Source organism: Curtobacterium subtropicum (assembly GCF_030362975.1).
Lineage (GTDB): Bacteria > Actinomycetota > Actinomycetes > Actinomycetales > Microbacteriaceae > Curtobacterium > Curtobacterium subtropicum.
In genome coordinates this window covers 1-57209 of sequence record NZ_JAUCMM010000008.1, presented here as the reverse complement: position 1 = coordinate 57209, position 57209 = coordinate 1, and the positions used below count along the sequence as shown (strand labels likewise).

The 57209-nt window shown below is 72.4% G+C and carries 54 protein-coding genes (1 of these 54 running past the window's edge); 29 read left to right on the top strand and 25 right to left on the bottom strand.

What is annotated here, in order from left to right; translation table 11 throughout:
• The 5 genes from QUG98_RS11890 to QUG98_RS11870 form a co-directional block, all read right to left on the bottom strand.
• Positions 1-600: the 5' portion of a ferredoxin reductase gene (locus QUG98_RS11890; protein ID WP_289470724.1), read on the bottom strand. Its footprint begins 195 nt before the window's first position; only the first 600 of its 795 coding nucleotides appear in the window; the start codon lies at positions 598-600; its stop codon lies off the left edge, out of view.
• Positions 597-1190 carry a molybdopterin-dependent oxidoreductase gene (locus tag QUG98_RS11885; protein ID WP_250366904.1) on the bottom strand — a complete coding sequence of 198 codons (594 nt, stop codon included), beginning with the start codon at positions 1188-1190 and terminating at the stop codon, positions 597-599. Before QUG98_RS11885 ends, QUG98_RS11890 begins: the two co-directional genes overlap by 4 nt.
• Positions 1191-1362: 172 nt before the next feature.
• A complete protein-coding gene (locus QUG98_RS11880; protein ID WP_289470723.1) occupies positions 1363-2253 on the bottom strand; it encodes a glycosyltransferase family 2 protein in 891 nt (296 codons plus the stop codon).
• The gene (gene rfaE2, locus QUG98_RS11875) at positions 2250-3803 is read right to left on the bottom strand and encodes a D-glycero-beta-D-manno-heptose 1-phosphate adenylyltransferase (protein WP_289470722.1); all 1554 of its coding nucleotides are present in this window, start codon (positions 3801-3803) and stop codon (positions 2250-2252) included. Before rfaE2 ends, QUG98_RS11880 begins: the two co-directional genes overlap by 4 nt.
• Positions 3800-5224 (bottom strand): aldehyde dehydrogenase family protein, encoded by a 1425-nt coding sequence (locus tag QUG98_RS11870; RefSeq protein WP_289470721.1) that lies wholly within the window; start codon positions 5222-5224, stop codon positions 3800-3802. Before QUG98_RS11870 ends, rfaE2 begins: the two co-directional genes overlap by 4 nt.
• Positions 5225-5379: 155 nt before the next feature.
• Here QUG98_RS11870 and QUG98_RS11865 point away from each other — a divergent pair, with 155 nt between their 5' ends.
• Positions 5380-6501, top strand: a complete 1122-nt coding sequence (locus QUG98_RS11865; RefSeq protein WP_289470720.1) for a glycosyltransferase family 9 protein — start codon at positions 5380-5382, stop codon at positions 6499-6501.
• Positions 6502-6747: 246 nt separating this feature from the next.
• On the opposite strand, the gene QUG98_RS11860 is transcribed toward QUG98_RS11865, so the two are convergent.
• From QUG98_RS11860 to QUG98_RS11830, 7 genes are all read right to left on the bottom strand, one after another.
• Positions 6748-7452, bottom strand: a complete 705-nt coding sequence (locus tag QUG98_RS11860) for an SDR family oxidoreductase (protein WP_058727890.1) — start codon at positions 7450-7452, stop codon at positions 6748-6750.
• A gap of 139 nt (positions 7453-7591) precedes the next feature.
• Positions 7592-8980: a PfkB family carbohydrate kinase gene (locus QUG98_RS11855; RefSeq protein WP_289470841.1), complete on the bottom strand. Its 1389-nt coding sequence runs from the start codon at positions 8978-8980 to the stop codon at positions 7592-7594.
• 95 nt (positions 8981-9075) lie between these two features.
• Positions 9076-9702: a D-sedoheptulose-7-phosphate isomerase gene (locus QUG98_RS11850; protein ID WP_058727889.1), complete on the bottom strand. Its 627-nt coding sequence runs from the start codon at positions 9700-9702 to the stop codon at positions 9076-9078.
• Positions 9699-11105: a glycosyltransferase gene (locus QUG98_RS11845; RefSeq protein WP_289470718.1), complete on the bottom strand. Its 1407-nt coding sequence runs from the start codon at positions 11103-11105 to the stop codon at positions 9699-9701. Before QUG98_RS11845 ends, QUG98_RS11850 begins: the two co-directional genes overlap by 4 nt.
• Complete coding sequence (locus QUG98_RS11840; protein ID WP_289470717.1) at positions 11102-12103, bottom strand: glycosyltransferase; 1002 nt, start codon at positions 12101-12103, stop codon at positions 11102-11104. The genes QUG98_RS11845 and QUG98_RS11840 overlap by 4 nt, the downstream gene beginning before the upstream one ends.
• 146 nt (positions 12104-12249) lie before the next feature.
• Positions 12250-13359 carry a glycosyltransferase family 9 protein gene (locus tag QUG98_RS11835; protein WP_289470716.1) on the bottom strand — a complete coding sequence of 370 codons (1110 nt, stop codon included), beginning with the start codon at positions 13357-13359 and terminating at the stop codon, positions 12250-12252.
• Positions 13356-13907 (bottom strand): D-glycero-alpha-D-manno-heptose-1,7-bisphosphate 7-phosphatase, encoded by a 552-nt coding sequence (locus QUG98_RS11830; RefSeq protein ID WP_289470715.1) that lies wholly within the window; start codon positions 13905-13907, stop codon positions 13356-13358. The genes QUG98_RS11835 and QUG98_RS11830 overlap by 4 nt, the downstream gene beginning before the upstream one ends.
• Before the next feature lie 61 nt (positions 13908-13968).
• On the opposite strand from QUG98_RS11830, the gene QUG98_RS11825 reads away from it, so the two are divergent.
• The 5 genes from QUG98_RS11825 to QUG98_RS11805 all read left to right on the top strand — a co-directional run bounded on the left by QUG98_RS11825 (position 13969) and on the right by QUG98_RS11805 (position 19434).
• Positions 13969-14973, top strand: coding sequence for a glycosyltransferase family 9 protein (locus QUG98_RS11825; RefSeq protein WP_289470714.1), 1005 nt, complete (start codon positions 13969-13971; stop codon positions 14971-14973).
• 61 nt (positions 14974-15034) lie between these two features.
• Complete coding sequence (locus tag QUG98_RS11820) at positions 15035-15391, top strand: PRC-barrel domain-containing protein (RefSeq protein ID WP_058727884.1); 357 nt, start codon at positions 15035-15037, stop codon at positions 15389-15391.
• A 158-nt stretch (positions 15392-15549) separates the two neighbouring features.
• Complete coding sequence (locus tag QUG98_RS11815) at positions 15550-16539, top strand: SGNH/GDSL hydrolase family protein (protein WP_289470713.1); 990 nt, start codon at positions 15550-15552, stop codon at positions 16537-16539.
• Positions 16540-16572: 33 nt separating this feature from the next.
• Positions 16573-17043 (top strand): NUDIX hydrolase, encoded by a 471-nt coding sequence (locus tag QUG98_RS11810; RefSeq protein WP_289470712.1) that lies wholly within the window; start codon positions 16573-16575, stop codon positions 17041-17043.
• A 96-nt stretch (positions 17044-17139) separates the two neighbouring features.
• Positions 17140-19434, top strand: coding sequence for an MSCRAMM family protein (locus QUG98_RS11805; protein ID WP_289470711.1), 2295 nt, complete (start codon positions 17140-17142; stop codon positions 19432-19434).
• A gap of 79 nt (positions 19435-19513) precedes the next feature.
• Here QUG98_RS11805 and QUG98_RS11800 read toward each other — a convergent pair whose 3' ends face one another.
• Complete coding sequence (locus QUG98_RS11800) at positions 19514-20896, bottom strand: MFS transporter (protein ID WP_289470709.1); 1383 nt, start codon at positions 20894-20896, stop codon at positions 19514-19516.
• A 239-nt stretch (positions 20897-21135) separates the two neighbouring features.
• Positions 21136-22011 carry a hypothetical protein gene (locus tag QUG98_RS11795; RefSeq protein WP_289470708.1) on the bottom strand — a complete coding sequence of 292 codons (876 nt, stop codon included), beginning with the start codon at positions 22009-22011 and terminating at the stop codon, positions 21136-21138.
• Positions 22012-22141: 130 nt separating this feature from the next.
• Between QUG98_RS11795 and QUG98_RS11790 the strand changes: the two genes are divergently transcribed.
• Positions 22142-22417 (top strand): hypothetical protein, encoded by a 276-nt coding sequence (locus QUG98_RS11790; protein ID WP_289470707.1) that lies wholly within the window; start codon positions 22142-22144, stop codon positions 22415-22417.
• A gap of 31 nt (positions 22418-22448) precedes the next feature.
• Here QUG98_RS11790 and QUG98_RS11785 read toward each other — a convergent pair whose 3' ends face one another.
• Together QUG98_RS11785 and QUG98_RS11780 are read right to left on the bottom strand one after the other, a co-directional pair.
• Complete coding sequence (locus QUG98_RS11785) at positions 22449-23186, bottom strand: YidC/Oxa1 family membrane protein insertase (protein WP_289470706.1); 738 nt, start codon at positions 23184-23186, stop codon at positions 22449-22451.
• Positions 23187-23242: 56 nt separating this feature from the next.
• Positions 23243-23545 carry a hypothetical protein gene (locus QUG98_RS11780; protein ID WP_289470705.1) on the bottom strand — a complete coding sequence of 101 codons (303 nt, stop codon included), beginning with the start codon at positions 23543-23545 and terminating at the stop codon, positions 23243-23245.
• 66 nt (positions 23546-23611) lie between these two features.
• Here QUG98_RS11780 and ybaK point away from each other — a divergent pair, with 66 nt between their 5' ends.
• The 3 genes from ybaK to QUG98_RS11765 all read left to right on the top strand — a co-directional run bounded on the left by ybaK (position 23612) and on the right by QUG98_RS11765 (position 27758).
• Positions 23612-24097 carry a Cys-tRNA(Pro) deacylase gene (gene ybaK / locus QUG98_RS11775; protein ID WP_289470704.1) on the top strand — a complete coding sequence of 162 codons (486 nt, stop codon included), beginning with the start codon at positions 23612-23614 and terminating at the stop codon, positions 24095-24097.
• Between the two features lie 95 nt (positions 24098-24192).
• Positions 24193-26787, top strand: a complete 2595-nt coding sequence (locus tag QUG98_RS11770) for an ATP-dependent Clp protease ATP-binding subunit (protein ID WP_289470703.1) — start codon at positions 24193-24195, stop codon at positions 26785-26787.
• A 737-nt stretch (positions 26788-27524) separates the two neighbouring features.
• Positions 27525-27758 carry a hypothetical protein gene (locus tag QUG98_RS11765; protein WP_289470702.1) on the top strand — a complete coding sequence of 78 codons (234 nt, stop codon included), beginning with the start codon at positions 27525-27527 and terminating at the stop codon, positions 27756-27758.
• Positions 27759-27893: 135 nt separating this feature from the next.
• Here QUG98_RS11765 and QUG98_RS11760 read toward each other — a convergent pair whose 3' ends face one another.
• Positions 27894-28922 (bottom strand): glycoside hydrolase family 6 protein, encoded by a 1029-nt coding sequence (locus tag QUG98_RS11760; RefSeq protein ID WP_289470701.1) that lies wholly within the window; start codon positions 28920-28922, stop codon positions 27894-27896.
• Between the two features lie 173 nt (positions 28923-29095).
• On the opposite strand from QUG98_RS11760, the gene QUG98_RS11755 reads away from it, so the two are divergent.
• From QUG98_RS11755 to QUG98_RS11690, 14 genes are all read left to right on the top strand, one after another.
• Positions 29096-29638, top strand: a complete 543-nt coding sequence (locus tag QUG98_RS11755; protein ID WP_289470700.1) for an adenine phosphoribosyltransferase — start codon at positions 29096-29098, stop codon at positions 29636-29638.
• A 94-nt stretch (positions 29639-29732) separates the two neighbouring features.
• A complete protein-coding gene (thrS, locus tag QUG98_RS11750; RefSeq protein ID WP_289470839.1) occupies positions 29733-31721 on the top strand; it encodes a threonine--tRNA ligase in 1989 nt (662 codons plus the stop codon).
• Positions 31721-32368, top strand: a complete 648-nt coding sequence (locus QUG98_RS11745; RefSeq protein ID WP_289470699.1) for an HIT family protein — start codon at positions 31721-31723, stop codon at positions 32366-32368. Before thrS ends, QUG98_RS11745 begins: the two co-directional genes overlap by 1 nt.
• 12 nt (positions 32369-32380) lie before the next feature.
• Positions 32381-33301: a pyridoxal 5'-phosphate synthase lyase subunit PdxS gene (gene pdxS, locus QUG98_RS11740; protein WP_058727871.1), complete on the top strand. Its 921-nt coding sequence runs from the start codon at positions 32381-32383 to the stop codon at positions 33299-33301.
• The gene (gene pdxT, locus QUG98_RS11735; protein WP_289470697.1) at positions 33298-33891 is read left to right on the top strand and encodes a pyridoxal 5'-phosphate synthase glutaminase subunit PdxT; all 594 of its coding nucleotides are present in this window, start codon (positions 33298-33300) and stop codon (positions 33889-33891) included. The genes pdxS and pdxT overlap by 4 nt, the downstream gene beginning before the upstream one ends.
• A gap of 198 nt (positions 33892-34089) precedes the next feature.
• The gene (locus tag QUG98_RS11730) at positions 34090-34854 is read left to right on the top strand and encodes a YebC/PmpR family DNA-binding transcriptional regulator (protein ID WP_066654289.1); all 765 of its coding nucleotides are present in this window, start codon (positions 34090-34092) and stop codon (positions 34852-34854) included.
• A gap of 4 nt (positions 34855-34858) precedes the next feature.
• A complete protein-coding gene (gene ruvC / locus QUG98_RS11725) occupies positions 34859-35536 on the top strand; it encodes a crossover junction endodeoxyribonuclease RuvC (RefSeq protein ID WP_289470696.1) in 678 nt (225 codons plus the stop codon).
• 10 nt (positions 35537-35546) lie between these two features.
• Entirely contained in the window at positions 35547-36167 is a 621-nt protein-coding gene (gene ruvA, locus QUG98_RS11720) for a Holliday junction branch migration protein RuvA (RefSeq protein ID WP_289470695.1), read from the top strand.
• Positions 36164-37192, top strand: a complete 1029-nt coding sequence (gene ruvB, locus QUG98_RS11715) for a Holliday junction branch migration DNA helicase RuvB (protein WP_289470694.1) — start codon at positions 36164-36166, stop codon at positions 37190-37192. The genes ruvA and ruvB overlap by 4 nt, the downstream gene beginning before the upstream one ends.
• Positions 37193-37352: 160 nt before the next feature.
• Positions 37353-37748 carry a preprotein translocase subunit YajC gene (locus tag QUG98_RS11710; RefSeq protein ID WP_289470693.1) on the top strand — a complete coding sequence of 132 codons (396 nt, stop codon included), beginning with the start codon at positions 37353-37355 and terminating at the stop codon, positions 37746-37748.
• Positions 37749-37838: 90 nt separating this feature from the next.
• Positions 37839-39587: a protein translocase subunit SecD gene (gene secD, locus QUG98_RS11705; protein WP_289470692.1), complete on the top strand. Its 1749-nt coding sequence runs from the start codon at positions 37839-37841 to the stop codon at positions 39585-39587.
• Positions 39587-40591, top strand: a complete 1005-nt coding sequence (secF, locus tag QUG98_RS11700; RefSeq protein ID WP_289470691.1) for a protein translocase subunit SecF — start codon at positions 39587-39589, stop codon at positions 40589-40591. The genes secD and secF overlap by 1 nt, the downstream gene beginning before the upstream one ends.
• Positions 40591-40953 (top strand): rhodanese-like domain-containing protein, encoded by a 363-nt coding sequence (locus QUG98_RS11695; RefSeq protein WP_289470690.1) that lies wholly within the window; start codon positions 40591-40593, stop codon positions 40951-40953. The genes secF and QUG98_RS11695 overlap by 1 nt, the downstream gene beginning before the upstream one ends.
• Positions 40954-41010: 57 nt before the next feature.
• Complete coding sequence (locus tag QUG98_RS11690) at positions 41011-43353, top strand: RelA/SpoT family protein (RefSeq protein WP_289470689.1); 2343 nt, start codon at positions 41011-41013, stop codon at positions 43351-43353.
• A gap of 21 nt (positions 43354-43374) precedes the next feature.
• Here QUG98_RS11690 and QUG98_RS11685 read toward each other — a convergent pair whose 3' ends face one another.
• The 3 genes from QUG98_RS11685 to deoC form a co-directional block, all read right to left on the bottom strand.
• The gene (locus QUG98_RS11685; protein ID WP_289470688.1) at positions 43375-43947 is read right to left on the bottom strand and encodes a type IV toxin-antitoxin system AbiEi family antitoxin; all 573 of its coding nucleotides are present in this window, start codon (positions 43945-43947) and stop codon (positions 43375-43377) included.
• Positions 43948-44016: 69 nt separating this feature from the next.
• The gene (locus tag QUG98_RS11680; RefSeq protein WP_289470687.1) at positions 44017-44976 is read right to left on the bottom strand and encodes an ROK family protein; all 960 of its coding nucleotides are present in this window, start codon (positions 44974-44976) and stop codon (positions 44017-44019) included.
• Positions 44977-45178: 202 nt separating this feature from the next.
• Entirely contained in the window at positions 45179-45940 is a 762-nt protein-coding gene (gene deoC / locus QUG98_RS11675) for a deoxyribose-phosphate aldolase (protein WP_434533440.1), read from the bottom strand.
• 42 nt (positions 45941-45982) lie between these two features.
• On the opposite strand from deoC, the gene QUG98_RS11670 reads away from it, so the two are divergent.
• The 4 genes from QUG98_RS11670 (at position 45983) to QUG98_RS11655 (ending at position 50243) form a co-directional block, all read left to right on the top strand.
• Positions 45983-47515 (top strand): SDR family oxidoreductase, encoded by a 1533-nt coding sequence (locus QUG98_RS11670; RefSeq protein ID WP_289470686.1) that lies wholly within the window; start codon positions 45983-45985, stop codon positions 47513-47515.
• Entirely contained in the window at positions 47512-48096 is a 585-nt protein-coding gene (locus QUG98_RS11665; protein WP_289470685.1) for a GDSL-type esterase/lipase family protein, read from the top strand. Before QUG98_RS11670 ends, QUG98_RS11665 begins: the two co-directional genes overlap by 4 nt.
• Positions 48096-48548, top strand: coding sequence for a DUF6804 family protein (locus tag QUG98_RS11660; RefSeq protein WP_289470684.1), 453 nt, complete (start codon positions 48096-48098; stop codon positions 48546-48548). The genes QUG98_RS11665 and QUG98_RS11660 overlap by 1 nt, the downstream gene beginning before the upstream one ends.
• Positions 48549-48689: 141 nt before the next feature.
• Positions 48690-50243, top strand: a complete 1554-nt coding sequence (locus tag QUG98_RS11655; protein ID WP_289470683.1) for a stealth conserved region 3 domain-containing protein — start codon at positions 48690-48692, stop codon at positions 50241-50243.
• Between the two features lie 267 nt (positions 50244-50510).
• Here the strand turns inward: QUG98_RS11655 and QUG98_RS11650 are convergent, their stop codons facing one another.
• From QUG98_RS11650 to ctaE, 5 genes are all read right to left on the bottom strand, one after another.
• The gene (locus tag QUG98_RS11650) at positions 50511-51470 is read right to left on the bottom strand and encodes a phosphodiesterase (protein WP_289470682.1); all 960 of its coding nucleotides are present in this window, start codon (positions 51468-51470) and stop codon (positions 50511-50513) included.
• A gap of 181 nt (positions 51471-51651) precedes the next feature.
• On the bottom strand, positions 51652-53340 hold the full coding sequence (gene qcrB, locus QUG98_RS11645; RefSeq protein WP_289470680.1) for a cytochrome bc1 complex cytochrome b subunit: 1689 nt from the start codon (positions 53338-53340) through the stop codon (positions 51652-51654).
• On the bottom strand, positions 53340-54407 hold the full coding sequence (qcrA, locus tag QUG98_RS11640) for a cytochrome bc1 complex Rieske iron-sulfur subunit (RefSeq protein WP_058727855.1): 1068 nt from the start codon (positions 54405-54407) through the stop codon (positions 53340-53342). The genes qcrB and qcrA overlap by 1 nt, the downstream gene beginning before the upstream one ends.
• 33 nt (positions 54408-54440) lie before the next feature.
• Positions 54441-55244, bottom strand: coding sequence for a cytochrome bc1 complex diheme cytochrome c subunit (qcrC, locus tag QUG98_RS11635; RefSeq protein ID WP_058727854.1), 804 nt, complete (start codon positions 55242-55244; stop codon positions 54441-54443).
• Between the two features lie 21 nt (positions 55245-55265).
• Positions 55266-55904 (bottom strand): aa3-type cytochrome oxidase subunit III, encoded by a 639-nt coding sequence (gene ctaE / locus QUG98_RS11630; protein WP_058727853.1) that lies wholly within the window; start codon positions 55902-55904, stop codon positions 55266-55268.
• A gap of 70 nt (positions 55905-55974) precedes the next feature.
• Here ctaE and trpD point away from each other — a divergent pair, with 70 nt between their 5' ends.
• Positions 55975-57030, top strand: coding sequence for an anthranilate phosphoribosyltransferase (gene trpD / locus QUG98_RS11625; protein WP_289470679.1), 1056 nt, complete (start codon positions 55975-55977; stop codon positions 57028-57030).
• The last annotated feature ends 179 nt before the right edge of the window (positions 57031-57209 follow it).

Here is a 57209-nt window from a genome sequence, read left to right as displayed (position 1 = left end):
CCGGCGGCTGTACACGTGCGTCACCTCGAGCGGAGCGGTCGCGCGGAGGGCAGCGTCGAGCTCCTCGCGGAAGAAGACGTCCTCCGGCGTGCGGGTGGCGTACAGCAGCCGGAACGGCACCGGGTCGTCCGCCTCGGCGTGCGCGGTGACCATCGGGAGCAGGGGGACGATGCCCGACCCGCCGGCGATCAGCTGCACGGGCCGGTCCGACTCGTCCGGACGCCAGACGAACCACCCACCGAGGGGACCGTGCACGTCGAGCCCGTCGCCGACCTCGATCGCGTCGACGAGGAACGGCGAGACCTCGCCGCCCTCGACCCGGTCGACGGCCAGCGTCACCCGGGTGCCCTCACCGGACGAGGCGATCGAGTAGGAGCGGGACGCCTGGTAGCCGTCCTCGGCGGTGAGCCGCAGGTCGAGGTGCTGACCGGGGTCGTTGCCGGGCCAGGTCGGCACGTCGAGGACGATGCGGCGCGCGGCCGGGGTCTCGGGCGCGACGGCGGCGACGGTGGCGGGGTGCCAGGCCGGCCGCCTGCGGACGGGAGCGGCCCCGCGCGGGGTGATCCGCGCCTCCAGGCCGTCGACGGGGGGCGTGCTCACCAGTACCGCTCCTCCTTCCAGGGGTCGCCGTGCATGTTGTAGCCGGCGTTCTCCCAGAAGCCGGGCTCGTCCTCGGCCTGCATCACGATGCCGCGCACCCACTTCGCGCTCTTCCAGAAGTACAGGTGCGGGACGAGCAGCCGGGCCGGACCGCCGTGCTCGGGGGTGAGGGGCTCGCCGTCCGCCTCGAAGGCGATCCAGGACTGCCCGTCCAGGAGCTCGTCGAGCGGCACGTTCGTCGTGTAGCCGCCGAAGCTGTGCACCGTGCAGAAGTCGAGCGACGTCTCGACGTCGGCGAAGAGCCGGTCGAGGGGGACGCCGCGCCAGGGCATGTCGAGCTTCGTCCAGTGGGTGACGCAGTGGATGTCGACGGTGACGTCCTCGACCCCGAGCGCGTGCACCTCGTCCCACGACCAGGTGTGCAGACCCGACTCGGTGCGGATCGAGAAGCTCCAGTCCTCGGGCGCGATGTCCGGGGTCGCCCCGGCGGAGAGCACGGGCCAGTCGCGCACCAGGGTCTGGCCGGGTGGGATGCGCGGGTCGTCGCGGTCGTCGCGTCGGCCGCCGAATCCGCGGGTGAACGTCGCCATCGTGGTCCTCCTGCTCACTGGTGGTGTGGCCATCCTGCCCCGTGGATCGGTCCACGGCCCAGCGCGCGTCCGGTGCGCGCCGCGTCACGAGGACCGGCCGGGAGGCTCGTCGCGCCTCCTCGGGACGGCGCTGGTCCGCCGCGGGGCCGGTCCCGGCGTGGTGGGACGCCGCTCAGCGGCGGTGCGGGGCCGTCTCGTGGTCGTCGAAGAGCACGTCGGGTGCGTCGACCCGACGGTCGGTCACGGTGGTCGGGCTCTCCAGGTGCACGGCGCCCGACGGCAGGATGCCCGCGCCGCCGAAGCGCTCCATGACCTGCCACTGCGCGACGACGTCCTCGCCCGAGTGCTGCGGGGGCAGGGCGTCCCAGAACCGGAAGGCCCCCACCTGCTCGAGCGCTGCGCGGTCGTACACGACGCACGCGCCGACCCAGGCGACCCGGTAGGGGACCCATCCGCCCGTCGGGACGTCGAGGTCGGCAGCGACGTGGGCCGGGTTGGCGGCGTTGTGCAGTGACAGTCGGTCGAAGCCGGGGGTGCCGCGGCGCACGACCTCGGGTACGACCGGACCGTCCCACGGCTCGAACACGGCCGTCTCGTGCGGACGGCGGTCCTGCAGGTACGACAGCCCCTGCACGGCACTGCCGACGAACCCGCAGCCGAGGTCGCGGAGCGCGTCGAGCATCCGGCGGACGGTGCCCGGCTCGAGCCAGACGTCGTCGTCGAGGTAGAGCACCGCGGGGGCGGTGGCGTGGTCCAGGAGGTACTGGCGGTGCTCTGCCAGACCACGCCGTTCCGGGTGGGCGAGGAGCGTGACGGGCCGGCCCTGCGCCTCCAGGACGCGCAGCATCGCGGCGACCGCCGGCTCGGAGGCGGCGTCCTGACCCGCGGACTGGTCGCTGAGGACCAGGCGGAGGGCGACGTCGGTCTGGGCGGCGAGCCCGGCGAGCGTCGTGGCGAGCTCGGCGGGCCGCCCGACGGTCGGCACCAGGACGTCGACCTCGGCCGGACCGCGGTCGTCCGTCAGGGGGCGCGCCCAGGCGCCCGACCAGCGGGCGGCGGTCACGGTGCCGGGTCGGGCTCGACGGCGGGCGCCACAGCGTCCGTGGTGTCGGCCGGCGCCGGACCGGTCGCTGCGGCGGCCGCCGCTGCGGTGGCCTCGCGGATGCGGCGCACGACCGCGGTCGTCGAGTGCTCCGGCACGTAGTCGACCATCACGACCTCGCCGCCGTAGGCCCGCACGACGCCGGTCTCCTCGAGCATCTCGGGGGAGTAGTCCCCGCCCTTGACGTAGACCTCGGGACGCAGGCGCTCGATGAGCGGGATCGGGGTGTCGGTCGCGAACACGGTGACCAGGTCGACGCAGGCCAGAGCGGCGAGGACGCCGGCGCGGTCCTCCGCGGTGTTGATCGGGCGCTCCGGACCCTTCAGCCGGCGGACCGAGTCGTCGTCGTTCAGGGCGACGACGAGCAGGTCACCGAGCTCGCGGGCCTGCCGCAGGTAGGTGGTGTGCCCGCGGTGCACGACGTCGAAGCAGCCGTTCGTGAACACCACGCGCCGTCCGGCGGCGCGCGCAGCCTCGACGGCAAGCACGAGGTCCTCGTGGTCGACGACCGTGGCGGCGGGGGCCGTCACGGAGTCGATCAGGGCAGCGGCGGTGCAGACCGAGGTGCCGGCCTCGCGGACGACCACGTCGGCGGCTGCCTGGGCGACGGCGATCGCGTCGCGGAGCGGGGCCCGGACGGCGAGGGCGACCGTGGCCGCGGCGCAGAAGGTGTCGCCGGCACCGGACGCCTGCTGCTCGGACGCGGGGGTGGCGCGGGTGCGGAAGGCCTGGTCGGTGCCGGGCTCGAGCAGGACGGTGCCGTCGCGGTCGAGGGTGACGACCGCCGCACGGGCGCCGCTGCGGGCGAGGACCTCGTGGCGGGCGTCCACGACGACGGGGACCCGGGCGGACCCGGCCCCGAGGTCGCGTCCGAGCAGCCCGGCGGTCTCGCCGGCGTTCGGGGTGACGAGGTCCGGGTGGAGATCGGCCCAGCGCGTGAGGTCGTGGGCGTCGACCACGACGGCACCGGGGCGGTCTCGGTCGAGCACGGGCACGACGTCCTCGGGCTGCACGCCGAGGCCGTAGTCGCACACCACGGCGGCGTCGGCGCAGCGGACGGCGCGGGCGACGGCCTCCGCCAGGCGGGCTCCCGCGTGCGCGTCGGGGGTCGCGGCGATCTCGTCGACCCGGACGACCACGCGGTCGCCGCCGACCACCCGCGACTTCGTCGTCGTGCGCGCACCCGCGACCTCGACCAGGTACGTCGTGTCGACGCCCGCGGTTTCGAGCCGCTCGCGGAGCACGCGGCCGGACTCGTCGTCGCCGATCAGGCCGACCATGCGGACGCGGGCGCCGAGGGCGCGGGCGTTCACCGCGGTGTTCGCGGCGCCGCCCGGCACGGCCACCGTCTCGGTGACGCGCACGACGGGAGCCGGTGCCTCGCGCGAGACCCGTTCGGCCTCGCCGACGGTCCACCGGTCGAGGATGCAGTCGCCGATGACGACGACGAGGGGTTCGCGGTCGTCGACCGAGGCGACCAGGTCGCGGACGAGACGGACGTCGGCGGTCATCGGGTTCCTCCGGAGGTGGTGCGGGCGGGAGCGGGTTCGAGGTGCACGACGGTGGTCGTCGTCATCTCGTCGAGCAGGTGCGGGCCGTAGCCGAAGCCGGCACCCGACGCGCCACGGGGCTGGGCGCTGCCTCCCGGTGCGCCGCCGAACACGGCGTTCACCTTGACGGTCCCGACGGGCAGCTCGGCCGCCGCGCGGAGCGCATGGCCGGTGTCGCCGGTGAGCACCGTCGCGGCCAGGCCGTACCGGTCGGCCGCTGCGAGGCGCAGCCCCTCGTCGAACGACTCGACGACCCGGACCGGAGCGATCGGGCCGAAGGTCTCCTCGGTCATCACGACCATGTCGTCGGTGCAGTCCGCCAGGACGGTCGCCGGGTAGAACGTGCCGACGCCACCGGGCGTCGTGCCGCCCGTGCGCACCTCGGCGCCGCGCTGCACGGCGTCGTCGACGTGCGACTGCACCGTGGCGCGGAGCCGGTCGTCGACGAGCGGACCGAACTCCGCGGCGGGCGACGCCGTCCGACGCTCGGCCTCGGCGACGAGCGCCGCGGTGAACTCCTCGGCGACGTCGCGGTGCACGTAGACGCGCTCGACGCTCGTGCAGATCTGGCCCGTGTTCGCGAACGCGCCGAGTGCCACCTGTGCCGCGGCCCAGGTCGGGTCGACGTCGGCGTCCACGACGACCGCGTCGTTGCCGCCGTTCTCGCGGATGACGTGTGCGTGGGTCCGGGCGGCGACCTCGGTCAGGCGGTCGCCGGTCGCGGTGGAGCCCACGTGGGCGTAGACGTCGATGCCGTCCTGCTCGAGCAGGGCCTCGCCGGTCGCGGCATCGCCGTCGACGCCCACCAGGACGCCCTCGGGCAGAACCTCGGCGAGCAGCGCGTTCAGGCGCGTGATCGTGCCCGGGCACCGCTCGCTGCCCTTGTGCACGACGGTGTTGCCGGTGACGATCGCCGCACCGAGGATGCCGAGGGCGACGGCCACCGGGTCGTTCCACGGGGTCAGGGCGAGCACGACGCCACGGGGGTGGGGGACCGACCAGTCCGCGGCGCCGAACTGCCCGCGGAGGGCCTCGCCACGGTGGACCGGACCGAGCTCGGCGTACTGCACGAGAGTCCCGATGCCGGCCTGGACCCCGCCCATCGCGTCGCCGGGGACCTTGCCCGTCTCGCGGGTGTTCAGGTCGGCGAGCTCCTGCGCGTGGTCACGGAGGTGCGCGGCTGCGGCGTGGAGCAGGGCGCCCCGCTCCGCCGGGGCCGTGCGCGCCCAACCGGGGGCGGCCGCTCGAGCGCGCGCGACAGCGTTCGCGACGTCCTCGCTCGTGGAGCGCGGGGTCGTCGTGGCGATCGACCCGTCGACGGGGTCGGTGACGACCAGGTGGTCGGTGTCGGTCGCGGTCGCTGACGGGGTGGCGATGCTCATGGTGTCCTTCCGGAGACGTGCTTACCGTTCCACGCTGCCCGCACGTACCTGTGCGGGGTCACGGTTCCGCGCGCGAGGTCCGCGGAACGCGCTGCCGGGGTCTCGCCGGGTCGGTCCCGGCAGTCCTCACGGCTGGTCCCGGGTAGACGGGTCTGGTGCAACTGATCGGCAACGGTGGAGACCGCTTCGACGACGTCCGGGAGATCGCGGTGCTCCGCGGCGGTGGCCTGGGGGACCTGCTGTTCGCGGTCCCCGCGATCGAGGCGCTCCACGCCGCGTACCCGGACGCCCGCATCACGCTGCTCGGCAGCCCGCTGGCACCGGCGGTCCTGCGTGGACGCACCGACGCCGTGCACGCGTTCGAGGAGCTCCCGGTCGTCCCCGGCGTGCGCGACGGCGGCAGCGGAGCCCCCACGCTCGAGGACTTCGAGTCACGACTGCGTGGGCGGTTCGACCTCGCCGTCCAGCTGCACGGCGGCGGTCGGAACTCGAACCCGTTCCTGCTGCGCCTCGCCGCGCCGCACACCGTGGGGACCGCCACCGAGGACGCCGAGGTCCTCGAACGGTGGGTCCGCTACGTCTACTACCAGCACGAGGTGCTCCGCGGGCTCGAGGTCGTGTCGCTGGCCGGTGCCGCACCGGTCACCCTCGATCCGCGCGTGCACGTGACGCCCGAGGAGCGGCAGGCCGTGCGCGACCGGCTCGGCGTGCGCGGACACCTGGTCGCGGTGCACCCCGGCGCCACCGACCCCCGCCGGCGCTGGAGCCCCGAGCGGTTCGCCGCCGTCGTCACCGCGCGACTCGACGCGGGCGACGACGTCGTGCTCGTCGGTGACGCCACCGACGTCCCCGCAGCGCAGGCGATCCGCGGGGCGGTGCCGACCGCGCTGCACGACCGGCTCCACGACCTGACCGACGCCCTGCCGCTCGCCGAGCTCCCCGCCGTCCTCGCGGCGGCCGACGTCGTGGTCGGCGACGACTCCGGCCCGCGGCACCTCGCCGTCGCCGTCGGGACCCCCACCGTCGGCGTCTTCTGGTTCGGCAACGTGGTGAACGCGGGGCCGGTGGACCGCGGCCGGCACCGGGTGCACCTGTCCTTCGTCACCCGGTGTCCGGTGTGCGGCATCGACGTCACACAGGTCGGGTGGACCGCGGAGCGTTGCGAGCACGACCCGTCCTACGTCGACGAGGTGCAGCCGGAGGCCGTGCTCGCCGACGTCGAGGACCTGCTCGCCACGGTGCGGCCCCGGGGGCGCGCGGTCGAGCCGGTCGCCTGACCCGGCGCCAGCGCTCCTTCAGGTCGCACGACATGCCGCCCGCGGTCGTTCCGGTCGCACGACATGCCGTCCGGCCGGAAGTCGAGCGGCATGTCGTGCGACCGGAAGTCGAGCGACGTGCCGTTCGGCTGGAAGGTGAGCGGCACGTCGTGCGACCCGAGCGGGTCCGGCCGCCCGGCCAGCATGCACGGACGGGAGGCGCGGCGCCGTCCGGCACCGCGCCTCCCGTCGGGCGTCTACGAACGGCTACGGCCAGCTGGGCTCGGTCGCCGGCATGATCGACAGCTCGCGGATCTCGCACCCGGCCGGCTGCGACAGCGCGAACAGGATCGAGTTCGCCACGTACTCCGGCTCGATGAGCTGTGCGTCCGGGCCCGGCTTGTACTGCTCGGTCCGGCCCTCGAAGAACGCGGTGCGCATGCCCGCGGGGATGATGTTCGTCACGCCGATGCGGCCGGCGGTCTCGGCGGCCAGCGCCTGCGAGAACCCGCGCACGCCGAACTTCGACGCCGAGTAGGCGGTGCCGTCGCCGACGCCCTTCAGCGCGAGCGACGACGAGATCGTCACGACGCGGCCGTGCGTCGCCTCGAGGGCGGGGAGCGCGGCACGCACGACGGCGGCGGTGCCGAGCAGGTTCACGCCGACGATGCGCTCCCAGTCGCCCGACGAGATCCCGCCGATCGGGGCGGGCTTGTCGATGCCCGCGGCGGTCACGACGGCGTCGAGGCCGCCGTGGCGCTCGGCGGCCTCGCGGACGGCGCGCTCGGTCGCCTCGGTGTCCGTGACGTCCACGGCGACGGCGTCGGTGCCCTCCGGCACGCCGTCGACGCGCAGGTCGAGGACGATCGGGGTGCCGCCGGCCTCGGCGACCGCGGCGACGACCGCGGCGCCGAGACCCGAGGCGCCGCCGGTGACGAGGACGCGGCCGATGGGTGTGGTGGGGACGGGCATGGACTTCCTTCCGGGAGTGGCGTGGTGCCGGTCCGTCGGCGGTGCCGACGGGACGTGTGTGGTGACCGGTGCCGGACGGGAGGCTCGTGGCGGCGGTGCGCCGCGCCTCCCGTCCGGCACGTGGTCGGGTCTGTCGGGGTCAGCCGACCGCGGCGAGGGCGGCGGCGAGCCGGGTGGTGGACCGACCGGGGTGGAACGGGACGGTGACGACCCGGCCGCCCCACTCGGCGAGCGTGGCCGCCTCGGGGAGCTCGCTGGCCGCGTAGTCGCCGCCCTTCGCCCAGACGTCCGGCCGGAAGCGACGGAGCGCCTCGTCCGGGGTGTGCTCGTCGAAGACGACCACCGCGTCGACGCAGTCGAGTGCGAGCAGCAGCTCGACCCGGTCGTCCTGCGTCATGATCGGTCGCTCCGGGCCCTTCAGGGCGCGGACCGAGTCGTCCGAGTTGAGGCAGACCACCAGGCAGTCGCCGAGCGCCCGGGCGGCGGAGAGCGTGCGGGCGTGCCCGGCGTGCAGCAGGTCGAAGCAGCCGCCGGTCGCGACGACCGTCCCGCCGGCGCTGCGGACCTCGTGCACGACCCGCAGTGCGTCGCGGTCGACACCGGGGACGGGCACCGGGGCCGGACCGTCGTCGGCGAAGAGCGCGGTCACACCGCCGGCCGCCAGGTACTCCGACGCCGCGAGCACGCCCGCGGCGACGGCCTCGGCCACGTCCGTCCCTTCGGCCAGGGCGATCGCGACGCCCGCCGCCAGGCGGTCACCGGCGCCGCAGGGGTCGCCGGCGGTCACGGACGGGGCCGGGACGAAGCGGCTGTCGAGCGCTCCCGGCCCGGTGCCGTCGCCGCGGCGCCGCGATGCGACGAGCGCACCGCGGTCGCCCATGGTGACGGCGACCGCGTCGACGTCCCAGGCGCGGACCAGCTCGGCGGCGGCGTCGGTGGCGAAGGGGACGCCCTCGCCGGACAGGTTGGTGAAGCGGCGGGCCTCGCTGGTGTTCGGCGTGACGACGGCAGTGCCGGCGACGGGGGCGGCGCCCTTGGGGTGCGGGTCCCAGACCACCGGTGTGGTGCGCGCCGCGGCGGCCAGGGCGCTGCGGAGGCCCTCGGACGCGGCGACACCGCGGCCGTAGTCGGCGACGACGATCGCGTCGGCGCCCTCGAGCGCCGCGGTCATCTCGGCCGTGGTGCCGGGCACGGGCGGCGTGGCGCAGCCCTCGTCGATGCGGACGAGTGCGTGGTCGACGACGCGGACGCGGGTCTTCACCGGGGTCGGTGCGCCGGAGGGACCGGCGACCACCCGGACGTCGGGCAGCAGGGCGCGGATCTCCTCGGCGCGGTCGTCGTCGCTCAGGACGGTGACGAGCGTGACGTCGTGGCCGTCGCGCACGAGCATCGAGGCGACCAGACCGGCGCCACCGGCGCGGCGGTCGTCGGTGCGGACGTCGACGACGGGCACGGGGGCGTCCGGGCTCAGGCGCTCGCTCGTGCCCGAGACGTCGACGTCGAGCAGGGTGTCGCCGACGACGACGATGCGGCGCCGGGTGCCGTCAGCCTGCGCGCGGGCGGCGGTGTGCTGCGCGGTTGCTGTCTCGTCGGCGCGCCGTGCGGCGGTGCCGTCGTGCGCGGTCACCGGCGTCCGCCGCGGCGCAGGGCGGGTTCCATCGCGCGGCAGAGGGCGTGCACGAGGACGAGCTGCGCCTCCTGCACGTTGGCCGACGGCCCCTCGATGCGGATCGCGTCGTCGACCGCGTCGGCGAGCGGGTTCGGGCCGGGGCCGGTCATCGCGATCGAGCGGGCGCCGACGGCCCGCGCGGCCTCGGCGGCGCGCAGCAGGTTCGGGCTCTTGCCGCTCGTGCTGAGCAGCACCACGACGTCCCCTGCGCGCGCGTGCGCCGTGACCTGGCGGGCGAAGACCTGGTCGTAGCCGTAGTCGTTGCCGATCGCGGTGACGGCGGAGCTCTCGGCGTGCAGGGAGATCGCCGAGTACGCCGGGCGGTCCCCGTCGAAGCGGCCGGTCAGCTCAGAGGTCAGGTGCTGCGCCTCCGCTGCCGACCCGCCGTTGCCCGCGGCGAGCAGACGGCGACCGGCGACGAGGCGCGCGGCGATGTCGTCCGCCCAGGCGGCGATGTGGTCCTTGTGGTCGACGAGCGACGCGATCACGGGGACCGAGGCGGCGATGTGGTCGACGACGGTCCGGACGCTGGCGCTCCCGGTCTCCGGCTCGCGGGTGCCGGTCTGCTGCTCGATGGTCATCGTGCGGTCCTCTCCGTCTGGTGCGGCAGCGCCGCGGGCGTCGGGCGGGCGGTCCGTCCGGCGCGTCCGGGACGGGCGCCCGGGATGGTGGTGGCGGGGGTGATGGTGACCGGGTCGTTCGACACGGGTGCCGTGTCGGTCCCGGTGGCCGCCGCCGCGGGGGCGGCGAGGGCGTTCGCGGCACCGGCGACGAGCCGCTCGTAGACGCGCTCGCTCTCGGCGGCGACCTTGTGCCAGGTGTACCGGGCCTTGGCGCGCTCGCGTCCGGCGCGTCCGTAGGCCTCGCGGCGCTCGGGATCGTCGAGGATCGCACCGACGGCGGCGGCCACGGCGTCCTCGTCACGGGGCGGGACGTGCAGGCCGGTGGCGTCCTCCACGACGGTGTCGATCAGTCCGCCGACGCTCGACGCGACGACCGGACGACCGCAGGCCATGGCCTCGAGCGGCACGATGCCGAAGGGCTCGTACCAGGGCGCGCACACGACGACGTCGGCGCTGCGGTACACGGCGGGCATGTCGTGCTGCCCGAGCTGACCGCGGAAGGTCACGTGCTCGCGGACCCCGAGCGACCGGGCCAGGGCGTCGAGGCGCTGGTACTCCGGGTCGTCGGCGAGGTCGGCCCCGGCGGTGCCGGCACCGCCGACGACGACGAGCTCGGCCTCGCGACCCTCGTCGAGCAGCCTCGCGAGTGCCGCGATGGTCGTGCCGACGCCCTTCCGGCGCACCAGTCGGGACGCGGTCAGGACGCGGAAGGGGCGGCCGCGTTCCTCGACCGGGCCGTCCGGGCGGAACAGGTCCGTGTCCACCCCGCAGGGCACGACCGAGATGGCGTGCAGCGGGACGCCGAGCGCCTTGAGCTCGAACGCCTCGTCGGAGCACGTCGCGACGACCTGGTCGACGCTCCGGCCCACCGCGGGTTCGATCCACTCGCGCTCGGCGGGGCTCGTGTCGGCGGTGCCCTGGTGGCGGCGCTTCACGACGCCCAGCGCGTGGAAGGTCTGCACGACCGGGATCCGGACGCCGCCGGTGCGGGCGTGCACCTGCTTGACCGCCTCGAGCGCGGCGTGCCCGGACATCCAGAAGTGCCCGTGCACCACGTCGGGACGGTCGACGAACCACTCGGCCGCGAGCACCGAGGCGAACGTCCCCATGAACGGGAACAGGTCGTCCTTCGGTACGTGCCGCGCAGGACCGGCGTCGACGTGCACGACCTCGACCCCGGGGCGCAGCAGCACCCGGACGGGCTGGTCGGCGTCGTCGCGCCGCGTGTACACGGTGACCTGGTGGCCGCGGTCCGCCAGGGCTCCGGAGAGCTCGGCGACGTGGACGTTCTGTCCACCGGCGTCGACTCCGCCGAGCACCGCGAGCGGACTCGCGTGCTCGGACACCATCGCGATCTTCATCGGAGGCTCCCTTCCAGCGCGGCGTCCGCCGCGCGTCCCCGCCGCGCACCCCGCGCGACGGCGTCGTCGAGGAGGTCGTCCCAGTCCGCCAGGTACCGGCCGAGCCCGTGCCGCGCGAGCGCGGCCTCACGCGCGACGGCACCGCGGCGGCGGGCCTCCTCGGGGTCCTCCAGGAGCGTCCTGGAGGCACGGACCAGCTCGTCGACGTCGGTCGCGATCGCGCCGGCCTCGGCGGGCACCGTCCGGGGTGCGTCGGTCGTCGCGAGCACGAGGACCGGCATCGCCATGTGCATCGACTCGATGAGCGACAGGCCGAGCGAGGTCCAGCGGTTCGGGTGCACGTAGGCGCGTCGCTGCGCGAGCGCGGCGTGCATCGGGTCGGCGGGGACGTCCCCGAGGGCGACGACGCGGCCGCCGAACCCGAGCTCGGGCAGACGCTCGGTCCCCATGCCCCAGAGGTCGACGGGCGCGACGTCGGCGAAGCGGGGGAGCAGGTCGGTGCCCACCACGCGGCCGCGACGGACCGGCTCGTTGATGACGACGCCGAAGCGTTCGAGCTCGCCGGTGTACAGCGGGCCGGGGTCGACGACGCCGTGCTCGACGACCGTGGTGCGGGTCGTGCCGCAGTCCCACATCAGGGCGTTCCAGTGCGTGACGTGGGCGATGACCAGGTCGTCGCGGTCCCGCATCGGGTGCAGGCTGCTCGGCACGTCGACCCGGGGGGCGTTGTGCTCGACGAAGACCACCGGCACCTCGCGACCGCCGAGCAGGCGTCGAGCCTCCTCGAGCTCCTCGGTGCGCTGCAGCACGACCACGTCGACCTCGGCGTCGGCGACGTCCGCGGGGTCGATCTCGATCGCGTTCGCCGGCCAGTCGCGCCCGCCGCGTCCGAGCCCCCAGCCGTCGCGGGCCGGGGTGGTCGGGATGAGGTACTCGTGGGGGCCGCGGACGAAGGCGTCCATCCAGCCGCCGTGCACGTGCCACACGAGGATCCGCATGCAGGGCCTTCCGTTCGTTCGGTGCCCCTCCGGTCGGCTCGTGACGCGGGTCCGCGCGGAGTGCGCGGGCGCCCGTGCGAGGAGCAGGAGGAGCAGTGGCGCACGTTACGGAACCGCTGCTGGTGCTCCTCGCAGCTTCTCCTGCTTCATCCGTTGAGCGCAGTGCGGTGCTCGTCGGCGGGGGAGCCGGGCGCACGCGCGAGCAGGCGGTCGTGGGCTGCGAGCACCTCCGACACGCCGACACCGGAGAGGCACGGGTGGCCGGGGACCGGGCACTCCCGCGCACGGCTCAGGCGGCAGGCGGCCGTCTGATCGCCGAGCAGTTCGACGTCCGGCGTGTACGGCGCCCACTTCACCGCGGGCACGACCGGGGAGAACAGGCTGACGATCCGCGCGCCGACCGCGGCGGCGAGGTGTGCCGGTCCGGTGTTCCCCACGACGACGACCTCGGCGCCGGCGAGCACGGCGGCGAGTTCCGCTGGCGAGGTCCGACCGCCGAGGTCGACCGCGCCGTCGATCGCGACGGCCGCTGTGAGCGCTCGCTCGCCCGGGCTGCCGGTGACGACCACCGGGACCCCGCGCTCGGCGTAGGCCGCGACGAGGGCGCGGTGGTGGTCCTCGGGCCAGGAGCGTGCCGGGACGCTCGCACCGGGGTGCACGACCACGTAGCGGTCCAGCGCGGCCACCTCGGGCGGTGCGACGGCGTCGTGCCGCACCGCGAGCCTCCCGTCGTCACCCGGCGGCAGGGTGAACCCGGCGGCCTCGGCGATGCGGAGGGCGCGCTCGGGCTCGGGGAGGTCCTCGGGCAGGTCCTCGCCCGGTCGGAGCCGCACGTCGAGCAGCGACCCGGGGTGGTCCACCGACGCGCCGGAGACCCGCGGCACCCCGGCCAGGCGGAGCAGGAGGGCGACCGGCAGGGGCGACTGGTGGAACGAGGTGAGCACGACGGCCTCGTCGGGCTGCTCCTCGGTGACGAGCGCGCGGAACTCGCCGAGCAGCGCGTCGTCGATCGGTCGGGCGGTCTCGGTCACCCACGGGGCTGCCCAGACCCGGACCCGGTCGACACCGGGCAGCAGGTCGGCGGCGGGGGAACCCTGGGGCCCGCAGAGCATCGTGACGTGCGAGGCCCCGGCGGCGACGGCGCGGACGGCGGGACCGGCGACCAGGACGTCGCCGAACGAGTCGAGCCGGACGACGAGGACACGGGGGCCGGAGCGCGCGGTGCCCGTGCGTCCGGTCCGCTCGGCGCCGCTCACGCGTGTGCTGCCGGGACGCGGGCCAGCACGAGGGACACCGCGTCGTCGAGCGATCCCGCGACCGTCTCGGCAGCGTCCACCTCCTCGGTGCGGGTCCGCGCGGTCGGCACCAGGATCCCCTGGGCGCCCGCGGCGGCTGCAGCCCGGACGTCGGCGCCGATGTCCCCGACGACGACGAGCTCGGACGGGTCGAGTCCGAGCCGGCGGGCCGCCTCGAGCACCATGCCGGGGCGCGGCTTCCGGCAGTCGCACCCGTCGCCGGCGTCGTGCGGGCAGACGCACCAGACGTCGAACGGTCCGACCAGCTCGTCCACGCGGGCGTTCGTCGCGTCGACCTGTTCGCGGGTGGCCAGACCCTTCGCGATCGCCGACTGGTTCGTCACGACCCCGACGCGCAGACCGGCGGCGCGGGCGCGTTCGACCGCCCGGTGCGCACCGGGAACGGGGACCACCTTGTGCGGGTCGGCGTTGTAGGGGACGTCGATGACGAGGGTGTCGTCACGGTCGAAGAGCAGACCGCGGACGGGGCGGTCCTTCGCGAGAGCCATGCTCCTTGGTACCGCCCGGAGGCCGGGAACCGGTCCAGGCGTGGCCGGATAGCGTCGGACCGTGACCGCCGTCCCCGCCCTGCCCCCGTCCGACGGACGCCCCGACCTGCTCGTCCTCCGCGCCATCAAGCTCGGTGACGCACTCGTCGCCGTCCCCGCCCTGCACGCGCTCCGCCGGGCGTTCCCCGGCCACCGGATCACCCTGGCCACGACCGGGTGGCTGGCCCCGGTCGTCGAGCTGCTGCCGGTGGACGTGCACCTCGCGCAGCACGGGCTCGACCACCCGATCGCCGCACCGGCCGGTGCGGTCGACGTCGCGGTGAACCTGCACGGCGCCGGTCCCGAGTCGTCCGACCTCGTCGCCGCCCTCGCCGCCCGTCGCGTGATCGGACACGCCGACCCGACCCACGGGTACGAGGGTCCCGTGTGGCCCGACGACGTGCACGAGCGGGAGCGCTGGGCGGACTTGGTCACCTGGCACGGCATCCCGGCCGACCCGGACGAGGTCGCCATCGCCCGCCCCGTCGCGCCGTCGGTGGCGCCCGGCGCGGCGGTCGTGCACATCGGCGCCTTCCACGGCGCGCGGCACTGGCCGACGGACCGCTTCGCCGCCGTGGTGCGCGGCCTGCGCGAGCGCGGCCTCGACGTGGTCCTGACGGGAGGCGCGGACGACGTCGAGCGCGCCACCGCCGTCGCGCAGGCGGCCGGCCTGCCGCCGGAGGCGGTCCTCGCCGGTGCGCTGGAGCTGCAGGCCTTCGCGGGCGTCATCGCGTCGGCCGCGCTCGTCGTCACCGTCGACACCGGTGCCGCGCACCTCGCCTCCGCCTACGGGATCCCGTCGGTGGTGGTGTTCGGTCCGGCGCCGCCCGAGGCGTGGGGCCCGCCGGCCTCGGGTCCGCACGTGGTGCTCACCGACGCGTCCGTCCGGCGGGGCGACGTGTTCGCCGAGGACCCGGACCCGGCGCTGCTCGCGGTCGGGGTCGAGGACGTGCTCGCCGCGGTCGACTCACTGCCGGTCGACCCTGCCGCTGCCGCCGCTCCGGCCGGACCGGTCCCTTCGCCGTGAACGCGTCGGGGACGCGTCGGTAGCGTCGAGGAGTACCTGTCCTGCTCGAAGGGAGCGCCCCGTGTTCGAAGCCGCCAACATCCGTGACTGGATCGGCCTGCCCGTCGTCGACGAGACCGAGGACAAGATCGGCACGCTCGAGAGCATCTACTACGACACCGCGACGTCGGAGCCCGCGTTCGGCGCCGTCACGACCGGGCTGCCCGGGTTCCAGAAGCTGCTCTTCGTCCCGCTCGTCGGCGCGACGGTGGCACCGAAGCACCTGCTCGTGACCTTCCCGAAGAAGCTCGTCAAGGACGCGCCGTCGATCCCGACCGACGGTGAGCTCGAGGCCTCGACCGAGCCGGTGCTGTACGAGCACTACGGCCTGCAGTACCAGACCGGCAGCAACGGGGAACGGCGCCTGGGACGCCGCTGACACCGACGCTCGGGTCGGGCAGGTAGCCTTGCCCGTCCCGACGTCGTGCCCACCCGGAGGCCCTCCTGCACCGCACCGCCCGCCCGAAGCGGCTGACCGCCGTCGCCGCCGTGCTCGCGGTCCTGGCCGCAGCGGTCGTCGCACCGTGGGGTCCCGTCGTGGGAGCGTCGACCGACGCTGCCTCGGCGGCGCCGATGTGGCCCGTGCCGGCGCCGTACCCGGCAACGGGCGACCCGGTCGAGACCCTGTCCGACCTGCCGCCGGGCAGTGAGTACGTCGCACTCGGCGACTCGTACTCGGCCGGCTACGGCCTGTCCGACCCCACGCGCCTGCCGACGAGCGCCTGCGGCCAGTCGGCGCGGGACTACCCGCACCGGCTCGCCGCGCGGTTCGGGTTCGCCCTGACCGACGTGACCTGCGCCGGCGCCACCAGCCGCGACGTCGTGTCCGGGTACCAGTTCCGCGGCGTGCCACCGCAGGTCCGCGCGTTGTCCGAGGACACCCGGCTCGTCACGCTGACGATCGGTGGCAACGACGCCGACCTCTTCGGCACCGCCGCGTCCTGTCTCGCGCTGTCGTCCCGCGGCCCGGTGTTCTCCGGCCGGGACGCGCCGTCCTGCCGCAGCACGCTCGTGCACGACGGCGTGGACGACCTCGAGGTGCGCATCCGGTCGCGGGTGGCGCTGGGGATCGCCGACACCCTCGCCGCGGTCCGACGTGCCGCCCCGAACGCGGTCGTGGTGTTCCTCGGCTACCCCGCGATCTTCCCGGACGCCGCGCACACGCCGACGAAGGGCTGCTTCCGCTCGGCGCTCGACCTCGGGTCGCTCGTCGGCTCGTTCCCGCGGGACACCTACCCGTTCACGAACAGCGACGTCCGGTACCTGCACGGGGTCCAGGAGTCGCTCGACGAGGTCTCGGCGTCCGCGGCCGAGGCAGCCGGGGTGCCGTTCGTCGACGTGTTCGCCGAGTCGCAGGCGCACTCGGCCTGCGCGACCGACCGACCGTACGTGTCGGGCGTCTCGCTCTCCGGCACCGGCGACCTCAGCAGCATCGACATGGAGCCCGGGGCCCTGCACCCGAACGGTCGCGGGGTCGCCTGGCTGACGCGGCAGCTCGCGGCGGAGCTCCGGACGCTCGCGGGCTGAGCGCGACACCACTGGGGGTCGTAGGCTCGTCCGGTGGTCACCAGTGCCGGGCTCCTGCTGCACCGTCGGTCGCCGAGTGACGGTGGGCTCCAGGTCTTCGTCGCGCACATGGGCGGTCCGTTCTGGCGTCGTCGTCCACGGGCGTGGTCGATCCCGAAGGGGCTCCTCAAGGCCGGGGAGGACCCGCTCGACGCGGCGCGTCGTGAGTTCGCCGAGGAGATCGGCGTCCCCGCCCCGGACGGCTCCGTGCTCGACCTCGGCGAGGTGCGGCAGGCCTCCGGGAAGCGGGTGCGGGTCTTCGCCCTGCAGGCGGAGGGCTTCGCGGTCGACGCGGTGCGGAGCAACACCGTGCAGGTCGAGCTCCCGCGAGGGTCCGGACGGTTCCTCGAGGTCCCCGAGGTGGACGACGCGCGCTGGGCGGCCGTCGACGAGGCCCGCGAGCTGCTCGTGGCGGGCCAGGTCGCCGCGCTCGACCGGCTGCTCGCAGCCGTGCAGGGCTCGTGAGCCGCGTTCCGCACCCGGACCTGGCCCCCGTCCGCGGTACGCGGATAGCCTGAGGAAGCGTCGAGGATTCGTCGACGCCGACACAGGGGAGCACGCATGCGCAGATGGCGCACCTTCACCGCCGGCGGTATCGCCGTCGCACTGGGAGCAGCACTGGCGGTGAGCGGCGGCACGAGCGCGTCGGCCGCGACCACGGGCAACTGGGGCACCTTCACCGTCTCCGGGGATCCCGGGGATCCCGGGTCCTCGACGGGCGAGGTCGCACTGCCGGGCTTCCCCGAGACGACCTTCACGTCGACCTCCCGCCAGGTGACGGTCGTCTCCGGCGCTTCGACGTGGCAGGGGGCATCGACGCCGCCGGGCGCGGCCTACGGCACCAGCCGCGGCAACACCTACCTGAACCAGCTCGCTCTCGCCGGGCAACCGGCGGAGACCACGTACTCCTTCGCCGGCGGGACGCCGGGAGCCGGCGGGTGGTCGTTCGTCCTCGGCGACATCGACGCCGACCAGGCGAGGATCTCGGCGACGTTGGCGGACGGCTCGCCGGCGGCGATCGACCAGCTCGGCTACGCGGGGTCCTACAACTCGTGCTCGTCGGTGTCCCCTGCGGGCTGGAGCTGCCCCGCCGACCCGGGCGGTGTCGCGCCCGGACAGGACGTCCCGACCTGGGACCCGGCGACCGGGGTGCTGATCGGCAACGCCGCGGCGAACGACACCGCCGGTGCCAGCGCCTGGTTCACACCGACGGCGTCGCTCGCCACGCTCACGATCACCTTCGAGCAGCGGAGCGGGCGGCCGGTCTACCAGACCTGGTTCGCGAACCGGACCTCGTCCCTCTCCGGTAGCGCGGTGCTCGACGGTGAACCGCTCCGTGACACGCTCGTCACCGTCACCGGGCCCAACGGCACCGAGTACACGACGACGACCGGCGCCGACGGGTCCTACACGTTCGACGCCCTGACCCAGGCCGACGGCTACCGGGTGACGATCGCGACGCCGGACAACGCGACGGTCGACCGCGCTCCCGCGACGGTGGACCTGCGCGCCGACGTCGCCGACGCCGACTTCGTCTTCAGCACGCCGCCGGGGACCGTCGGCCTCGACGGTTCCGTCGTCGACGCCGACGGGCGCGCCGTCGCCGACGTCGAGGTGGCGGTGACGGACCCCTCCGGGGCGCTCCTCGCCACCGTCGTCACCGACGCCGACGGTCGCTGGCGTGCCACGGGCCTCCCGGCCGGCTCCACGGTCGTCGCGACCGTGAGCGGCGCCCCACCGGTCTCCGGCACGACCGGAGCCGACGGCGCCCCGGTGGCCACGCTCGCGCCGATCGTGCTGCCGATCAGCGTCGGGACGCTCACCGGACGGGTGACGCTCGACGGCGCCGCGCCCGCCGCGCCCGCCGCGCCGGCCCTCGTGGAGGTGCTGCAGGACGACGTCGTGGTGGCCGCCGTCGAGACGGAGTCCGACGGCCGGTACGGCCTGGCGCTCCGGCCCGGCACCTACACCGTCCGCACCGAGGCGGCGGTCGCCGGTGCTCCGGAGCCGACCGAGCTGACGGTCGTGGTCACCGCCGACGGCACGGTCCGCGCGGACTTCCCGTTCACGACGCCGGTGCCGGTCACCGTCGCGCAGGCCGGTTCGGTCCGCTACGAGGACGGCACGCCCGTGGCGGACACGACCGTCACCGCACGGCCGGTCGAGGCCGGTTCGGGTGCCGTGGTCACGGTGCAGACGTCCGCGGACGGCGGGTACTCGATCACGGGGTTGACGCCGTCGACGGAGTACACCGTGAGTGTCGAGGGTGCTCCCGCCCGGACGGTCACGACGCCCGCCACGGGGGCCCCGGCCGACGCCGTCGACTTCGTCCTGCCCCTGCCGACGGTCGACCAACCGGGCACGGTCGTGGACGCCGACGGCGCCCCCGCCGCGGACGTCCCGGTCGTGGCGACCCGGACCGGTGACGACGACGGAGAGCCGGTCAGCTCGACCACTGACGACGACGGCGCCTTCGCCCTCGAGGGGCTCCGCCCGGGGACCGAGTACACGATCACCGCCGGCACGGGCGCCGAGCAGTCCGACCCGGTGGTCTTCACGACCGCCGCGGTGGGCGGGACGCCGGTCCCCGTGCGCCTCGTCCTCGCCGAGGTGGCCGTCACGCCGCAGCCGACCCCGACGGTGCCGCCGCAGCCGACCGACGGACCGACGCCGAGCACGGCACCCGTGGCGGGCGGTACCGGCCAGGGCGCCAGCGGGTCGGGCGGCGGTGCGCTCGCGTTCACCGGCGCCGAGGTCGCCCCCGCGATCGCCCTCGCCGCGCTGCTGCTCCTGGCGGGCGGTGGGCTGCTGTCCGTCCTTGCGTCCCGTCGTCGTCGGGCGCTCCCACAGGACTGACCGCAGCCGGCCACGTCCGGACACGAGGGCGGGGCGCGTCGACACCGACGCGCCCCGTCCTCGTCCTCGTCCGACCGGATCAGCCGCGTCGCCGGGACCGCAACGGTCCGGTGGCGGTCGAGACGGACGCGGTGACCACGCCGACGGACCCGGTGATGGTCGCGATCGCCCGACTGACGACGGGCACCGAGGACGTGACGACGGCGAGCGACGAGGTGATGGCCTCGACCGAGGTGGTCGACAGGTGCTCCTGCGCGTGCGTGTGCACCGGGAAGCCACGGCGCGCCGCGAGCACGACGCCGAGCGCGCCGACCAGGACGACGGCTCCGGCGAAGGGCAGGTACTGCAGACCGACCGCGCTGAGCGCTTGGCCGCCCACCGCTGCACCGCCCGCGATGCCGATGTTCGACGCGCCGTTCACCAGGGCACCGGCGATGTCGGGGGAGACGCCGCCCGTCCGGATCGCCGCAGCCATGAACAGTGTCCCGGTCGTGCCGTTCGCGGCCATCCAGACGCCCGCGACCACCATGGTGCCGAGCAGCGATCCGTGCACGAACGGCAGCACCGCGAACGCGGCGGCCATCACGGCCACGGCGGCGATCAGCGTCTGCCGCGGTGCCCGGTCGACGAACATGCCCGCGAGCCACAGCCCGACGATGCCGGTCCCACCGAGCACCAGCAGCGCGCCGCTCACCATGCCGGCGTCCAGTCCGGCGTCGATCGCGTAGGGGCCGATGTAGGTGTAGACGACGTAGTGGCCGGCGAAGAGCAGCAGGTCCGCGACGACGACCGAGAGCAGACCGGTCCGTGCCCAGGCACGCGGCGAGCCGATGTGCGGGGAGGCGGTCCCGCTCACCGCGGGCAGGAAGGCGAGGGCGACCAGCGCGAGCACGGCCGCGGCGAGCGCCACGGCACCCACGGCGGGGCGCCACCCGATCGTCTGCGCGACCCACGTGGCGAGCGGCACGCCGAGGACGAACCCGAGCGAGCTGCCGGAGTAGACGAACGCGATGGCCCGACCCGCGAGCCGCGGTGGCACGATGCGTGTCGCGTACGCGGACGCGACGGAGAAGAAGAGCGCGTGCGCCACACCGCCGACCACGCGGCCCGCGCACACGACGGCGAAGCTCGGTGCGACGGCGACCAGCACGTTCGAGACCGCGTACCCGACGAGTGTCGCGACCAGCACCGCCTTGCGGGGGAGCCGTGCCGTCAGCGAGGTCAGCGGGAGGGCGAGGATCGCCACGGCCGCCGCGTAGACGGTGACGACGATGCCCATCGTCGACTCGCTGACGTCGAGGTCACGGCTCATCGTGCCGAGCAGCCCGACCGGCATGAGCTCCGTGGTGATCGCGAAGAAGGTGGCGAGCCCGAGCACGGCGATGCCGACGATCGACTGGGTGGTGACGGTGATCGGCCGCGTGTTCGTCGACACGGCCGAGGTGGTGGTGTTCGTGGACACGCTGCTGACCTCCTCCGGGGAACGCCGGAGCGCGCGTCGGACCGGCCGTCGTGACGGCGGTGCGCGGGCGCGCTCGCGGTGGGTGTGATGCGGGTCGGACGACCCGGTGATGTGACGACTCCACGGCGAGTGCGCTCCTCCAGTGTTGCACGGAGCATCCGGATCGCGCGAGGGGGTCGCCGAAGATTCTTGTAGCGCTCCAACGAGATGCACGGGCGCACATTCCCGATCGGTCCCGATCAGTTCTCGTTCGTCACCGTGCCCTGGACGCCGCCACCGCGCAGCGTGATCGTCAGCGTCCCGCTGGTGGACTGCGCGGAGAGCGACACGTTCCCGTGCAGGGCGTCCTCACGCGGGTAGCAGGCCGTGGTCGACTCGAGGCGGTTCGCGGTGGCCACCAGGCAGATCGTCTCGCGGTCGGTCCCCACCCCCGCCCACACGTTCCACGGGGTCTCGAACGAGCTGCCGTCCAGGGCCCGGTTCGTGAAGACGAGTCGCGTCGTCCGGAGGCTCACCGGGGCCTCGACCGGCCCGGGCAGCTGGTCCGCGTAGGTCTGCGGGATGTCGAGGAGCTCCTCGAGCGTGATCGCCCCCGGCGTCGGTGTCGTGCTCGGCGCGGCGACCTGCTGCCCGTCGGAGGTCCCGACCAGCGTGCCCGCCGCGAACGCCAGACCGACGACGACCGCCGCGCCGAGCGCGATCCACACGCGGGGGCGCGCGGTCCAGAGCAGCCCGCTCGCCCGTGTCCGCCACGTGGTCCGCTCGGCCGGGAGGCCCGCCCCACCGCCGTCGGGGAGCACGCCCGGTCCCGTGGCCGGTTGCCGATCAGCGGTCGGCCCGCTCGGTCCGGTCGCGGTCCACGGTGCGTCCGCTGCCGCTGCCGCTGCCGGTGCCGGTCGCGTCGCGTCGGACGCCGGAGCCGGTACCGGTCGCATCGCGTCCGGCTCCGCGGTGGGTGGGGTCCCCGGATCGGCGGCGCGGGCGGCGTCGGTCCCGGTGCCCCCGAGGTCGCGGAGTGCGAGCCGAGCACGCGCGGCGACCTCCGGCTCGACCCCGGCACCCCAGGCGAGGGCCTCGAGTCGTGCCCGTTCTGCCGTGACGTCCTCGTCGGCCATGCGCGCTCCCGGTCCGGACGCACCGGACACGCTCATGTTCCCACCCCGACGGCGTCCCGTCCGGCCCCCGACGGGGTGCTGTCCGGTCCCCGAGGGGTGCTGACCAGTCCCCGAGGGGTAGACGGGACGCATGACCACCGACGCAGGAACCGGCCCCGGCGCCCCGGAACACGACAGCACCCGGCACGACGGCACCCGGCACGACGCCGCGCGGCACGACGTCGATCCCGAGACCCTCGAGGCGCTGAGCCACGACACGCAGTCCGGCGAGGCCGACTACGTGGCGACCAGCCCGGGCGGCACCGGCACCGAGCGACACGTCCCCACCCCCGACGAGGAACAGGGTCGCGGCACCGAGTACGACCCGGTCGACCAGGGCCCGCAGCAGGAGGGCCAGGGCGGCTGACCGGTTGACGGCGCCGGCTGCCGCTCCGGCCTCAGCGCACCAGTCGCCGCAGCACCGCGCGCTCACCGACGGCCCACACGGCGCTCGTGACGACGTACAGCGTGGCGGCCAGCGGGACGACCGCGGCGAAGACGACGGACACGAACGGCGCCCACCGGGCCAGCGCCGCCGTCGCTCCGGCCCCCGGCTGCCCGGGTGCCGGAGCCTCGACCGGGTTCCAACGCGCTGCGGCCCGGCGCGACGTCTCGACCGCGACCGCCAGGACGGCGAGCAGCACGAGCACCACCCAGGCGTGACCCCACAGCGGTGACGTGACGACGGCGAGCAGCGTGTGCCCGAGCGGGATCCCGACCAGCGTCGCGTCGAGCAGGGCGTTCGCGGCGCCGGCGATCGACGCGTGGGTGAACAGGGCGTACACGAGCGACAGGACGGGTGCCTGCGCGAGCACCGGGAGGCAGCCGGCCAGCGGGGAGACGCGTTCCGAGGTGTACAGCCGCTGCACGGCCTCCTGCAGGCGTCGGGTGTCGGACCCGTGCCGGCGGCGCAGTGCAGCGAGCTGTGGCGCGAGCCGTCGACGGTCGCGCTCGGCCCGGACCTGCAGGACGGAGAGCGGGACGAGCACGGTGCGGACGCCCAGGGTGAGCGCGACGACCGCCAGCGCGGCGGCCGCACCCCCGGCGACGGGGGAGAGGGCGGTGGTGAGGGTGGTGAGCAGGTCGGCGCCGACCTGCAGCAGGCCGTTGACGACGGGCAGGGTGGAGAGGTCCATGACGTTCCGTTCGGTGGAGGGGTCGCTGACGACGTGACCCGACCACCCGCGGGTGGTCAGGCCGGTGTCGGCGCTCCCGGTGCTCGCGACCGCACCTGGCCGTCGGCATCCGGGTGGCTCCACGCGATCCGCGTCGGCCGCTCCACCGCCGCACCGGTCCGCTCGGCACCGCCGGCATCCGGATCGACTCCGAGCACGGTCGCGAGGAGGCGGACGACGAGCACGGTGGCCGCGACCGCCGCGAGACCGAGCGCGGCCACGGCGAGCAGGGGGACCGGCGAGCCACCGGGACCGAGCAGTGCGACATCGCCGGTCTGCAGCACCGCGAGGGCGCGCAGGAGGAGTTCGACGACGGTCATGGTCCGTTCAGCGTACTGCCCGCGTGCCGCAGCCGATCGGCAGGTCCGGACGGGCAGGATCGGGCCATGACCGCAGGATCGCCGAGCACCCCAGCGACCCTCGCCCTCGAGCGGGCGGGGATCCCGTTCACGCCGCACGTGTACGAGCACCACGAGACCGCGACGAACTTCGGCGAGGAGGCAGCGGCGGCGCTCGGGCTCCGCGAGGACCAGGTCTTCAAGACCCTCGTCGTCGCCGTGGACGGACAGCTCGCGGTGGCGGTCGTCCCGGTCGCGAACCGGCTCGACCTCAAGGCGATCGCCGCGGCGCTCGGCGGGAAGAAGGCCACGCTCGCGCAACCGGCCCTCGCCGAGAAGCGGACCGGGTACGTGGTCGGCGGGATCAGCCCGGTCGGACAGAAGACCCGCCTGCGCACGGTCGTCGACGCGTCCGCCCTCGAACACCCGGCCATCTTCGTCTCCGGCGGGCGCCGCGGGTTCGACATCGAGGTCGCCCCCGAGGATCTCGTCCGGATCACCGAGGCCTCGACGGCGCCCATCGCTCGGACCTGAGTCGGTCTGACGCAACTTTCTTCGCCCGCCGGGAATGGAGCGGGTCCCCCTGCGTTGCATTGAGTCGAAGGCACTCAAGTTCCCAGGAGGTCCCTTTGCCAGCAACGTTCGGCCCGACCGGTGGCGACGACGCGTTCGACGCGTTCCTCGCCCGGCTCATCGCGGCCCAGCAGGCCGGCGCCCAGCGATCCGTACCGCTGGGACGCCCGGTCGACATCACGCGACTCCTCAGTCGCCGCACCCACGAACTGCTCCAGCGCACCGCTGCGTACGCCGTCGCGCAGGGTCAGTTCGAGATCGACGCCCTGCACGTCCTGCACGTGCTCGTGCGCACCGAGCCGTTCAGCGCGGTCGTGCGCAGCGCCGGCATCGACCCGGAGCAGTTCGCCGCCGAGGTCGAGCAGCGGCTCCCCGTCCCGGCGGAGCCCCGTCCCGAGCGCACCGGACAGCCCGCACTGACCGGCACCGCACAGCGGATCCTGCTCGAGGCGACGCAGGCCGCCCGGGCCTTCGGCAGCACGTACACCGACCCCGAGCACGTCTTCTTCGCGCTCGTCACCGACCAGGACACCGTCGCCGGGCAGTTGCTCGCGAGCGCCGGCGTCACCCCGCAGCACCTGCAGGAGCACGCCCAGCAGGCCGCGGCAGCAGCACGAGAGGGGCGCCCGATGCCCGGAGCCAGCGACACCACCGCCGAGTCCATGAGCGACACCCCGACGCTCGACCGGTTCGGCACCGACCTCACCGAGCGCGCCCGCGACGGCGGCATCGACCCGGTCATCGGCCGTGCGGACGAGATCGAGCAGACCGTCGAGGTCCTGCTCCGCCGCACCAAGAACAACCCCGTCCTCATCGGTGAGCCCGGCGTGGGCAAGACCGCGATCGTCGAGGGGCTCGCACTGCGCATCGCCGACGGCGACGTGCCCGCCCTGCTCCGGGGCAAGCGCGTCGTGGCGCTCGACCTGGCCGGCATGCTCTCCGGCACCCGGTACCGCGGCGACTTCGAGGAGCGCCTGACCACGGCGATGGACGAGATCGCGGCGCACGCCGACGAGCTGATCGTGTTCGTCGACGAGCTCCACACCGTCGTCGGTGCCGGTGGCGGCGGCGAGGGCGGCTCGATGGACGCGGGCAACATCCTCAAGCCCCGCCTCGCCCGCGGCGACCTGCACCTGGTCGGCGCGACGACCCTGGACGAGTACCGCCGCATCGAGAAGGACGCGGCCCTCGAGCGGCGCTTCCAGCCGGTCACGGTGGGGGAGCCGAGCGTCGAGGACGCCGTCGCGATCCTCGCCGGGCTCGCCCCCCGGTACGCCGAGCACCACGACGTCACCTACACCGACGACGCCCTGCGCGCCGCGGTGGAGCTCTCGCACCGCTACGTCACCGACCGGCACCTGCCGGACAAGGCCATCGACCTCGTCGACCAGGCCGGTGCCCGCCGTCGCCTCGCCCTGTCGGGCGACGTGGACGTCGAGGCGCTCCGCGACCAGGTCGCGGAACTGCAGGCCGACAAGGACCGGGCGGTGGCCGAGGAGCTGTACGAGGAGGCGTCACGCCTGCGCGACGAGATCGACGGACTGGAGGCGCGGATCACCGCAGCCTCGACGGGTGACGCGAGCAGCGCCTCCCGTCCGACCACCGCCGACCGCGTGATCACGGAGGCCGACATCGCGGAGGTGGTGTCCCGCGCCACGGGCATCCCGGCCACCCGCCTGTCCCAGGGCGACCGGTCCCGACTCGCCACGCTCGAGGACGAACTCCACGAGCGCGTCGTCGGCCAGGACGACGCCGTGCGCGCGATCGCGACCGCGGTCCGGCGCAGCCGGACCGGCATGGGCGACCCGCGCCGCCCGATCGGCAGCTTCCTGTTCCTCGGCCCGACCGGCGTCGGCAAGACCGAGCTCGCGAAGGCCCTGGCCGGGTCGCTGTTCGGCGACGAGTCCGCGATGCTGCGCTTCGACATGAGCGAGTTCGGCGAGCGGCACACCGTGTCGCGCCTGGTCGGTGCCCCTCCCGGGTACGTCGGCTACGGCGAGGCCGGCCAGCTCACCGAGCGCGTGCGCCGCAACCCGTACTCGGTGGTGCTGCTCGACGAGGTCGAGAAGGCCCACCCGGACGTCTTCAACCTGCTCCTGCAGGTGCTCGACGACGGTCGACTGACCGACGGGCAGGGTCGGACGGTCGACTTCCGGAACACCGTCGTCATCATGACGTCGAACATCGGGTCCGAGTTCCTGGCGTCGCGCTCCGGTGCGCTCGGGTTCTCGCCCGTCGGGTCCTCCGACGGGTACGCCGAGGACGATCTCCGCGCCCGCGTGATGGGCAAGCTGCGCGAGGCGATGCGGCCGGAGTTCATCAACCGCATCGACGAGGTCGTGCTCTTCCGCAAGCTGGAACGCTCGCAGCTCCGGTCGATCGTCGACCTGTTCCTGCAGGACTCGGCGCTCCGGCTGCTCGCGCAGGGGATGACCCTGTCGGTGTCCACCGCCGCGACCGACTGGCTGGCCGAGCACGGTCACGAGCCGGAGTACGGCGCCCGCCCCCTGCGTCGACTCATCCAGCGCGAGGTGGACGACCGCATCGCGACCCTGGTGGTCGACGAGCAGGTGCACGACGGCGACACCGTCCGGATCGACGTCGAGGACGGCGGGCTCGTCGCCCACGTGTCCGCCCCGGCGACGGTCTGATCCGACCCGCTCGCACAGCACGGCCCCGGTACCCCAGCGGTACCGGGGCCGTGCTGCGTCCTGGGACGTCCTCGCCCGTCCCGGGATGCAATTCCAGAATTGTTCGAGAAAGGGGTTGCGCTCGCATTCCCGACCCCGATAGTGTTCACGAGCATCAACGGCTGTACGAGACCGAGAGGGGGCCGACACAATGATGATCTTCACGACGAACCCGTTCCGTGGAATCCGTGGGATCGGCGGCACCCCGCTCCGGTCGCACTGACGCGGGACGTCCCGCTCCAGCCGTTCTCCTCGATCGACCGAGGCGCTCGCACCGCTGCCGTGACGGCGTGGTGACACCGCACCGGTCGACCCGGCACAGCCATGCTGCGCCGTTCCCCACCTGCAGCGCCCGCTGCGGTCGCTCGTCGTGCTGACGGGCGTCCGAGCGGTCGGATGCCCGTCCTGACGGCAGCCGAGCGCGCAGCGGGCGGGTCGAGGGTGGACTGCGAGCGACGGACGTCTCGCGCGACGACTCCACCCGGGGGCCGAGACCGGTCTCCGACAATGCAGCCGGGCGCATTCCTGCGCACCCTGCATGCATTCCCGCCCGCATTCCTCGGGCGTTCTCGCGGGCCCGTTCCCGACGCATTCCTGCGCTCGGCGACCGGGTTCCCCGTCATGCCCTCGGGCAACCATCTGTCCTGCCCACGGGCACGCACCAGGCGTGCGCTCGGGCACTCACGAAAGGCACCATCGTGTCGAACGACATCGACGTCCGTCCCCCCGACACCCGCGCGGTGCGCCGCCGGGTCACCCTCGCCGACCGCATCGCGCTCCGGATCGGCATGTCGCTGATCATCTGGAGCCGTCGGACGCACCACGTGCGCCCCTCGGTCGACTTCGCCACGCGGCAACGGCTCGAACGCGAGCGGCGTGAGCGCGAGCTCGCCCTGCTCGTGCAGAGCGCCGCGATGCGCATGTGGCGCTGAACCGCCGCGCGACCGCGGGTCGGCCCGCGGTCGGACCTCGGAGACGACATCGAACCAGCACGCTCGCCTGGTTCGATGTCGTCGTCCTGGCTCGACGCCCGGAGTCCGCGGCGCTGACGGCCACCGGGCCCGCGCTCAGCGCTTCCGGTTCGCCACCAGCGCGACCGCGTACGACGGGTACCACGTCCCCGCCGCCGGTCCACCGTTGCAGGTCCCGTCGCTCGCACCCGGCGTCTTGATCCAGAGCAGGGCGTCGAGTCGTGTGCGCCCCGCGGCCACGTGCGGACTGCGACCCAGGCCAGCTCCCGTCGGGTTGCACCAGGTGCCGAGCCACCCGCGGGCGTTCCGCGACGTGTCGATCACGTACCGAGCACCGCCCGTCAGCGCGCTGAGCCGCTCGGCGTAGGCACGCTCGCCGTCGACACGGTAGAAGTTCGCCACGTTCGTGAAGAAGCCGCGGGCCTCGGCGATGCCGGCTCCTCGCAGGTAGGTCGCCTGCAGTTCCGGGTCGTTCCAGTTCTCGTTGCCGCCGTCGAGGTAGGTGGGGACGCCCGCGGTGGCGTACTCGTGCACGGCCCCGGCGATGATCCCCGGGCGTCGCGCGCGTTCGGCGGTGCACGTGCTCAGGTGGGACAGGGAGTCCGGCTCGACGATCACGACGGCCCGGTGCCCCCTGAGGTCGGCGGCGATGCGACGGTTCCACTCCGCGTACTCCGACGGGGAGAGCCCGCCCGCCGAGTACCCGCCGCAGTCGCGGTTCGGGACGGCGTAGGTGACGAACACCGGTGTCCTGCCGACCCGCTCGGCGGCGGCGAGGTTCCGGGCGATCACCCGGTCCAGCGCCTCGCCGGTGTACCACTCGCCCAGCCAGATCGCGACCGGCTGCTGCGCGATGGTCCGGGCCGCTGCTGCCTCGGTCGCCGTCCCCGACGTGCCGAGCGCCGTCGCCGCCTGCGCAGCCTGGCTGTCCGGTTGCACGAACAGTCCGCCGGCGAAGACCTGTCCGGGCGTCGCGGTGTGGAGTGCTGCGGGCGGCAGCGGTCCGACGGCGGCCGCCGAGGCGGCGGTCGGGTCCGCGACGACGACCGTGCCCGCCACCGTCGCGGCGAGCACGGTCGCGAGCGCGAGGGCGCGCGCGACCGTCGTCCTGGTCCTCGAGTGCATGGTCCCCGTCCTGTCCCCGTGCGTAGCGGGAACGATCCGGACGCGCCTGGCGTCCGCTCCACCTGTCGCAGACCATGAGAACCCACGGAGGGGCACCCCGGCGATCTCCAGAACGAGGGACAGGAATCGGGTCGCCGGACGGCGTCACCCTCGCCGTCGCGTACCGTTGTGCGGTGACCGAAACCGCAGCTGCACTCGTCGAACGCCTGACCGCCATCGTCCCGGACTTCCCGAAGCCGGGCATCCTGTTCCGCGACGTGACGCCGGTGTTCTCCGACCCGGTGGCGTTCGGTCGCGTGTGCGAGGCCCTCGCCGCACCCTTCGCCGTCGGCGCGGGCTTCCAGGCGGTCGCCGGCATCGAGGCACGCGGCTTCGCCCTCGCCGGCGGCATCGCGGCGCAGCACCAGGTCGGCGTGCTGACCGTCCGGAAGGCCGGCAAGCTCCCCGGCGAGGTCCTCAGTGAGCAGTACGCACTGGAGTACGGCGAGGCCGAGCTCGAGCTCCGCCCGGGACAACTCCCGCAGGGTACACGGGTGCTCGTCGTCGACGACGTGCTCGCCACCGGGGGCACCGCGGCGGCGACCACCACCCTGCTCGAACGCGCCGGCTACGAGGCGATCGGCTTCGCCTCGCTCCTCGAGCTCGACGGGCTCTCGGGCCGGGAGCGCCTCGAGCCGCGCCTGCCCGTCACGACGCTCGGCCGCGTCCCCGCCTGAGTGACCGCGGCCTCGCACTAGTCTTGTCCCACCCCTGAACCAACCGAGGAGCACCACGATCGTGACCGACGCAGTCGCACCCGAGCCCGCAGACCTGCCCCAGGCACCCGAGCCCCGCACCGCGACGACGGCCACGACGGGCACCGAGCTCTTCGACGGCGAGCGCGGTGTCGTCGCCATCCGCGTCGACGGTGTCCTCAAGGACCTCGACGCGACCGTGCAGGACGGCGAGACCGCCGAGGCCGTGACGCTGCAGGAGCAGGACGGGCTCGACATCCTCCGGCACTCCGCCGCGCACGTGCTCGCCCAGGCCGTCCAGCAGATCAACCCGGACGCCAAGCTCGGCATCGGTCCGCCCGTCACCGACGGCTTCTACTACGACTTCGACGTCGCCGAGCCGTTCACGCCCGAGGACCTCAAGGCGATCGAGAAGGGCATGGACCGGATCATCCGCCAGGCCCAGCGCTTCCGTCGCGTCGTCGTGAGCGACGAGGAAGCCCGCGAGCGCATGGCGGGAGAGCCCTTCAAGCAGGAGCTCATCGGCCTCAAGGGCGCAGCGGACGAGGGCGATTCCGGCGAGAGCGTCGAGGTCGGCGCCGGCGAGCTGACGGTCTACGAGAACGTCGACCCGAAGTCGGGTGAGGTCGTCTGGCAGGACCTCTGCCGCGGCCCGCACGTCCCGCACACCCGGTGGATCGGCAACGCCTCGAAGCTCATGCGCGTCGCGGCCGCCTACTGGCGCGGCTCCGAGAAGAACCCGCAGCTCCAGCGCATCTACGGCACCGCGTGGCCGGACAAGGAGCAGCTCAAGGCGTACCAGCTCCGTCTGGAAGAGGCGGCGAAGCGCGACCACCGCAAGCTCGGCGCCGAACTCGACCTGTTCTCGTTCCCCGACGAGATCGGTTCGGGCCTGGCGATCTTCCACCCGAAGGGCGGCATCGTCCGCCGTGAGATGGAGGACTACTCGCGCCGTCGGCACGAGCAGGAGGGCTACTCCTTCGTCTACACGCCGCACATCACCAAGGGCGACCTGTTCGAGCAGTCCGGGCACCTCGGCTGGTACAAGGACGGCATGTTCCCGGCCATGCACATGGACGAAGCACGTGACGAGGACGGCAACGTCACCCGCCAGGGCGCGGACTACTACCTCAAGCCGATGAACTGCCCGATGCACATCCTGGCGTACCGCTCGCAGGCCCGGTCCTACCGCGACCTGCCGCTGCGGATGTTCGAGTTCGGCACCGTCTACCGCAACGAGAAGTCCGGCGTCATCCACGGTCTGACCCGAGTCCGCGGCATGACCCAGGACGACGCCCACATCTTCACCACGCAGGAGAAGATGAAGGAGGAGCTGACGACGACGCTCGAGTTCGTGCTCTCGCTGCTCCGCGACTACGGCCTCGACGACTTCTACCTCGAGCTCTCCACGAAGGACCCCGAGAAGTACGTCGGCGACGACGAGGTCTGGGAGGTCGCGACGAACACCCTCCGCGAGGTCGCCGAGGAGTCGGGCCTCGAGCTCGTCCCGGACCCCGCCGGAGCAGCGTTCTACGGCCCGAAGATCTCCGTGCAGGCCCGCGACGCCATCGGCCGCACCTGGCAGATGTCGACCGTGCAGCTCGACTTCAACCTGCCGGAGCGCTTCGGCCTCGAGTACACGGCACCCGACGGTTCACGTCAGCGCCCGGTGATGATCCACCGCGCCCTGTTCGGCTCGATCGAGCGCTTCTTCGGCGTGCTCACCGAGCACTACGCGGGTGCCTTCCCGGCGTGGCTGTCGCCGGTGCAGGTCGTCGCGATCCCGGTCGCAGCCGAGTACGGCGACTACCTCGACGAGGTCGTCGCGAAGCTCCGGTCGCACGGCGTCCGCGCAGAGGTCGACCACTCGGACGACCGCATGCAGAAGAAGATCCGCACGCACACCAAGGCGAAGGTGCCGTTCCAGCTCATCGCCGGTGGCGACGACCGCGACGCCGGCGCGGTCTCGTTCCGCTTCCGCGACGGACGCCAGGACAACGGCGTGCCGGTCGACGAAGCCGTCGAGCGCATCCTCACCGCGATCCGCGACCGCACGCAGGTCTGATGGACCGCACGGGAGGCACCGAGCACGTCCCCGGGACCGGTCACGTCACCGACGTGGCCGGCCCCGGGGCACCCGGTTCGGGTTCCGCCGACGACCCGCTGGTGATCCGCGACGCCGCGACCGGCGCCGCGGTCCCGGACGCCTTCCAACGGCTCTGGAACCCGCACCGCATGGCGTACATCGACGCCGGGCGGGAAGGCCGGGGTCGTGGGCACGAGGACGACTGCCCGTTCTGCGAGGCACCGCGGAAGTCCGACGAGGACGCCCTCATCGTCGCCCGCGGCGAGCACGCGTACGTGCTGCTCAACCTGTTCCCGTACAACAACGGGCACCTGCTGGTCTGCCCGTACCGTCACGTCCCGCTCTACGACGAGGCCACCGCGGACGAGATCCGCGAGATGGCCGAGCTCACACAGACCGCGATGCGCGTCCTGCGTGCGGTGTCGCACTGCGACGGCTTCAACATCGGGATGAACCAGGGCGAGATCGCCGGTGCCGGCGTGGCCGCGCACCTGCACCAGCACATCGTCCCGCGGTGGGCGTCGGACTCGAACTTCTTCCCGATCATCGCCCGCACGAAGTCGATGTCCCAGCTGCTCGGAGACACCCGCCGACTCGTCGCCGAAGGCTGGCCCGCTGCGGACTAGACTGTCGGCATCATGAGCGACAGCACCAGCACCTCGGGCACCAACGGCACCTCGATCACCGGCTCCGACCGCGTCAAGCGCGGCCTCGCCGAGATGCTCAAGGGTGGCGTGATCATGGACGTCATCGACGCCGAGCAGGCCCGCATCGCGGAAGAGGCCGGCGCGACCGCCGTCATGGCGCTCGAACGCGTCCCTGCCGACATCCGCGCGCAGGGCGGTGTCGCCCGCATGTCCGACCCGTCGATGATCGAGGAGATCATCGCCGCGGTCTCGATCCCCGTCATGGCGAAGGCCCGCATCGGCCACTTCGTCGAGGCCCAGGTCCTGCAGGAGCTCGGCGTCGACTACATCGACGAGTCCGAGGTCCTGTCGCCCGCCGACTACGTCAACCACATCGACAAGTGGAACTTCACCACGCCCTTCGTCTGCGGTGCCACGAACCTGGGCGAGGCCCTGCGACGCATCACCGAGGGCGCCGCCATGATCCGCTCCAAGGGCGAGGCCGGCACCGGCGACGTGTCCGAGGCCACGAAGCACATCCGCACCATCTCGAAGGAGATCGCGGCGCTCCGGTACCTCAAGGAGGACGAGCTCTACGTCGCGGCGAAGGAGCTCCAGGCACCGTTCGACGTCGTGAAGGAGGTCGCGCAGACCGGCAAGCTCCCGGTCGTCCTCTTCACCGCCGGTGGTGTCGCGACCCCGGCCGACGCCGCGATGATGATGCAGCTCGGCGCGGACGGCGTGTTCGTCGGCTCCGGCATCTTCAAGTCGGGCGACCCGGCGAAGCGTGCCGCGGCGATCGTCAAGGCCGTCACCTTCCACGACGACCCGAAGGTCATCGCGGAGGTCTCCCGCGGCCTGGGCGAGGCCATGGTCGGCATCAACGTCGCCGACGTCCCCGCGCCGCACCGCCTCGCCGAGCGCGGCTGGTGAACGCCCGACCCCGCATCGGGGTCCTCGCGCTGCAGGGCGACTTCCGCGAGCACATCGCGTCGCTGACGGAGCTCGGCGCCGACGTGGTGCCGCTCCGTCGGCCCGAGGAGATCGACGCGCTCGACGGCGTCGTGATCCCCGGCGGTGAGTCGAGCGTCATGGACAAGCTGTCCCGGACGTTCGGTGTCGCCGAGCCGCTCAGCGCGGCGATCCGCGACGGGCTCCCCGCGTACGGCACCTGCGCCGGGATGATCATGCTGTCCGCCCGGATCGCCGCGGGGATCCCGGGGCAGCAGACGCTCGGCGTGCTCGACACCACCGTGCGGCGCAACGCGTTCGGCAGCCAGAACGACTCCTTCGAGACCGACATCCCGATGCCGGCGCTGGGCGAGGCGCCGGTGCACGCGGTGTTCATCCGCGCACCCGTGGTGGAGCAGCACGGCGACGGCGTCGAGGTGCTCGGTGCCCTGGCCGACGGACAGGTCGTCGCGGTGCAGCAGGGCACCGTCCTCGCCAGTGCGTTCCACCCCGAGGTCGCGGGGGAGGACCGTTTCCACCGCCGCTTCCTCGACCTCGTCCGCTCCGCCTGATCGCCCCCGCTCCAACGACGCGGAAGGGAACCAGGTTCCGGACACGGAACCGCGCTGCTTCGTGGTGCCGTGTCCGGAACCAGGTTCCGCGGGGATGGTGGAGCGGACCGCGTCGGGACGCGACCCGCGAGGCGGCGGTGATCCGTGCCTCCCGGCCGGTAGACTGGTGCGGATCTTCCGCTAGACGCAAGGAGCACCGTGTCCGGGCATTCCAAGTGGGCAACGACCAAGCACAAGAAGGCGGTCATCGACCAGCGCCGTGCGAAGTCGTTCGCCAAGCTCATCAAGAACATCGAGGTGGCCGCGAAGATGGGCGGCGCGGACCTGTCGGGCAACCCGACGCTGGTCGACGCCGTGCAGAAGGCCAAGAAGACCTCGGTGCCGAACGACAACATCGACCGCGCCATCAAGCGCGGTGCCGGTCTGACCGGTGAGTCGATCGAGTACACGACGATCATGTACGAGGGCTACGGCCCGAATGGCGTCGCGATGCTCGTCGAGTGCCTCACGGACAACAAGAACCGTGCTGCGGCCGAGGTCCGCACGGCGATGTCCCGCAACGGCGGCACCATGGCCGACCCGGGCAGCGTCGCCTACAACTTCTCCCGCAAGGGCGTCATCTCGGTGACGAAGACCGACGGCCTCGACGAGGACACCGTGATGACGGCCGTGCTCGACGCGGGTGTCGAGGACGTCGTCGACCAGGGCGGTGGCTTCGAGGTCATCACCGAGGCGAGCGACCTCGTCGCGGCCCGCACCGCGCTGCAGGACGCCGGGATCGACTACGACTCCGCCGACGCCGAGTTCGTGCCCGGCGTGAAGGTCCCCGTCGACGCCGACACGGCGCGCAAGGTCTTCAAGCTGATCGACGCACTCGAGGACAGCGACGACGTGCAGAACGTCTACGCCAACTTCGACATCCCCGCGGACGTCCAGGCCGAGCTCGACGAGGACGAGGACTAGTCCGGTGCTCCGCGTGCTCGGGGTCGACCCCGGGCTCACCCGGTGCGGTGTCGGTGTGGTCGAGGTCACACCGAACCGGCGCGCACGGCTCGTCCACGTGACGGTCGTGCGCACGCCGGCGGACATGGCGCTGGAGCAGCGGCTCCTGCGCATCGCCGACGGGATCGCCGCCGAGATCGACGACCACCGCCCCGACGCGGTGGCCGTCGAGCGCGTCTTCGCGCAGGCGAACGTGCGGACGGTCATGGGCACCGCGCAGGCGGCGGGGCTGGCCCTGCACGCCGCAGCCGCCCGTGGCCTGCCGGTCGGGTTGCACACGCCGTCCGAGGTCAAGGCCGCCGTCACCGGCTACGGCAACGCCGACAAGCGCCAGGTGCAGACGATGATCGCGCGGGTGCTCGGCCTCGACGAGGCACCGAAGCCCGCCGACGCCGCCGACGCACTCGCGCTGGCGGTCTGCCACGCCTGGAGGCTCGGATCACCCGACCGCGTCGGCCCCGGCCCGTCGACGCTCACGCCGGCACAACGGGCCTGGCGGGACGCGCAGGCCGGGACCGCGGACTCGCCGCTGGCGCGCGCTGCGGCCGCGGCGTCGCGCCCTGGTGCCGGTGGCGCCGCGGCGGCCCGTCTGGGGGCCGCTGCCGCCGCGCGGCGGTCCGGCTCCGTCGGTGGGCGGCCCTAGGCTCGTGGGCATGATCGCGAGCCTCCGGGGAACCTGCATCGACGTCTCCGGATCGGCCGTCGTGGTCGAGGTCGGGGGAGTGGGGTACGCCGTCACGGTGACGCCCGCGCACGCCCTGACGATGCGCCACGGCTCCGAGGTGTTCCTGCGCACGGCGATGATCGTGCGCGAGGACGAGCACCTGCTCTTCGGGTTCGAGTCGACCGACGCCCTCCAGGTGTTCGACCTGCTCCGCAGCGTCTCCGGCGTCGGGCCGAAGTCGGCGCTCGGCGTCCTCGCCCACATGGACCCGGCGCAGATCGCGAACGCCGTCGCGAGCGAGGACGACGCGGCCTTCCGCAAGGTGTCCGGCATCGGCCCGAAGACCGCGAAGCTCATCACGGTCGCCCTGTCCGGCAAGCTCGTCGCGTTCGAGCAGGCCCCGACGACCGCGGTCGGCACGGGCACGGCTGCGCACCCCGCGTCGGTCGACGTCGTCTCGGCGCTCGTCGGGCTCGGCTGGCGTGAGGACGCCGCGCAGTCCGCGGTCGACGCCGTCGTGACGAACGACCCGGGCGCCGCGGCGATGGGCACGCAGGCGCTGCTCCGCGCCGCGCTCGGCACGCTCCGTCCCGCCGGGGCCGGACGGTGAGCGGCATCACCTCGGCCGGCGCCGAGTCGCAGGAAGAACTGGCGTTCGAGGGCGCGCTGCGGCCGAAGTCCCTCGACGAGTTCGTCGGCCAGCGCAAGGTCCGCGGCCAGCTCGACCTGCTCCTCAAGGCCGCGGCGCTGCAGGAGCGCACACCCGACCACATCCTGATGGCCGGCCCGCCGGGGCTCGGCAAGACCACCCTCGCGATGATCGTCGCGCATGAGTCCGGTCGTCCGCTCCGGATGTCGAGCGGCCCCGCGATCCAGCACGCCGGTGACCTCGCCGCCGTGCTGTCCTCGCTGGTGCCGGGCGAGGTCCTGTTCATCGACGAGATCCACCGCATGGCACGCTCGGCGGAGGAGATGCTCTACCTGGCGATGGAGGACTTCCGCATCGACGTCATGGTCGGCAAGGGTGCCGGCGCGACGAGCATCCCGCTCGACCTCGCGCCGTTCACCCTGGTCGGAGCGACGACCCGCGCGGGCCTCCTGCCGAACCCGCTCCGCGACCGGTTCGGCTTCACGGCCCACCTCGAGTTCTACGAGAAGGACGAGCTCGAACAGGTCCTCATCCGTGCCGCGCACCTGCTCGAGCTGCAGATCGACCGCTCGGCGCTGCGCGAGATCGCCGGGCGCTCCCGCGGGACCCCGCGCATCGCGAACCGCCTGCTGCGCCGTGTGCGCGACTACGCCCTCGTGCACCGCACCTCGGACGGCATGGCAGCCGTGCAGGGCGCACTCGACCTGTACGACGTCGACGAGCTCGGGCTCGACCGGCTCGACCGCGCCGTGGTGGAGACGATGCTCACGCGGTTCGACGGCGGTCCGGTCGGCCTGAACACCCTCGCGGTGTCCGTGGGCGAGGAGTCCGAGACCATCGAGTCGGTGGTGGAACCGTTCCTGGTCCGCGTCGGACTCGTCACCCGGACGCCCCGAGGACGGATCGCGACGCCACAGGCCTGGCGCCACTTCGGGATCACCCCGGGCGAGGGCATCGGCGGGCAGCCCGGGCTGTTCGACGACTGATCTCACATGCAGTATTCTGAGTGACCGACAGCACCATCGTGGGACCACGCTCAGGTGGCTGCCCGATCACGGACACGCCCGTGCCCTAGACTGCTACGGCCCGAAGCCGAGCAACGACCGCTCCGGCTGGATCCGAGCAACCAGAGAAGGCAACGCCCCCATGGACCAATCACTCTTCCTCATCGTCATCATCGTCGCGTTCGCCGCCTTCATGTTCTACAGCAGCCGCAAGCGCAAGAAGCAGCAGGCGGACCTGCAGACGAAGATGGTCCCGGGCGCCCGCGTCATGCTGTCGTTCGGTCTGTACGGCACGCTGCTCTCGGTCGACGACGAGAAGGTCACCGCCGACGTCGAGATCGCGCCGGGCACGGTCGTCACCGTCCACCGCCAGACGCTCTCGCGCGTCGTGGACGACAACGCCTCCGACGTCGAGACGACGGTCGTGGCCGAGGACGACGCCGCGGCACCGAAGCCGGTCGCCGAGCTCGACGGCGACCCGGTCTACGGCGAGCGGGTCGACGAGACCGACCCGACCAAGCGCAAGACCGAAGACTGACGCCCTCGGTCGCCGGGTCAGCAGGCCGGGCGACCCCCACCGCCGCCGGCCGCGTCGCCGTCGGTCCTGAACAGAAAGACGAGACGACCGGTGGCACGATCGACACCCGTCAAGAAGGCGCTGCGCTCGCTCACCTGGTTGGTGATCATCATGGCGGCCCTGGCCGGCCTGAACACCGCTGCGTCGGTGCTCGCGGCCAACAGCAAGGACGACACGAACGAGTGGTTCGCCGGTGCGAGCTGGGTGCCGGAGCTGGCACTCGACCTGCAGGGCGGCACGCAGCTCACCCTCGCCGCGCAGAACACCGAGGGTGGGTCCGTCACCGCGCAGCAGTTGAACCAGGCGGTCAACATCATCCGCCAGCGCATCAACGCGACGGGCGTCTCCGAGTCGCAGATCAACACGCAGGGCACGAACAACATCGTCGTGTCCATCCCCGGCAAGCCGGACAAGGCGACGATCGACCGCATCGAGGCGGCCGCCAAGCTCACCTTCCGCCCGGTGCTCTACACCGAGGCCGCGACGAACACCGCCGTCGGCGGTGACGGAGCGACCGCGTCGCCCACGCCGTACTCGCCGCCCGCGTCGCTCGAGGCGACCCCGAGCACGAAGCCGACGAACGGCAGCGACCTGTCGCAGGTCACGCCGGCCCTGCAGGACCTGTACACGAACTACAACTGCGCGGCCCCGGACGACGTCACCACGGCGCCCGACGACGAGCCGCTCGTCACGTGCGACCAGGACGGCACCGCCAAGTACATCCTCGGCCCCGTCGAGGTCTCCGGTTCGGGCATCAGCAACGCGACCTCGGGTCTCGCCACCGACTCCCAGGGCGCGACCACCGGTCAGTGGGCCGTCAACCTGACGTTCTCGGGCAAGAGCTCCGAGGACTTCCGCGACGTCACGAGCCGCCTCGTCAAGCTCCCCTCGCCGCAGAACCAGTTCGCGATCGTGCTCGACGGCACCGTCATCACGGCGCCCGCCTCGAACGCGGCGATCACGAACGGCAAGGCCCAGATCACCGGCAACTTCACCGCCGAGTCGTCGAAGACCCTGGCGGACCAGCTGAAGTACGGCGCCCTGCCGATCAACTTCCAGGTGCAGTCGAACGAGAACATCTCGGCGACCCTCGGTACCGCGCAGCTCGTCGGCGGGCTCGTCGCGGGCCTGATCGGCCTGATCCTCGTCGTGATCTACTCGATCATCCAGTACCGAGCGCTGGCCTTCGTGACGGTGCTCTCGCTCGGCGTCGCAGCGGCGCTGACCTACCTCGTGATCGCGATCATGTCGTGGCGGGTCGACTACCGCCTGTCGCTCGCGGGTGTCGCCGGGCTCATCGTGGCCATCGGCATCACCGCGGACTCCTTCATCGTGTACTTCGAGCGCATCCGTGACGAACTCCGGGACGGCCGTGGGCTCGAGAGCGCGGTGGAGTCCGGGTGGAAGCGCGCCCTCCGAACGATCCTGGCGTCCGACTCGATCAACTTCCTCGCGGCGGTCGTGCTCTACATCCTCGCCGTGAGCGACGTGAAGGGCTTCGCGTTCACGCTGCTCCTCACGACCCTGATCGACGTCGTCGTCGTGGTGCTCTTCACCCACCCGATGATGCAGCTCATCGCCCGCAGCCGGTTCTTCGGCGAGGGGCACAGGTTCAGCGGACTCGACCCGTCCGCCCTCGGCGCCGTCTACCGCGGCCGGGCGCAGTTCCGTGCGCCGGTCGTGGACGGCAAGCGCCAGCGCAGCGCGGGCGAGGCCCAGCGCCGCCAGACGATCGCAGAGCGGAAGGCCCAGCAGGCCTCCGGCGACAACGGCTCCACGCCGGACGGGAAGGACGACTGATGGCCAGCTTCAGCCAGTTCGGCAGCGACCTCTACACCGGGAAGCGCTCCTACGACATCGTCGGGCGCCGCAAGACCTGGTACCTCATCGCCCTGATCGCGATCGTCGTGTCGCTCGTGGTGCCGTGGCTCCGCGGCGGCTACCACCTCGGCATCGAGTTCACCGGCGGGTCCGAGTTCACGATCTCGAACGCGAAGACCCTCGACCAGTCGATCGCCACGCGCACGGTCGAGTCGGTCGTCCCCGAGGGCATCCCGCGCGTCTCGCAGCTCGGGCAGGACGGCATCCGCGTCCAGACCGAGCAGCTGACGGACCGTGAGACGACCGAGGTGCAGGACGCCCTGGCACAGGCCTACGGCGTGTCCGAGGACCAGGTCGCGTCGACCTACATCGGTGCCACCTGGGGTGCGGACGTCCTCGCGCAGGCGATCCGCGGTTTGGTCATCTTCCTCGCGCTGGCAGCCGTCGTGATGGCCCTCTACTTCCGCACGTGGAAGATGTCGGTGTCCGCCATGGTCGCGCTGCTGCACGACCTGCTCATCACCGCCGGCGTCTACGGCATCGTCGGGCTCGAGGTCACGCCGGCGGCCGTCATCGGCTTCCTCACGATCCTCGGCTACTCGCTCTACGACACCGTCGTGGTGTTCGACAAGGTGCGCGAGAACACCTCGCAGGAGTCGCACCGCACCTTCGTGCAGTCGGTCAACCTCGCCGTCAACCAGACGCTCGTGCGGTCCATCAACACGTCGGTGGTGGCGCTGCTGCCCGTCGCCGCGATCCTCTTCATCGGGTCGTACGTGCTCGGTGCCGGCACGCTGCGCGACATCTCGCTCGCGCTCTTCATCGGCATCATCGTCGGCACCTACTCGACGATCTTCATCGCGTCGCCGATGTACGCCCACCTCCGCGAGAACGAGCCGAAGGTCAAGGAGGCCGACGCGAAGAAGACGCGCGCGGCCGAGAAGCGCCAGCGCGAGGTCGACGCTGCGGCCGAGGTCGTCTGATGGCGGTCGAGGTGCACGACGTCGACGTCGTCGAAGCACGTCGGCGGCTCGACGCGGGCGCGCGCCTGTTCGACGTGCGCGAGCAGGGGGAGTGGGACGAGGTCCACGCGCCCGAGGCCACCCTGGTGCCGATGTCCGAGCTCGTCGCTCGCTGGCAGGAGATCGACGGCGGCGAGCAGCCCGCGATCGTCGTCTGCCACTCCGGTGCCCGGTCCGCCCGGGTCGTCGCCGCGCTCGAGCAGTCGGGGGTGCCGGCGGTGAACCTGACCGGCGGCATGGTCGCGTGGGAGCAGGCGGGCCAGCCGGTCGTCCGGGCCGCCGGCGCCGAGGACGCCCAGGGCGAACCGCGTCACGAGCACTGACCGGACGCGCGTAGGCTTGCCAGACGGTACCCGGACACCGGTCGCAGGAGGCGCATCATGACGGACACCCGTGAGTCCTCTCCCCAGGGTGCGCCCACGCCCAGCGCGAGCCGCCCCGGCTCCGCGCCACGGCCCTCCAGTCCGCTGAACGCGACGACCACCGGCAACCTCGGATCCCTCCGGTCGCTGCTGCCGCGCCTGTTCTCGCGGGCGCAGCCCGCGGGGGCGGTCGACACCCTGATCCGCACCGTCCGGTCACACCACCCCAAGGCCGACGTGACGCTCATCGAGCGGGCGTACACGGTCGCCGAACGCGCACACGACGGGCAGAAGCGGAAGTCGGGCGAGCCGTACATCACGCACCCGGTCGCCGTGGCGCAGATCCTCGCCGACCTGGGGATCGGGACGATCACGATCGCCGCCGCCCTGCTGCACGACACGGTCGAGGACACCGACTACCAGCTCGACCAGCTGCGCTCCGACTTCGGCGACGAGATCGCGATGCTCGTCGACGGCGTGACCAAGCTCGACAAGGTCAAGTACGGCGACAGCGCGCAGGCCGAGACCGTCCGCAAGATGGTCATCGCGATGTCGAAGGACATCCGCGTCCTCGTCATCAAGCTCGCCGACCGCCTGCACAACGCGCGCACCTGGGGCTTCGTGGAGTCCGCCTCGGCCACGCGCAAGGCCAAGGAGACGCTCGAGATCTACGCGCCGCTGGCGCACCGGCTCGGCATCCAGATGATCAAGCTGGAGCTCGAGGACCTGTCGTTCGCGGTCCTGCACCCGAAGCTCTACGTCGAGATCGACAGCCTGGTCAAGGAACGGCAGCCGAAGCGCGAGCAGTTCGTGCAGAACGTCATCGGCACGCTCAAGAAGGACCTGAAGGCCGCGAAGGTGCGCGGCGAGGTGATGGGCCGGCCGAAGCAGTACTACTCGATCTACCAGAAGATGATCGTCCGCGGGCGCGAGTTCGACGAGATCTACGACCTGGTCGGCATCCGGGTCCTCGTGCCGACCGTCCGCGACTGCTACGCGATGCTCGGCTCCGTGCACGCACGGTGGACGCCGCTGCCCGGGCGCTTCAAGGACTACATCGCGACGCCGAAGTTCAACCTCTACCAGTCCCTGCACACCACCGTGCTCGGGCCGCAGGGCCGGGCCGTCGAGATCCAGATCCGCACGCACGAGATGCACCAGCGCGCCGAGTTCGGCGTCGCGGCGCACTGGAAGTACAAGCAGCGTGCGCAGGGCCGTGACGTCGACGCCTCGTCGACCACCGACGACCAGGACATGGCGTGGCTCGCCCACATCACCGACTGGCAGGCCGAGACGAGCGATCCGGGCGAGTTCCTCGACTCGCTGCGCTACGAGATCGGCGCGAAGGAGACGTACGTCTTCACCCCGCAGGGCAAGGTCATCGGCCTGCCGGCCGGTGCCACCCCGGTGGACTTCGCGTACGCGGTGCACACCGAGATCGGGCACCGCACGATGGGTGCCAAGGTGAACGGGCGGCTCGTCCCGCTCGAGAGCACCCTGTCGAGCGGCGACGTCGTCGAGATCTTCACGTCGAAGAACCCCGACTCCGGCCCGAGCCAGGACTGGCTGACCTTCGTGCGGAGCCCTCGGGCGCGCAACAAGATCAAGCAGTGGTTCACCAAGGAGCGCCGCGAAGAGGCGATCGAACAGGGCCGCGACGCGATCGCCCGCGCGATGCGCAAGCAGAACCTGCCGCTGCAGCGCATCATGAGCCAGGACTCCATCGCCGAGGTCGCCTCATCGATGCGGTACGACGACGTCTCCGCGCTGTACGCGGCCGTGGGCGAGGGCCACGTCTCGACGCAGTCCGTCATCGAGAAGGTGCTCGGGAACGTCCAGGCCGAGACCGAGACGGACGAGCCCGAACTCGCCTTCCCACGCCAGGTCACGAGCCGACAGCTCCGCAACAGCGACAGCGGCGTGCTCGTGCGCGGGGCGCCGGACATCCTGGTGAAGCTCGCGAAGTGCTGCACGCCGGTGCCGGGGGACCAGATCGTGGGCTTCATCACCCGCGGCCAGGGCGTCTCCGTCCACCAGGCGTCGTGCACGAACGTCAAGTCGCTGATGAACGAGCCGGACCGGATGATCGAGGTCGAGTGGGCCCCGTCGTCGAAGTCGGTGTTCCTCGTGCAGATCCAGATCGAGGCGCTCGACCGCTCCGGGCTGCTCAGCGACGTCACCCGCGTGCTGACCGACCACCACGTGAACATCCTGTCCGCGACGGTGTCGACGTCGTCCGACCGTCTGGCGCTCAGTCGGTTCGTCTTCGAGATGGGTGACACGACGCACCTCGACCGGGTGCTGAACGCCGTGCGCCGGATCGACGCCGTCTACGACGTGTACCGGGTCAGCGCGGGCTGACGCCGGTCGGCGACCACACGGTCAGGGCCGGCCGCCGGTCGGGGACGGGGACCACCCGGCCGTCGCCCGGTCGAGTCGCCGTGCCGCCTGGCGCACCATCGGGATCGTCCCGAGCGCGTCGAGTCGGCGGCGCACGTCGGCCGTCGAGACCGCCTCGATGGCGACGAGCCCACGGAGAGCGTCGCGGGCGGTCGCATCGAAGGGCCCCGGCGCGCGCAGCAGGTCCACCGCCGTCCGCTCCGGGGTGGTGACGCGGGTACGCCCCAGGCGCACCGTGTCGTCGACGGGGAGGCGCACCTCGCGCAGTCGGACCTCCGGGTCGACGCGCAGTCGGACGGTCGGCGGAACGCTCACCTCGATGGGCGACGGCGGCCGCGAGGTGGCGCCCCAGATCCAGGCCGCGGACCGACCGCTGGCCACCAGCCGGACGTCGGGCACGCGCCACGCGTGCGCGGCGGCGCGCAGCCCGGGCGTCTGCGGCTCAGCGGGGGAGGCCCAGCACCACCCGACGGGGACGAGCTCACCCGCCAGGACGGCGGCCCGCAGCTCTGCCTCCGGCCAGTCGTCGCTGGTCAGCAGGCGAGGCGTCGGCACCCGCTCATCCTGCCGGACGGACGGCGGTGGCGGTCAGCCCTGTGGAGAGCAGCGCGACACGTCCCGGCGTCAGCGCAGCACGTCGGCGCGGTGCACCAGCGCCGCGGCCCCGATGAGCGGTCCGTCCTGGGACAGCCCGGTGGGGACGATCCGCACCTTCGTGACGAAGCCGAACTCGACCCGCTCGGCCACGGCCTCGCGGGCGTACTCGAACAGGTCGGGCGTGACGTGCGAGAAGCCGCCGCCGATCGCCACGACCTCGAGGTCCACCAGGCTCGTGGCCGCAGCGATCGCCTGCCCCAGCGCGCGACCGCTCCGTCGGACCGCGGCCACCGCGATCTCGTCACCGGCGGCGTAGGCCGCGGAGAGCTCCTCCCCGGTGCTCCCGGCGAACCCCTGCCGCTGCGCCCACGCGACGGTCTTCGGCCCGCTGGCCACCGCCTCGAGGCACCCGGTCCCGCCGCAGGCGCACGGGTCGTCGAACCCGCCGCACTCGACGTGTCCGATGTGGCCCGCGTTGCCGGTCGGGCCGCTCACGGTGCGCCCGTGCAGGATCAGCCCGCCGCCGACGCCGGTGGACACGATCATGCCCATGACGTGGTCCGACCCCTGCGCTGCGCCGACCCAGTGCTCGGCCAGGGTGATCGCGAGACCGTCCATCCGGAGCGTGACCGGGATGCCCTCGGGGACGAGGGACGCGATGTTGTCGCGGAGCGGCCACCCGCGCCACACCGGCATGTTGAGGGGGGAGACCAGCCCGTGCTCCTCGTCGACCGGTCCGGCGGCACCCACACCCACCCCGACGAGCCGTGCGTCCGCCGGCAGGGTCGCGAGCGTCGCCGTCACGACCTGGTCGACCGCCGCCTGCAGCTCCTCCGCGCTCCGCAAGGGTCCGGTCGGCTGGCGGTGCCGGGTGCCCGGCAGGACGACGCCCTGGTCGGAGACGAGGGCCGCCTCGACCTTGGTGCCGCCGAGATCGACGGCCAGCGCGATCGCGGGAGAGGGGGACTGGGCTGCGGTGCTGGACATGCGCGCTCCGATGCGGCGGTCTGGAGGCTCGACTCGCCGTGACGACGCGACCTCACGTCGGTGCGAGCCGGCCCGGGCGGTGTGGTCGGGTCGGGTGGTGTCGGTCCGGCCGCGGGCGGGTCGGGTGGTGTGGTCCGGGTGGTGCTGTCAGGGTCCTGTCGTCCGGAGGAGCGGACGGCGGGATCGTCAGGAGGAGGAGGCGTCAGTAGGAGGAGCTGTCGTCGCCGAGTGCGGATGCGGAACCGGTCTCGGCGCGGTGCGCGACCTCGTCGAGGATGCGTGCCGACGCACTCGTGCCGAACCGGTCGGCGCCCGCCTGGACCATCTCGAGCAGCGTGTCGAGCCCGCGCACGCCGCCGGACGCCTTGACGCCGGTGTCGGGGCCGACGGTCTCGCGCATCAGCCGGATGTGCTCGGCCGTCGCACCGCCGCCGGCGAACCCGGTCGAGGTCTTGACGAAGGCGGCACCCGCGCGCTGGGCGGCCCGGGACGCGGTGACGATCTCGTCGTCGGTCAGGAACGCGGTCTCGAGGATGACCTTGACGACGGTGTCGCCTGCCGCGTCGACGACCGCGCGGACGTCCTGCTCGACGCGCTCCCAGTCGCCGGACCGCGCCGCGCCAATGTTCTGCACCATGTCGAGCTCGAACGCACCGTCGGCCAGGGCCTGCAGCGACTCCGCGACCTTGGCGGCGGTGGTGGTGGTGCCGTGCGGGAAGCCGATGACGGTGCCGACCCCGACGCCGGTGCCCTGCAGGCGCTCCACGGCGTGCGCGACGTCACTCGGTCGGACGCAGACGCTGAAGACCCGGTGGGCGGCGGCCTCGTCGAGCTGGGCGTCGACGTCGGCACGGGTCAACTCGGGCTTGAGGATCGCGTGGTCGATGAGGGCGCGCACGGCGTCGGCGCCGAGGTCGTGCTGGTCGGCCCGGTGCTGGGGTGCGGGGATCGCTGCGTTGTCCACCCGGAAAGCCTACCCGGAGGCGACGCGCGTACCGTGCCCTGCATGCAGGTCCTCGTCACCGGTGCGACCGGGTACATCGGCGGGCGTCTCGTCCCCCGCCTCCTCGAGGCCGGACACGACGTCCGCGTCTTCGTCCGCACGCCGCGGAAGCTCCAGGACGTCCCGTGGCACGACGACGTCGAGGTCGCGGAGGGCGACCTGCAGGACGCCGACGCGGTGCGGGGCGCCGTCCAGGACGTCGAGGCCGTCTACTACCTCGCGCACGCCATGGGTGCCGACGGGGACTTCGAGCAGGCCGAACGGGACGCCGTCGAGACGATGGCGCGCGAGGCGCGCGACGCGGGTGTCCGGCGGTTCGTGTACCTGGGCGGGCTGCACCCGGACGGCGAGCTGTCGAAGCACCTCCGGAGCCGGAAGGAGGTCGGGGACGTGCTCCTGGCCTCCGGCGTCCCCACCATCGCGTACCAGGCGGGCGTCGTCATCGGGTCGGGGAGCACCTCGTTCGAGATGATCCGGCACGTGACCGACGTGCTGCCCTGGATGCCCGCGCCCCGGTGGGTCCGCAACCGCATCCAGCCGATCGCCGTCCGCGACGTCCTGTACTACCTGGTCGCCGCGCTCGACATCCCCGCCGACGTCAACCGGACGTTCGACATCGGTGGCCCGGACGTCCTGAAGTACGGGCAGATGCTCAACGGCTACGCGGTCGAGGCCAAGCTGCCCCAGCGGCGCTTCACCGTGCTGCCCGTGCTGACTCCCGGCCTGTCGGCACACTGGTTCAACATCGTCACGCCGATCCCGCGGAAGCTCGCGACCCCGATCATCGAGTCGCTCCAGTTCGAGTGCGTGCAGCGCGAGCACGACATCGACGAGGTCGTGCCGCGTCCGGAGGGCGGACTGACCTCGTACCGTCGTGCCGTCCGGCTCGCCCTGACGAAGATGCGCAAGGGCGAGGTGGAGACGAGCTGGCGGAGCGCCACGCTCACCGCGACCCCGGCGGACCCGCTGCCGAGCGACCCCGAGTGGGCCGGGCACACCGTCTACGTCGACGACCGGAAGCGCCACTCGAGCGCGAGTGCCGAGGACGTCTGGCGCGTCGTCGAGTCGATCGGCGGCGAGAACGGCTGGTACTCGTTCCCCCTCGCCTGGGTCGCGCGCGGTTGGATGGACAAGGTCGCCGGCGGGGTCGGGCTGAACCGCGGCCGCCGGGACCCACACCGCCTCGAGCAGGGCGACGCGCTGGACTGGTGGCGGGTGGAACGGCTCGAGCGGGGACGCTACCTACGGCTCCGAGCGGAGTTCAAGTCGCCGGGCCGCGCCTGGCTCGAGATGCGGGTGTCCCCGAGCGACGACGGCGGCAGCGACTACCACCAGCGGGCGATCTACTTCCCGCAGGGGCTTCCCGGACGCCTGTACTGGTACGGGATCCTGCCGTTCCACGGGATCATCTTCCCCGGCATGGTCGAACGCATCACGGCGGCGGCGGAGCGCGAGTCGCAGCACACGGAGTCGACGGGCCGGAACTGGACCCAGCAGAATGGGGCGCAGGAACCGGTCCACGAGGAGGCAGCATGAGCACCGAACACCCCACCGTCCTGTTCCTGGGCGACAGCATCACCGAGCAGGGGTCCTGGGACCAGTGGCTCCCGGGGGAGCGCACGAGCAACAAGGGTGTCGGCGGCGACACGACCGACGGTGTGCTCGCCCGACTCGACGCCGTGATCGCCGAGCAGCCCGAGGTCATCGTGCTGCTGATCGGCACGAACGACTTCGGCAACCACCGGTCGAGCGTCGAGCACGTGGTCCGCGGGGTCGAGTCGATCCTCGTGACCCTCCGCCGTGAGCTCCCGGGCGTCCGGCTGCTGCTCGTGTCGATCCTGCCCCGCCAGGCCGACTGGTGCGCGAAGATCGAGGAGGCGAACCGGCACCTCCGTCAGTTCGTCGCGACCTGCCACGCCCAGTACCTCGACCTCTGGCCCGCGCTTGCCGAGGACGACCATCTGGCCGAGCGCTACACCGAGGACGGCCTGCACCTGAACGCCGACGGCTACCGCGCCGTCGTGGACGAGCTCGTCCCGGCGCTCGAGCGCGTCCGCGGCCTCCCGCCGATGTCCCGTCCGATCCAGGCCATCGACCTCGAGGAGGCCGGCGCCTGATGGCACGGAAGGGTCGGCCCCCGGCGGGATCGTCGCTGCAGGGGGTGCCCACCGGGCGCCCGGCCGGTCGCCGCTCGGAGACCGCGCGGTCGACAGCCGACGGTACGCCGCCCTTCACCCGTCCCGCTCTCGCCCCCGGCCTGCTCGCGGCCGTGGTGCTCATCGCCTTCGTGGCCGTCATCGACTCCTCCGGGTTCGTGTTCGTCCGGTGGGGCGTGACGGTGCTCGCTCTCATCGTGCTCGTCTTCGCGTTCCGCGGCCGCGCCTGGTGGGCGGTGGCCCTCACCGCCGCGATCGCGGTGTGCTGGAACCCGGTCGTCGTCGTGCCGATCCCCGGGCAGGTCTGGGCGGGCCTGCAGCTCGTCGCGGCGGCCGCGTTCATCGTGGTGGGGATCGCCGTCAAGGTACGGCGCGGGACGGACGCGGGGCGCGCCTCCCGTCCGTCCGCCTGACGCGACCGGTACCGACGCGACCGGCACGCACGCGGCTCGCACCGGGCAGCCGCGGGTCCCGCGCGCTCCCGTCCCGTCGCCGGACGGTAGGATCACAGGAGCCGGGCACAGGGCCCGGACCACTTGATGCGAAGGGCATGGATGAGCCACGAGACCGAGCCGGCGACCGAGAGTCCTCTGCTGAACCCTCGACCGTCCTCCGGCGGTCTCGACCGACCTGACGTCGTCGTCCGCAAGGGACGCCTGACCCTGGTCAACGGGCACCTCACGCCCCAGCAGTCCATGATCGAGGACCTGTTGTTCCTCGACGACGCACTCACCGCCGGTGACGTCGACCACCTGCTCATCCGCGGCAACGACCGACGGCCGGTGATCGCCGTCGACGAGCGCGACCGGCAGCGCGCCGAGAGCGCGATCATGGCCGCCGCAGCCAACGAGCCGTTCTACGCGAAGCCGCCGGGGGAGCCTGCCGTGCTCGTCCTCGACGACGGCCTCGGATCGCTGGACGAGCCGGTACTGCGCGTCTTCCGACCGCGGCTCGAACCCATGGGGCGGCTCCGCTACGGAGCCGAGACGAGCGTCCAGCTGGAGTTCTGGCGCGTCACCGACACCGAGGTGCTCGCTCCCGTCGAGAACGCCCTGATGCGTCGGAGTCTGCCGATCGACGAGTTCGTGCTCGTCGACATCGAGCGCTACGGCCGCACCTGGCGGACGGTGGAGCACATGTTCGACGACCACGTCTCGGACATCCGCTTCCCGATCGACATCGTCTTCTCGTGGGTCGACGGCAACGCGATCGAGTACCAGCGTGCCCGCCAGGCCGCCCAGGCGAACGCCGTGCTGGGGGAGGGCGACGACGCACCCGCACGCTTCCGGCAGATCGACGAGCTGAAGTACGCGCTGCGCTCGGTGCACACCTTCGCGCCGTGGATCCGACAGATCTACATCGCCACCGACTCCCCGGCACCCGCGTGGCTCGCCGACCACCCCAAGGTGCGGATCGTCCGGAGCGAGGAGTTCTTCGCGGACCCCTCGGTGCTCCCGACCCACAACTCGCAGGCCGTCGAGTCCCAGCTGCACCACATCCCGGGCATCAGCGAGCACTTCATCTACTCGAACGACGACATGTTCTTCGGGCGCCTGGTCGAGCCGTCGGTGTTCTTCAGCCCGGGTTCGGTGTCGAAGTTCATCCTCGCGACCACCCGCATCGGCCTCGGCTCGAACAACCCCGCCCGCAGCGGGTTCGAGAACTCCGCCCGGGTGAACCGCCGTCTGCTGCAGCAGCGCTTCGGGGCGGTGACGACCCGGCACCTCGAGCACGCGCCCACGCCGTTGCGCGCCTCGATCATGACCGAGATGGAGCACGAGTTCGCGGCCGAGTTCCGCGCCACGGCCGCCTCGCGGTTCCGGGCGGCGGAGAACATCTCGGTGACGAACTCGCTGTACCACTACTACGCGCTGCTCACCGGTCGGGCGATCGTGCAGGAGAACGCTCCGGTGCGGTACGTCGACACGACGATGCAGTCCGGACTCAAGGCTCTCGACGAGCTGCTCAAGAAGCGCAACGTCGACTTCTTCTGCCTGAACGACGGGAGCTTCCCGGAGGTCTCGGACGAGGAGCGCACCCGGCGCGTGACGGACTTCCTCGAGAAGTACTTCCCGTTCCCGGCGCCGTGGGAGAAGCCCGGCGCCTAGGGCGTGCCAGGGTCCTGTCGGCTCCGCTGGGCCCGGGTTTCTCGTCGCACGACCTGCCGCTCACCTTCGACTCCGGCGGCACGTCGTGCGACCGGAGCGACCGCTGGCGGCACGTCGTGCGACCGGAGCGACCGCTGGCGGCACGCGTCGCGCGACCAGAACGCGCGCGGGCTGCACGCCGTGCGACCAGGGGCGCACGCGCGCGGGCGGCACGTCGTGCGACCACGAGCCGCCCGCTGGTGCTCCGAGCAGGCGGCGGCCAGCGCCTCAGCGGCGGATCGGTGAGGTGGGGACCGTGTCCAGGGTGAACACCGGGATGCTCGCGGTGACCGGGGCCGGCTCGACCGCGGGAGCGATCGTGACCCCGGCTGCGGCGAGTCGGGCCTCGGTCTGCTCCGCTGACACGGGCTCACCGACCGTCGAGTAGTGCCCGATCGGCACGACCGAGTGCACGACGTTGTTCCCGTAGACGTGCACAAGGTTGAACGACTGCGCGCCGTCCTGCCCTCGGGTCCCGCCCTGGTACTCGGTGAGGTCCTGGGTGTAGCACGTCGCACTCGCCACCGACACGGGGACGCCGGCGAACACGGCGCTCGTGGAGTAGTGCAGGTGTCCCGCGATGATCGAGATGACGTCCGAACCCTCGACCACCTCGGCCAGGGCTGCCTGGTCGCGGAGCTCGACGAGGACCGCGAGGTCCTGCACACTCGGCACGGGCGGGTGGTGCATCGCGAGGATCGTCCCGTGCGGCGCTGCCTCGGACAGGACCTCGGCGAGCCAGTCGAGCTGCGCGGGGGAGACCTCCCCGTGGTGCGCACCGGGCACGCTGGTGTCCAGGGTGATGACGCGCAAGCCGTTCACGTCGTAGACGAAGTCGACCGGGCGGTCGGTCGGCTGGAGCCCGAAGAGCTCCTGCCGGAAGGCACCGCGCTCGTCGTGGTTGCCCATGGCCCAGATGACCTGTGCACCGATGCGGCGCGCTGCGGGTTCGACGATGTCGCGGATCCTCGCGTACGCGCCGGGCTCGCCCTTGTCGGCGACGTCACCGGTGACGACGATGGCCTCCGGGCGGGTGCCGGAGGCCTCGATGTCGGCGATGATCGCCGAGAGTCGTGCTGCGGAGTCGACGTCGCCGTAGAGCGCGCCGTCACCCGCCACGAGGTGGGTGTCGCTGAGGTGGAGGAGGAAGTGGTTCGGCCTGGGGTGTTCGGCCGTCCGGCTGTCCATCGGTCTCTCGTTCCGTTGGCGGATGCGTGGTGCAACACGTTGCCACACCGTTCTCGATGAGTCCACCACGCCACTCTGAATCCGAGGTGAACCGGGAGTGGGTCTTGATGAAGTCGAGGCGAACGACGGGACCCCCCGACCACGAGGTGGTCGGGGGGTCCCGTCGTTGTTGCCGAAAAGCCTAGTGGTTGCCGGCGCCGAGCGCCGGCGCCTGGTGGTCGGCCTCCAGCTCCGGGCCGTGGTGCGCCGCGTGCGCTGCCTCGAGTTCCGCCTTCGTGACCGGCGCGATGCGGTCCTCGAAGAAGAAGCGTGACAGGTTCGCACGGACCTTCTGGACACCGGTGATCCGGCCCTTGGCGTCCGGACGGACCATGAGCGGCTTGTACTCGTTGAACTGCAGGAGCTTCCAACGCTCGTACTCGTCGAGCTGCTCGTGGACCTCGATGTACTCGCCGTGCGGCAGTCGGACGATGCGGCCCGACTCGTAGCCGTGCAGGACGATCTCGCGGTCCTTCTTCTGCAGCGCGAGGCAGACGCGCTTCGTGATCCAGAAGGCGACGAACGGGCCGAGGACCGTCGTGGCCTGGATGACGTGGATCACGTGCTCGATCGACACCATGAAGTGGGTGGCGATGATGTCGGACGAGGCGGCAGCCCAGAGCGACGCGTAGAGCGTGATGCCCGCGGCACCGAAGGCGGTGCGGGTCGGGGCGTTGCGCGGACGGTCGGCCAAGTGGTGCTCACGCTTGTCGCCCGTGACCCACGCCTCGAGGAACGGGTAGGCGAACATCGCGACGATGAGCGCCATGAGGACGGCGATCGGCACGAGGATGTTGAACGACACCGTGTAGCCGAACCACACGACCTCCCAGTGCGGCGGCACCAGACGGAGCGCGCCGTCCGCGAAGCCGATGTACCAGTCGGGCTGAGTACCGGCGGACACGGGGGACGGGTCGTACGGGCCGTAGTTCCAGATCGGGTTGATCGTGAACAGCGACGCGATGAGGGCCAGGATGCCCGCGACGATGAAGAAGAAGCCACCGGCCTTCGCGGCGAACGCCGGGAGGATCGGGACGCCCACGACGTTGTCGTTGGTCTTGCCCGGGCCCGCGAACTGCGTGTGCTTGTTGATGACGACGAGCACGAGGTGCACGCCGAGCACCGCGACCAGGATCGCCGGCAGCAGCAGGATGTGCAGCGTGTAGAGGCGGCCGACGATGTCGGTGCCCGGGAACTCGCCGCCGAACAGCAGGTAGGCGATCCAGACGCCGATCACCGGGACGCCCTCGATCATGCCGACGATGATGCGCAGACCGTTGCCGGAGAGCAGGTCGTCGGGAAGCGAGTAGCCGGTGAAGCCCTCGGCCATGGCCAGGATCCACAGCACGAAGCCGAAGACCCAGTTGAGCTCACGGGGCTTGCGGAAGGCGCCGGTGAAGAACACGCGGGCCATGTGCAGCATCACCGAGGCGACGAACAGCAGGGCCGCCCAGTGGTGGATCTGCCGGACGAACAGACCACCGCGGATGTCGAACGAGATGTTCAGGGTGGACTGCAGTGCGGTCGACATCTCGACGCCCTTGAGCGGGACGTACGAGCCGTTGTAGACGACCTCGGTCATCGACGCCTGGAAGAAGAACGTCAGGAACGTCCCCGAGAGCAGGACGACGACGAAGCTGTACAGCGCGACCTCGCCGAGCATGAAGCTCCAGTGGTCGGGGAAGATCTTGCGCCCGACCTCCTTCACCAGGCCCGAGATGCTCGTGCGCTCGTCGATGTAGTTGGCGGTGGCCCCGATGAAGCGGGACCCACGCGTCGGCTCCGGCCGGGTGGCCGTGGTCGGCGCGCTCGTGGTGGTGGTGCTGGTCATCAGCGTTCACGCTCCCAGAAGGACGGTCCGACCGGCTCGTGGAAGTCGCTCTGCGCAACCAGGTAGCCGTCGTCGTCGATCGCGATCGGAAGTTGGGGGAGGGGACGTGCAGCCGGGCCGAAGATGACCTCGCAGTTGTTCGAGACGTCGAACGTCGACTGGTGGCACGGGCACAGCAGGTGGTGCGTCTGCTGCTCGTAGAGCGCGACCGGGCACCCGACGTGGGTGCAGATCTTGGAGTAGGCGACGATGCCGTCGTAGCCCCAGTCCTCGTGCCCCTTGGCGGGGTTGAGGTCCTTCGGGTCGAGACGCATGAGGAGGACGGAGGCCTTGGCCTTCTCCTCGAGCATGTGCTCGGAGTCGAGCATGCCGTCCGGGATGACGTGGAAGACCGAGCCGATGGTGACGTCGGACGCCTTGATCGGCAGACCCGTCGGGTCCTTCGTCAGGCGCATGCCGGACTTCCAGAAGGTGTGGCGCAGGAGCTCGTTCGGGTCCTCCGCCGGGGCGAAGTCGCGAACGAGGACGACGCCGGGCAGCGGGAAGGCCACCAGGGCGCCGATCATCGAGTTGCGGATCAGCTTGCGACGGCTGAAGCCGGACTCCTTGTCGGCGAGCTGGAACGCCTCGACCGCCTTGGCGCGGGTCGCGTCGGTCCCACGGGTGCTGTGGCGCATCTCCGTGATCTCGCGGTCCACCACGAGCGACTTGGACCAGTAGACGGCGCCGAGGCCCAGCGCGAGGAGGGCCAGGGCGATCGCCAGCCCGAGCCAGAGGTTGCCGGCGCGGACGGTGCCGAAGTCCTCGGGGTCGATCGGGAAGGCGATGTACGCCGCGATCGCGAGGACGCTGCCCACGATGGACAGGTAGAAGAACGTGGCGACCTGACGCTCGGCCAGGCGCTGCTTCTTCGGGTCGACGTCGGTGCGGCGCGCGCGGTGCGGCGGCTCACCCGGGTTCTCGAACGGGTCCGCGGGGACGACAGCGGTCCCGGCCGACGTGCTGGTCGCGCCGTGCTTCTCGACAGCCGAGGACGAGTTCAGTGCCTCGTCGTCGTGCTCTGCCATGGTGTTCCCTTCAGTGTCGTTCGACACGGACGATCAGTTGGACTTCGCGGTCAGCCAGACGGTCATCGCGACGACCGCGCCGAGTCCGAAGATCCAGATGAACAGACCCTCTGCCACCGGGCCGAGGGAGCCGAGGGCGAACCCACCGGGCGACTTGTTGTCCTGCACGTACTTCAGGTACGTGATGATGTCGGCCTTCTGCTCCGGCGTCAGGTTCAGGTCGTTGAAGACCGGCATGTTCTGCGGGCCCGTGACCATGGCCTCGTAGATGTGCTTGCCGGAGACCGTCTGCAGGTTCGGGGCGTACTTGCCCTCGGTCAGCGCACCGCCGGCGCCGGCCACGTTGTGGCACATGGCGCAGTTGATGCGGAAGAGCTCGGCGCCTTCGGCAGCGTCACCCTTGCCGTCCGTCAGGGACGAGGAGGGGACCGACGGGCCGGGGCCGAGCGATGCCACGTAGGCACCCATGGCGTCGATCTGCTCGTCCGTGAACTGGGCGGGCTTCTCCTCGGCCTGGGGGCCCTGTGCGGCCATCGGCATGCGGCCGGTACCGACCTGGAAGTCGACCGACGCGGCGCCGACACCGATGAGGGACGGACCCTCGCTGGTGCCCTGGGCGTCGAGGCCGTGGCAGGTGGCGCAGTTCGAGGCGAAGAGCTTCTCGCCCTCGTTGACCTTGGACTGGCTGGACACCGCGGAGGTGGTGCTGTCGTCGGCGTTCGCCGTCGAGCTGAACAGCGCGTACGCACCGCCGGTGGTCATGAGACCGACGACGATGAGCGAGACGGTCGCCATCGGGGAACGGCGGCCCTTCTTGGACTTGCTTCTGGTGAACATGCGGTGGGGGGTGTCCAGTTCCTACTTGAGAAGGTAGATGACAGCGAAGAGGCCGATCCAGACCACGTCGACGAAGTGCCAGTAGTACGACACGACGATCGCGGTGGTCGCCTCCTTGTGCCCGAAGTTCTTGGCGGCGAAGCCGCGGCCGAGGGTGAGGAGGAAGGCGATGAGACCACCCGTGACGTGCAGGCCGTGGAAGCCGGTGGTCATGTAGAACGCGGAACCGTAGGCGCTCGACGAGAGCGTCACGCCCTCGTGCCAGAGGTTCGCGTACTCGAAGATCTGGCCGCAGACGAAGATCGCGCCCATGCAGTACGTGACGAAGAACCACTCCGTCATGCCCCAGTCCTTGGGGTTCCAGCTCGTGCGGTGCACCTGGAAGCGCTCCGCGGCGAACACCGCGAACTGGCAGGCGAAGCTGGACAGCACCAGGATGATCGTGTTCACCGAGGCGAACGGCACCTCGAGCTTGGCGGTCTCGGTCGCCCAGAGCTCGGGCGAGGTGCTGCGCAGCGTGAAGTAGATCGCGAACAGGCCGGCGAAGAACATGACCTCGCTGCCCAGCCACACGATCGTCCCCACGGCAACGGCGTTCGGCCTGTTCAGGACCGGACCGCTGGCGGATCTGGAGAGAGGGGTGCTAGTCACGTCCTCCATTATGGCCGAAACCACTGACAGTGTTTTCGCAGGACACTGGCGGGTCGTTCGAACTCAGTACCATCGAGCCATGTCCCTCACACTCTCCTGGCCTGCAGTCATCAGCGCGCTCATGGCGCACGAGGACCTCTCGATCAGGCAGTCCACGTGGGCCATGGAGGAGATCGTCCAGGGACGCGCGACCGCCGCCCAGATCGCCGCCTTCGCGGTGGCGCTCCGGGCGAAGGGCGAGACCGTCGACGAGGTCGTCGGCTTCCGTGACGCGATCCTCGACGCCGCCGTCCCGCTGGACGTCGACCCGATGGCGCTCGACATCGTCGGCACCGGCGGCGACGTCGTCGGCACCGTGAACGTCTCGACGATGGCGGCGATCGTCATCGCTGCCGCGGGTGTGCCGGTCGTGAAGCACGGCAACCGCGCGAGCTCGTCGAAGTCGGGCTCGAGCGACGTCCTCGCGGCGCTCGGCCTCGACCTGACGATGGACGCCGCGCGTGTCGCGGACACCTTCCGGCGTGTCGGTCTGACCTTCGCGTTCGCGAGCGCCTTCCACCCCGGCTTCGCCCACGCCGCCCCGGTCCGGCGCGAGATCGGCGTCCCGACGGTCTTCAACTTCCTCGGTCCCCTGGTGAACCCCGCGCGGTGCGAGGCGAACGCCGTGGGCGTGGCACAGCTCGAGCTCGTCCCGATCATCACGGGCGTGTTCCAGACCCGGGGCGCGACGGCGCTGGTGTTCCGCGGTGACGACGGACTGGACGAGCTCACGACGACCGGGCACTCGCACATCTGGGAGGTCACCGGCGGCCGGGTCATCGAGCACGACCTCGACCCGCGCGACCTCGGCATCGCCCGCGCCCGCACGGAGGACCTGCTCGGCGGCGACCCCGAGCACAACGCGGCCGTGGTGCACCGCGTGCTCGCGGGGGAGACCGGAGCGGTCCGCGACATCGTGCTGCTGAACGCCGCCGCCGGGCTGGTGTCCTTCCGTCTCGCCGAGGACCCCGAGCAGGCGGACCGGCCGATCCTGCAGCGCTTCCGCGAGCAGCTCGCGGTCGCCGCCCAGGCCGTCGACTCGGGCGACGCCGCGCAGAAGCTCGCCGACTGGGTCGGCGCCGCCCCCGCAGCCTGATCGCATCCCCCTCGAGACGCCGGCGTCGACGCGAGACGCACCGATCACGACGAGACGCCTCCGGATCCGGGGGCGTCTCGTCGTCGAGCGGGCGTCTCGCAGATCGGCTCCGGCCTTGCGCATCGGCTCGCGTGCAGCCGCAACGGCCTGGAGGCGCGGTGCCGGTCCGACGGACCGGC

Excerpts from the sequence above, each read along its gene's own strand:
- QUG98_RS11655 (WP_289470683.1), top strand. The coding sequence starts at position 48,690 with ATGAGCCACGAGACCGAGCCGGCGACCGAGAGTCCTCTGCTGAACCCT.
- ybaK (WP_289470704.1), top strand. The coding sequence starts at position 23,612 with ATGACCGCAGGATCGCCGAGCACCCCAGCGACCCTCGCCCTCGAGCGG.
- pdxS (WP_058727871.1), top strand. The coding sequence starts at position 32,381 with ATGAGCGACAGCACCAGCACCTCGGGCACCAACGGCACCTCGATCACC.
- QUG98_RS11830 (WP_289470715.1), bottom strand. The coding sequence starts at position 13,907 with ATGGCTCTCGCGAAGGACCGCCCCGTCCGCGGTCTGCTCTTCGACCGT.
- QUG98_RS11860 (WP_058727890.1), bottom strand. The coding sequence starts at position 7,452 with ATGCCCGTCCCCACCACACCCATCGGCCGCGTCCTCGTCACCGGCGGC.
- qcrA (WP_058727855.1), bottom strand. The coding sequence starts at position 54,407 with ATGGCAGAGCACGACGACGAGGCACTGAACTCGTCCTCGGCTGTCGAG.
- QUG98_RS11780 (WP_289470705.1), bottom strand. The coding sequence starts at position 23,545 with ATGACCGTCGTCGAACTCCTCCTGCGCGCCCTCGCGGTGCTGCAGACC.
- QUG98_RS11670 (WP_289470686.1), top strand. The coding sequence starts at position 45,983 with ATGCAGGTCCTCGTCACCGGTGCGACCGGGTACATCGGCGGGCGTCTC.
- QUG98_RS11885 (WP_250366904.1), bottom strand. The coding sequence starts at position 1,190 with ATGGCGACGTTCACCCGCGGATTCGGCGGCCGACGCGACGACCGCGAC.
- QUG98_RS11870 (WP_289470721.1), bottom strand. The coding sequence starts at position 5,224 with ATGAGCATCGCCACCCCGTCAGCGACCGCGACCGACACCGACCACCTG.
- ruvA (WP_289470695.1), top strand. The coding sequence starts at position 35,547 with ATGATCGCGAGCCTCCGGGGAACCTGCATCGACGTCTCCGGATCGGCC.
- rfaE2 (WP_289470722.1), bottom strand. The coding sequence starts at position 3,803 with ATGACCGCCGACGTCCGTCTCGTCCGCGACCTGGTCGCCTCGGTCGAC.
- QUG98_RS11650 (WP_289470682.1), bottom strand. The coding sequence starts at position 51,470 with ATGGACAGCCGGACGGCCGAACACCCCAGGCCGAACCACTTCCTCCTC.
- QUG98_RS11660 (WP_289470684.1), top strand. The coding sequence starts at position 48,096 with ATGGCACGGAAGGGTCGGCCCCCGGCGGGATCGTCGCTGCAGGGGGTG.
- secF (WP_289470691.1), top strand. The coding sequence starts at position 39,587 with ATGGCCAGCTTCAGCCAGTTCGGCAGCGACCTCTACACCGGGAAGCGC.
- QUG98_RS11690 (WP_289470689.1), top strand. The coding sequence starts at position 41,011 with ATGACGGACACCCGTGAGTCCTCTCCCCAGGGTGCGCCCACGCCCAGC.
- QUG98_RS11665 (WP_289470685.1), top strand. The coding sequence starts at position 47,512 with ATGAGCACCGAACACCCCACCGTCCTGTTCCTGGGCGACAGCATCACC.
- QUG98_RS11785 (WP_289470706.1), bottom strand. The coding sequence starts at position 23,186 with ATGGACCTCTCCACCCTGCCCGTCGTCAACGGCCTGCTGCAGGTCGGC.
- QUG98_RS11710 (WP_289470693.1), top strand. The coding sequence starts at position 37,353 with ATGGACCAATCACTCTTCCTCATCGTCATCATCGTCGCGTTCGCCGCC.
- QUG98_RS11795 (WP_289470708.1), bottom strand. The coding sequence starts at position 22,011 with ATGGCCGACGAGGACGTCACGGCAGAACGGGCACGACTCGAGGCCCTC.
- QUG98_RS11745 (WP_289470699.1), top strand. The coding sequence starts at position 31,721 with ATGGACCGCACGGGAGGCACCGAGCACGTCCCCGGGACCGGTCACGTC.
- QUG98_RS11850 (WP_058727889.1), bottom strand. The coding sequence starts at position 9,702 with ATGACCATCGAGCAGCAGACCGGCACCCGCGAGCCGGAGACCGGGAGC.
- trpD (WP_289470679.1), top strand. The coding sequence starts at position 55,975 with ATGTCCCTCACACTCTCCTGGCCTGCAGTCATCAGCGCGCTCATGGCG.
- QUG98_RS11805 (WP_289470711.1), top strand. The coding sequence starts at position 17,140 with ATGCGCAGATGGCGCACCTTCACCGCCGGCGGTATCGCCGTCGCACTG.
- QUG98_RS11840 (WP_289470717.1), bottom strand. The coding sequence starts at position 12,103 with ATGCGGATCCTCGTGTGGCACGTGCACGGCGGCTGGATGGACGCCTTC.
- qcrB (WP_289470680.1), bottom strand. The coding sequence starts at position 53,340 with ATGACCAGCACCACCACCACGAGCGCGCCGACCACGGCCACCCGGCCG.
- QUG98_RS11695 (WP_289470690.1), top strand. The coding sequence starts at position 40,591 with ATGGCGGTCGAGGTGCACGACGTCGACGTCGTCGAAGCACGTCGGCGG.
- ctaE (WP_058727853.1), bottom strand. The coding sequence starts at position 55,904 with ATGGAGGACGTGACTAGCACCCCTCTCTCCAGATCCGCCAGCGGTCCG.
- QUG98_RS11760 (WP_289470701.1), bottom strand. The coding sequence starts at position 28,922 with ATGCACTCGAGGACCAGGACGACGGTCGCGCGCGCCCTCGCGCTCGCG.
- QUG98_RS11680 (WP_289470687.1), bottom strand. The coding sequence starts at position 44,976 with ATGTCCAGCACCGCAGCCCAGTCCCCCTCTCCCGCGATCGCGCTGGCC.
- QUG98_RS11845 (WP_289470718.1), bottom strand. The coding sequence starts at position 11,105 with ATGAAGATCGCGATGGTGTCCGAGCACGCGAGTCCGCTCGCGGTGCTC.
- qcrC (WP_058727854.1), bottom strand. The coding sequence starts at position 55,244 with ATGTTCACCAGAAGCAAGTCCAAGAAGGGCCGCCGTTCCCCGATGGCG.
- QUG98_RS11790 (WP_289470707.1), top strand. The coding sequence starts at position 22,142 with ATGACCACCGACGCAGGAACCGGCCCCGGCGCCCCGGAACACGACAGC.